Genomic DNA, 56911 nt, shown 5'->3' on the forward strand with positions numbered 1-56911 from the left:
CGCCGCCCTGTTTGCCGCCTTGCCGGCCCAGGCGGCAACCATGCCGACACTCGAACACATCCAGGCCGCCGTGCAGGCGGGCGTGGCCAAGACCCAGGCCAAAATGCAATCGGCGATGCCGGTCCCGATCGCCGTCAAGGTCACCAGCCTGCAGGGCTGCCAGGCGTCGCTGGAAGTGCCAGGCGAAGTGGTGTGCCTGGTCGCCATGAGCGCCGGCATGCGCGACGGTTTTAACGTGTTGCCGCTGCGTCATGAGGGCGGTACCTGGGTCGGCGTCGAGCGCAAGCATGCGAAATTCGCCGGACCGTCGCCGGCCGAGGCGCAGGCGATGATACGCGCGTGGGCCAGGGAGGAAGTGGCGCGCGATCCGGAAGCGGCCAAGGATGTGCAGATGCAGGAAGCGCAGAGCACCATGCAGGTCAAGGCCGTCAACGAGTGCGACGTCAAGCGCAAGACGGGTTACCTGGTATGCGATACGGAATTGAGCGTGCCAAGCCGTCCGGAAGGCATCAAGACGGAACTGACCTTCATGCTGGACGGCGGTAACTGGCGCTACGTGCCGCGCTAGGCCGCCGGCCGTCACGCCGTTCGCGCATCCGCCTGACACTTCTCCTTCCATGGCGCCAGCATCTCTTCGGGATGCCTGGCGCTGGCACACTTCCTTTCCATACTCCATTGCCGTATGGCGGCGCATGACGTCGCTGGCCCGCCTGCGCCCCCGTCCTCGGGAGGATGCATGCCATTCCCCGAATTCAATATGGTTTAATTGATATATTTATTGATTCGCTATCGTCAAAAAAGAAAGCGATAGAATTGGTGATTATTGTTGTATTTATTGCGATTTTGCCATATAAAGGAAATATTTGGTTTAATCGTTATTTTTTTGGCGTATGATATTGATAATGCGCAAGTAAATGCCGCGATCCGAATGCCTGGAGAACCGTCGTGCTGAAAAAAATAACGAGTAGTGAACTGGTGCTGGGAATGTATGTCGAGCGCCTGGGCCGTTCCTGGCTCGATACCCCTTTCTGGACGCGTTCCTTCCTGCTCGAGTCGCCGGCCGATCTGGAGCGTATCCGCGCGGCGTGCTTGGGCGAAGTGTGGATCGACGTGGCGCGCGGGCGGGCGCCATCTGCGGCCGCGCCGGCAGCCGATGGCGGCCTCGTCCGGAGTGCGGCGCCAGCCATGTCGCGCGACGAGGAACTGGCGCATGCCCGGCGCCTGCTCGAACGCTCGCGCCAGGCCGTGCAGACGATGTTCGACGAAGTACGCATGGGCAAGGCCCTGTCTGCGGGGCAAGCCAACGAGCTGGTCGACGATATCGCCGCCTCGGTGCTGCGCGGCGGCGACGTGCTGATCGGCCTGGCGCGCCTGAAAACCGCCGACAACTATACGTATATGCATGCGGTGGCCGTGTGCGCGCTGATGACGGCGCTGGCCAGGGAGCTGGGCCTGGCGCCCGAGCAGGTGCGCTCGGCCGGCCTGGCGGGTTTGCTGCACGATATCGGCAAGATGGCCGTGCCTTCCACCATCCTCAACAAGCCTGGCAGCCTGAACGAAGCGGAATTTTCTTCCGTGCGCGCCCATCCGGCGGCCGGCCACCGCATGTTGCAGGCAGTGGGCGAGATCGATCCGGTGGCGCTCGACGTGTGCCTGCACCACCATGAAAAACTCGATGGCAGCGGCTATCCCAGGGGTTTGCGCGGCGAGCAAGTCAGCCTGTTTGCGCGCATGGGCGCCATCTGCGACGTGTACGACGCGATCACGTCGAACCGGCCGTACAAGCAGGGCTGGTGCCCGGCCGATTCGCTGCGCCGCATGGCCGCCTGGCGCGGCGGGCATCTGGACGCGCAACTGTTCGCCGCCTTCGTCAAATGCCTGGGCATCTACCCGCTGGGCACGCTGGTGCGGCTGCAATCGGAACGCCTGGCCGTGGTGGTGGGGCAGGTGCCGGGCAAGCCGCTGACCTCGCCTACCGTGCGCGTGTTTTTTTCCATCCGCGCCGGCACCTGCATCGCCCCGGCCGTCATCGACCTGACCGCGCCGGGTTGCCAGGAGCGCATCGTTTCCACGGAAAGCGCAGCCCAGTGGCGCTTGCAGGACATCGACCGCTACTGGGCCGGCGAGCTTGCCGTGGCATAGCTGGAAGACAGTATATTTTGTTATTAATAAAATATTAAAATAAGGGTGCCAGTGCCGCATGCGTTTTCCTGTCTGGCGACTGTGCCTTGTCCGCTTCCCCGTCACCGTACGGGCTACCACTGAGGATGTGACCATGCGACTCAATCTTCCTGTCAGCGATACCGAAGTCAACCTGAGCGATACCGAGACCATCGTCTCGACTACCGACTTGCAAGGCAATATCACGTATGCCAACCCGTATTTCATCGCCGTCAGCGGTTACAGCGCGGAAGAATTGATCGGCGCGCCGCAAAACATCCTGCGCCATCCGGACATGCCCGTCGAAGCGTTCGCCGATTTCTGGGCCACCATCCGCTCGGGCCGATCGTGGAGCGGCATGGTGAAAAACCGCTGCAAGAATGGCGATTACTACTGGGTGCTGGCGAACGTGACGCCGGTGGTGGAAGACGGCGTGGCCGTCGGCTACATGTCGGTGCGCACCAAGCCCACGCGCCAGCAGGTGGCGCAGGCATCGGCCCTGTACGCGCGCATCAAGGCGGGACAGGCCGACGGCATCGCCCTGAGCCAGGGCGCCGCCGTGCGCACGGGCTGGCTGGCCCGGCTGGCGCGCCTGCGCGACCTGCCGCTGGGCAAGCGCATCGGCTGGAATCTGGGCTTGCTGAGCCTGGTATTGCTGCTGCAGCTGGCGTGGAATGCCGGTGTGTTGCCGGCCGCGGCCCACGGCTGGCTGACGGGCTTGTCCGGGGTGGCCCTTTGCGCGACGCTGTATTTCTGGTACAGCTTGCACAGTGCCGTGCTGCAACCCTTGCAGCGGGCGCGCCAGGCATGCGACGTGATGGCCGGTGGCGACCTGACGGGCGAACTCGACACCACGCGGCGCGACGAGATGGGGCAGCTGCTGCGCTCCTTGCGCCAGTTGCGCGTGAACTTGCACTCCATCGTTGGCGACGTGCGCGGCAACTTCCTGCGCATCAGCATGGCCAGCCAGGAAATCGCCGCCGGCAATATGGATTTGTCGGGCCGCACGGAAGCGCAGGCGTCGGCCCTGCAGCAGACGGCCTCGAGCATGGAAGAGCTGGCCGCCACGGTGCAGCAAAACAGCGGCAACGCCGTGCAGGCCAGCGACATGGCGGGCAAGGTGCATGGCCTGGCCGGGCGCGGCGGCGAAATCGTCGGCCAGATGGTGAACATGATGGCGGACATTAACGCCTCGTCGAAGAAGATCGGCGAGATTACGGGCATCATCGAAGGCATCGCCTTCCAGACGAATATCCTGGCCCTGAACGCGGCTGTCGAGGCGGCGCGCGCGGGCGACCAGGGGCGGGGATTCGCCGTCGTGGCGGGCGAAGTGCGCAGCCTGGCCCACCGCAGCGCGGCGGCCGCCACGGAAATCAAACAATTGATCACGGCGTCTTTGGCGCAGGTGCAGGCGGGCGCCAAGCTGGCGCAGCAGGCGGGCGCCAGCAGCGCCGAAATGCTGGGCGCCGTGCAGGGTGTGCACGGCATCATGGAAGAGATCGCCTCGGCCTCGCGCGAGCAAAGCCACGGCATCGGCCAGGTCAACATGGCCGTCACGCAGATGGATGAAGTGACGCAGCAGAACGCGGCGCTGGTCGAAGAATCGGCGGCCGCCTCGGCATCGCTGCAAGACCAGACCTTGCAGCTGGAGCAGGCGATGGCCCTGTTCAAGCTGGAACGGCGGCGCGGCGGCCAAGCTGCGCCCCTGCGTGCGCCGGAGCGCCGCCGCGCTACAGCAGGCGCTCTGATAGCGCCTTGAAGGCAACCTTGGGCACGAGAAAGGCAAACGGCGTCGAGACTGGCGGCAACTGCCCCAGCAAGCCGCAGTCGGCGCGCAAGGCCGTCAGCGCTTGCACTTGATCCAGATCAACGGGTAAGTCGATTTCGCCGAAGACCAGCTTGCCATTGCGCGGCACGTGGGCGATGGCCGCATCCTGGCAGGCGAGGAAGGTGACGGCGTCGCGCCAGTTGCCGAACAGTTGCTGCCAATCGGCATCGAGGCCATGCTCCGCCGCGATGTCCGCCTGCACCTCGAGCGCGGGCGCGCTGCCGGCGCCGGGCGCGATGCTGCAGCGCGCTTGCGTGGCGCTGACCTCCAGCGTCATGTCGGCGGCCAGGTGGGTCGGCAAGATGTCGCTGAACAGCCGCGTGCCCAGCGCATGCGGCAGGCTGTCCATGATGTTTTTCAAAAAGTATACGCAAGGCACGTCCGGCGCGCCCGGCGGCGTGTGGTCCAGATAGAAACGCCAGTTGCTTTGCAGGGGTGACGGCAGCAGCTTGCGCAAGGGACCGAGCAGGGCCGGGCCGAAATGCCCGTGGCGGTAGGTCAGCACGGTCAATGGCGTCTTGCCGCCGCGCTGCCACAGGGTCACGCCGGCCGGCAGCAGTTGCTGCGCGGCAGCGGCGTCGACCAGCCAGCTCACGTAGACGACGTCGCGCACGTCGCTGTGCAGGGTCAGGAAGGGCAGGCGCGACAGGATCGCCTGGCGCGCGTTGGCAAAGCGCGTGGAATTGGCGAGCGCGGCAAACAGGCGCCCCGGCCGGCCCGCGCGCGGGTGGCGGTAAGTGTTGTCTTGCAATGGGAAACTTTCGGGGTAGATACCGGGAGAATACGCTGATGCAAAAGCGCCCGTCCACATCATCGCGAGCGGCAGCGATGTGTGGCCGAGACGCGCAGCTGTGCTGGAGCACAGCGAGCATCGCAGGCCGCACAGGGCGCCGCGCAGCCGATGTGGGCGGGCGTCACTATTACTGCATGTGCCAGCCGTGGCTGACAACGATCGACTGGCCGCTCAGTGCAGTCGATGGGAAGGCCGCCAGGAACACGGCCGTTTGCGCCACGTCCTGCGTGGTGGTGAATTCGCCGTCGATGGTGTCTTTCAGCATGACTTTCTTGATCACGTCTTCTTCGCTGATGTTCAGCTGGGCCGCCTGCTCGGGGATCTGCTTGTCGACCAGCGGCGTGCGCACGAAGCCGGGGCAGATGACGTTGGCGCGGATGCCATCTTTCGCGCCTTCCTTGGCCACCACCTTGGCCAGGCCCAGCAAACCGTGCTTGGCGGCCACGTAGGCGCTCTTGAACGGCGAGCCTTCGTGCGAGTGTACGGAACCCATGTAGATGATGGCGCCGCCGCGGCCGGCCTTGATCATTTCGCGCATGCAGGCGCGCGTGGTGAGGAAGGCGCCGTCCATGTGGATGGCCAGCATCTTTTTCCACTGATCGAACGGGTAGTCGACGACGGGGCTGATGATCTGGATGCCCGCGTTGCTGATCAGGATATCGATGCCGCCGAAGTGGGCCACGGCATCGGCCACGCCCTGGTCGACCTGCGCTTCGCTGGAGACATCCATGGCGACGGCAAACGCCTGGCCGCCCGCTTGCTTGATTTCCTCGGCCGTCTTGCTGGCCGCTTCCAGGACCAGGTCGGCGATGACGACCTTGGCGCCCTGTTTCGCGTATTCAATGGCCATTTCCTTGCCGATACCACTGGCGGCGCCGGTAATCAGTGCGACTTTGTCTTTGAGTTGCATATTAATCCTTTGCATTGCGGGTTGGAGTGATCGTGGAAAACCTGACTATGCGAGTATAGCGAGAAAACGGGCCGCGCATGCCCCGCGCACGCCTATGGGGCTTGCTGCCGGTCAAGCTGCCGCTCCTGCATTTCCTGCAAGCGCCAGGCGCCGGGATTGGTGCCGGACCAGGTGCGAAACGCGTGGTTGAACGCGCTTTGCTCCTGGTAGCCGAGCAGGAAGGCGATGTCGACCAGCGACAAGTCCGGCGCGCGCAGATAATCGCGCGCCAGGCCGTACCGGGCCTGGTCCAGCAGGGCCTGGAAGCTGGTGCCCGCGTCGGCCAGCTTGCGCTGCAGGGTGCGCGGCGTGACGGCCAGTGCGGCGGCGACGGTGGCCAGCCGCGCCGACCCCTGGCGCAAACAGCCCACGATGGCCGCGTGCACTTGCGCGTCGATGGCGCCGCCAGTGTCCGTTTCAGCCTGGCGCTGCGCCAGCAATTGTTCCGCATGCTGGCACAGCACGGGGTACAGGCTAACGTCGGCGTTCGGCACGGGCCAGTCCAGCAATTGCGCGTCGAAGGTGGCCGTGTTGGCGTCCGCGCCAAAGGCGGGCAGGCTGCCCAGCACGCGCACGTATTCGTCGCGGTGCGCCGCGTGGCGCAGCAGGTCGCCGCCGCCATCGTGGGTGAACGCCAGCCGGGCGGGCGGCAGCGGCATGCCGGCCAGCCAGTCGCCGGACACCTTGACGCCGGCAAAGACGCTGTCGACCAGGTGCCGGCTGGCGCCCGGGTAGTTGCTTGCCCAGTGGTAATGCGCGACGGCGCCATCGCGCTGCAGGGTCGAGCGGCCCAGGTCGTGCGCCAGCCGTTCATAGCGGGCCGTCTGTTCCAGCACCTGGCCCACGTTGCTGCAACTGAGCAATATCAAGCCATACGCGCTGTAGGTGCCCATGCGCACGCGCTGGCCCACGTGCAGGCCGAAATGCGCGTCGCCCGCCAGCCGTGCGGCCGCATCGAGCAGGCGCACGTAGTCGCGCGCGGCCAGGGCCGGGCTGGGCGCGCACGCTTCCAGGTGGTGCGGCGCCACGCCGGCCGCCTGCGCCAGGGTTTCAGCGGGGATGCCGTGCGCGCCGGCCGCTTCCAGCAGCGGCAGCAGATAGGCGCCGGCGACCCGGCCTTCCGCGTGGTGGCTTTCAGTACCTGTCATGATGGAACAATGCGATTGTCATGAAAAACCAATACCCTTCGTGTGTGGCGGCATATGCTATTGATCTGGCAAGAAAATAAGGCAAGGACAGTATAGCAAGCCGCCGTGGCGCGCAACTGGGTGAAGATAGGGGATGTCGATGCGACGCTGGAATGGCTGGGGAGACGAGAGCATCACGTATGCGCTGAGCGAAGAGGCGCTGGTTTTTTTGCGCGAGCGCCTGGGGCCGGGCAGCGGCATGGTCGATGCCACCTTTGACGACGCCTGCGCGCAGGTGTCCGCCTCGCGCCTGGCGCCGCATCCGCTGATCGATACCGCGCCTGCTACGCGCGTGCGCCATGCGCTCGGCCAAAGCCTGCCCGACTGGTTCAAATTGCGCCATGGCCGCATCGGCGCCGTGCCCGATGGCGTGGCCTTTCCCGACAGCGCGCTGCAGGTGCGCCAACTGCTCGCGTATGCGCGCCAGGCGTGCGTGGCCGTCATCCCCCACGGCGGCGGCACCAGCGTGGCCGGGCATTTGACGGTGGCGGCGGGGCCGCGCCCCGTGCTGGTCCTGAGCCTCGTGCGCCTGTGCGCGCTGGGCCACCTGGACCGCGAAGCGCAGCTGGCCACCTTCGGCGCGGGCGTGTATGGCCCCGACCTGGAAGCGCAGCTGCGCGCGCACGGCTACACCCTGGGACACTATCCGCAGTCGTTCGAATATTCCACCTTGGGCGGCTGGATCGCCACGCGCTCGTCGGGCCAGCAATCGTTGCGCTATGGCCGCATCGAGCAGCTGTTCGCGGGCGGCGAAGTGGAAACGCCGGCCGGCACCTTGAGCATCCCCACGTTTCCCGCCTCGGCGGCCGGCATCGACCTGCGCGAAATGGTGCTCGGCTCCGAAGGCCGGCTGGGCATCCTCACGCAGGCGACGGTGCGCGTCTCGCCGCTGCCGCCGTATGAGGCGTTCCACGCCGTTTTCTTTGCGGACTGGGGCCGGGCGCAGGCGGCCGTGCGGGCACTGGCCCAGTCGCGCCTGCCCTTGTGCATGCTGCGCCTGTCGAATGCGGTCGAAACGCAAACCATGCTGACCCTGGCCGGGCACAAGAAGCTGGTGGGCTTCCTTGAGCGCTATCTGGCCCTGCGCGGCTGCGGCGAAGGCAAGTGCATGCTGATGCTGGGCGTCAGCGGCGAAGCCGGGCCGGCGCGCGCGGCCCTGCGCGGCGCCCTGGCGCTGGCGCGGCGCCACAAGGGCGTGCACGTGGGACGCCACATGGGAGACAAATGGAAGCAGGGGCGCTTTCGCAACGTCTACCTGCGCAACGGCGCCTGGGAGCATGGCTACGTGATCGACACTGTGGAAACGGCCGTCGACTGGCCGCGCGTGGCGCCCATGATGGCGGCGCTGGAGCAGGCGGGCGCTGGCGCGCTGGCCCAGCACGGCGAGCAGGTGCACGCGTACACGCACCTGTCGCACGTGTACGCGCAGGGCGCCAGCGTCTACACGACGTATGTCTATCGACTGGCGCCCACATTTGAAGAAAACATGGCGCGCTGGCGCAGCCTGAAAAACGCGGCCAGCGCCGCCATCGTCGCCAACGGCGGCACCATCAGCCACCAGCATGGCGTGGGCACCGACCACGCGCCGTGGCTGGCGGCGGAAAAGGGAGAGCTGGGCATCGCCGCCATGCGCGCGCTGCTGCGCCAGTTCGACCCGCAAGGCATGATGAATCCCGGCAAACTGCTGCCCGACACCGGGGGCGGCTTGTGAACCGGGAGGAGCTGCCTGGCATCCTGGCGCGCGAATGGGACATCTTGATCGTCGGCGGCGGCATCACGGGCGCCGGCATCCTGCTGGAAGCGGCGCGGCGCGGTTTGCAGGCGCTGCTGGTGGAGCAGCGCGATTTCGCCTGGGGCACGTCGAGCCGCTCCTCGAAGCTGGTGCACGGCGGCTTGCGTTACCTGAAGCAGGGACAGTTCGCGATGACGCGCGAGTCGGTGCATGAGCGGCAAGCCTTGCTGACGGATGCGGCGGGGCTGGTCGAGCCGCAGGGCTTCGCCTTTGGCGATTACACGGGCAGGAAGCCGGGCCGGCGCCAGTTCATGCTGGGCCTGGCCATCTATGACGTGATGGCGGGCCGGCGCGCGCGCCGCTATGTCGATGCGGCCGACTTTGCCATGCTGGCGCCGCATGTCAACCGCGATGGGCTGCGGGGCGGCATGCTGTACCAGGACGCCAAGACGGACGACGCGCGCCTGGTGCTGCGCGTGCTGCAGGAGGCGCGCCGCCATGGCGGCGTGGCCGTCAATTACCTGGGCGTGGACTCGCTGCTGCGCGAAGGAGATAAGGTCGTTGGCGCCAGCTTGAACGATGCGCTCGACGGCAGGGCACTCGCTGCGCGCGCGCGCCTGGTGATCAGCGCCACGGGCGCCTGGGCCGACGCCTTGCGCGGCCAGGTGGGAGAGCCGCCGAAACTGCGGCCCCTGCGCGGCAGCCATCTGCTGCTGCCGGCCTGGCGTTTGCCGCTGGCGCAAGCCGTCAGCCTGATGCACCCGCGCGATGGCCGCCCCGTGTTTGCGTATCCGTGGGAGGGCGTGACCCTGGTGGGCACCACCGATGTCGACCATGGCGCCAGCCTGGACCTGGAACCGGCCATCACGCGCGGCGAACTCGATTATCTGCTGGCGGCGTTGCAGTGGCAGTTCCCGCAGCTGGCGCTGGGCGAAGACGATGTGCTGGCCACGTTTGCCGGCGTGCGTCCCGTGATCGGCAGCGGCCAGCTTGACCCGTCGAAGGAAGCGCGCGAACATGCGCTATGGCTGGAAAACGGCTTGCTGACGGTGGCGGGCGGCAAGCTGACGACGTTTCGCGTGATCGCCCTCGACGCGCTGCGCCGCGCCGCGCCGCTGCTGCCGGGCTGGCAGGCCGATTTGACGCCTTTGCCGATTTTCGACGCCGCGCCGCCCTTGTCTGGCAAGGCGCTGGCGCTCGATGGCGAACAGCGCGAACGCCTGCTGGGGCGCCATGGCGCGCAAGCGCAAGCGCTGTGCGAGGCGGCGCGGGACGGTGAGCTGGCGCCGATTCCCGGCACGCAGACCCTGTGGGCGCAGCTGCGCTGGGGCGCGCGCATGGAGGACGTGCGGCACCTGGACGACTTGCTGCTGCGGCGCACGCGCCTCGGTTTGCAGCTGGCCGGCGGCGCGCTTGCTATCATGCCGCGCCTGCGCGCCATTTGCCAGGATGAACTGGGCTGGGACGATGCGCGCTGGGACGCGGAACAGGCGCGCTACCTGGCCCTGTGGCGCCGCCATTACAGCGTGCCGCAAGGCGATTGAAAAACCATAAAAATACAAAAGAGGAGAGCATCATCGAGACCACCCTGTTTGGCCAGCCCCTGGCGCTGGGCGACGCCCGCATCACCTACGACAGCCTGTCGCCGCTGGACTTGCGCCAGCCCGTGGATGCCCTCGTCGATGACCTGGGCGAAGACCTGCTGCAAATCACGTGCGCGAATGGCGACATCGTCGACGTGGGCTGGTATCCGGCCTGGAATGCGCAGGGACGCTTGCGCGTGGTGGCGGTGCGGGAGCAGGACTGGGAAGCGCCCGTCTTCAGCGCCCAGCCGGACAAGGATCCGCAGGCGCTGCTGCAGGCGTTGCGCGCCGCGCTGGCCAGCCTGGGCTGATGCCATGACGAGCGTATCGGGCCAGGGGCCGTACATTCTTGCCATCGACAATGGCACGCAAAGCGTGCGCGCGCTGCTGTTCGACCGGGAGGGGATGCTGGCGGCCAAGGCGCAGGTGTTCCTGGAAGCGTATTACTCGGACCACCCCGGCTGGGCCGAACATGACGCCGACGGCTACTGGCAAGCCGTCTGTGAAGCGTGCCAGCAGCTGTGGCGCGGCACGGACATAGCCAAGTCCTCGGTGGCCGGCGTGGCCGTCACCACGCAGCGCGGCACGGTGGTCAACGTGGATGAGCATGGCGCCCCGTTGCGGCCCGCGATCACCTGGCTGGACCAGCGCAGCACGCGCGACATTCCCCAGCTGGCGCCATGGTGGCGCGCCGCCTTTCGCGCCATGCGCCTCGATGGCACGATCGCGTATTTCCGCCGCGAGGCCGAGATCAACTGGATCAGCGCGCACCAGCCCGACATCTGGCGCCGCACGCACAAATTCCTGCTGCTGTCGGGTTTTCTGAACCACCGCCTGTGCGGAAAATATATCGATTCGACGGGCTCGCAAGTGGCGTATATTCCATTCGACTACAAGCGCCATGGCTGGGCCGGGCGCTTCGACTGGAAGTGGCAGGCGCTGGCGATTCGGCGCTCGATGCTGCCCGAGCTGGTGACGCCGGGCACGCGCATGGGCGCCATCACGGCATCGGCCGCCGCGGCGACAGGCATCCTGGAAGGCACGCCCTTGCTGGCGGCGGCCGCCGACAAGGCCTGCGAGGTGCTGGGCGCCGGCTGCGTCGAGCCGCATGTGGCGTGCCTGAGTTACGGCACCACGGCCACCATCAACACGACCAACCGCAAGTACGTGGAAGTGACGCGCTTCATTCCGCCGTATCCGGCCGCCATGCCGGGCGCCTACAGCACGGAGGTGCAGATTTTCCGCGGCTACTGGATGGTCAACTGGTTCAAGGAGCAGTTCGGCGACCGCGAACGGGCGGCGGCCGCCGAAGATGGCACTGGCTTGTCCGCCGAGGCGCTGTTCGACCGCCTGGTCGATGCCGTGCCGCCCGGTTCCATGGGGCTGATGCTGCAGCCGTACTGGAGTCCCGGCATCAAGGTGCCGGGCCCGGAAGCGAAGGGCGCCATGATCGGCTTTGGCGACGTGCACACGCGCGCGCACATCTACCGCGCCATCCTCGAAGGCCTCGCGTATGCGCTGCGCGAAGGCAAGGAGCGCATCGAGCGGCGCAGCGGCGTTGCCATCACGGAGCTGCGCATCGCTGGCGGCGGTTCGCAAAGCGACGCGGCGATGCAGCTGACGGCCGACATTTTCGGCTTGCCCGCCGCGCGCGCCCACGTGTATGAAAGCTCCGGGCTGGGCGCGGCCATCGCCGCTAGCGTGGGCCTGGGCTGGCATGCGGACTTTCCCGCCGCCGTGCAGGCGATGACGCGCAAGGGCAAGGTGTTCCAGCCGCATCCCGAGCACCGCAAAATCTATGAACAGCTGTACCGGCGCGTGTACCGCAAGATGTATGCGCGGCTGCAACCCCTGTACCGCGAGATCGCCGATATAACCGGCTATCCGGAATAGTTGGCTCTTTAATCGTATTGCGAATCATTCGCATCCGTTATATGATGTGTTCCGCATTTCACTAAGGCAACTTATGCCGGTGACTGCAGTGCGCCGCCGGCCATGCGCCGGCGGCGTGTCCGCGCGGGCAGACTTCCGCCGCAACGCTTCCTTCAACGCCGCCGCTTGATCGTGCCAGCCTGTCCTCTCTGCCCTGCGCTTTCTCATTCCACAAGCATCAAGTAAGCAGACCCAGGCAAGGATAGCGATGAAGAGCAGCAGCAAACAAGGATGGACCCCGATGGCCGCCGCGCTGGCGCTGGCATTGGGCGGCGCGCACGGCCATGCGTGGGCTGCGGCGATGGCCGACGAGGCTGACGCCGTGCAGATGCCCGCCATCAGCGTGTTTGGCGACGCCATCAGCGCCGGCACGGCCGGGCGCTCGTACATCAACAGCGCCGACATCGAACGCCAGCAGGCCGACAATGTCGCGTCCTTGCTCGACACCTTGCCCGGCGTGGACCTGGCCGGCACGGCCCGTCCCAGCGGCCAGAGTCTCAATATCTGGGGCTTCAATAAAGTGCAGGACGTGAAAGTCATCCTCGATGGCGTGCCCAAGGGCTTCGAGAAATACCGCCAGGGTTCCATCTTCATCGAACCGGAACTGATCAAGCAGATCGAGGTGAACAAGGGCGCACATACGAGCTTGTATGGCAATGGTGGCTTCGGCGGCGTCATCACGGTCGAGACCAAGGATGCGCAAGACTTGCTGGAAGGGGTCGAGAAAGCAGGCGCCATGCTCAAGTACTCGCGCCACTCGAACAATGGCGAAAATGACGCCACCGTGGCCGTCTACGGCCGCACGGAAGATGGCCGCTTCGATGCGATGGCCTTTACCACGCGGCGCAAGTCCGACGATTTGCGCAAGCCCGATGGCAAGCCGTTCCGCTTTTCCGCCATCGATGCGCCATCGAGCCTGGCCAAGCTGAATATCCGTCTGACGCCGGAGCAGCTCTTGACCCTGACGGCGATGAGGAGCGGCAGCTCGGGCTGGGGCCCGTTCGCCGCCATGGGCGAGGACGTGCCCACGCCGACCGAGGCGGACATCAAAAAATATGGACTGGAGGAGGCGTGGCAGCGCAAGGCCGTGTACCGTGACCAGGACGACGACACGTATTCCGTGAAGTGGCAGTACGCGCCGCAGGATAATCCGTGGATCAAGCTGACGGCCAGCGCCGGCTATTCGTACACGGACCAGCATGACAAGCGCCTGCCATCGGTCTCGCCGGGTTCCTACCTGGGGTCGCTGGGCAACGAGAGCTGGGCTTCGTACGTGGACCGCATCGCGGAGGTGCGCAACGAAAGCGTGTTCGCCACGGGCGCCGTGTCGCACGTGCTGCAAACGGGCCTGCAATGGCACAAGAACGTGCGCGACACCTTGATGTACTACCCGTCGTCGACGGCGCTGAAGGACCCCAGCTACAACCATGGCTACTTCCAGCCGTATTACATGCCGGCCGGGCGCCAGGAAACCACGGGCCTGTATCTGCAGGATGCGATGACGTTTGGCGACCTGACGGTGACGGCGGCGCTGCGCCACGACCGGGTCGTCTCCGAGGGCGTGCCGAACAAGGCGTCGCGTTACAACAGCCCGCTGGCGGCGGCCGGCCATGACTTCAGCGAGAAGGTGCACGCGGACTGGTCGCCCCGCCTGGGCCTGTTCTGGAAGGCGTCCGGCACGCTGGCCTTGTTCGGCGACGTGAGCCGCACCTGGCGCGCGCCGACGATCGACGAGATGTATTCGAATGAATACTATGTGTCGTCCAGGCTCGGATCCTCGACGCCGGGCACCAGCCGCGAGCTGGCCGTCGAGCGCGTGACGGCCGCGCGCACGGGCGTCATGCTGCACCGGCAGAACGTGTTCATGGAGCGCGATGACGTGCAGCTGCGCCTGACGGCCTACCGCAACCGTGTCAGCGACAATATCGGCCCGCGCCTGGGCATTTTGATCGAAGGCTATGTGCCGGGATCGGGCAAGGTGCCGCCGGCCCTGTCGTCCTACCGCAACCTGGCCGGTTTCCATACGCAGGGCGTGGAGGTCGAGTCCTATTACAACTCGCCGCGCCTGTTTGCCAGCGCGTCGCTGTCGAAGCAGCGCGGCACGCGCACCGGTTCCCAGCGCGACCCGTGGGGCCGGGATGAACCCGTGTCGACCATCGCGCCGGATAAATTGATGGCGGGCCTGGGCTGGCGCATGCCGGACCTGGGCGCCAGCATCGGCTGGCAGGGCCGCTTCGTGGCAAAGCAGGAGCGCGTCCTGCCGGTGGGGAGTGTCTACCGTTTGCCGCCGTCGAAAGGCTATGCGCTGCACACCGTGTTCGCATCGTGGAATGGCAGGCAGGGCATCTGGCGCGGCACGGAAGTGCGCCTGACGGTCGACAACGTCTTCAACCGCAACTACATGCCGTACTTGAGCGAAGCCGTTACCGGCGTGGGGCGCAATGCAAAGTTGAGCGTGTCACGTAAGTTTTGATTAATTTTAAGAATGGCGGGCCGGAGACGCGGGCCTGAGAAAATGCCGATGGCGGCGTTGCAGCTTCCTTGCCGTACTTGCGTACTGTCTGCGTCGCTGCGCCTTGCCCTCGACATTTTTCAGGCCCGCTTGGCCCGGGGTGCCTTTTTTTGTGACTTGGGCCTACTCCCGGTTCGCCGTATCCTTAACGTAACACCAACGCCTTGACCGTTTCCCAGGACGCGCTGTCCGACTGCGTGACGCGCACCTGGTTGCGGCCTGCTTCTTTGGCCTCGTACAGGGCGCGGTCGGCGGCGACGAACAGCGCTTCGCGCTGGTCCAGCTGGTGCGGGCGGATGGTCGCCACGCCGATGCTGACGGTGATCCACGGCGAGGTGATCGATCTCGGGTGCGGCAGTTGCAGTGACTCGATGTGCGCGCGGATGGCTGCGGCCAGGTGCAGTGCGCCTTCGGCATCCGTGTCGGCGAACAGCATGACGAATTCCTCGCCGCCGTAGCGTGCCGCCAGGTCGCCCGGGCGGGCGGCGTGCGAGGCGATGGCTTGCGCCACCTGCTGCAGACAGCTGTCGCCGGCCGGGTGGCCCAGGCTGTCGTTGTACAGCTTGAAGTGGTCGACGTCGAGCACCACCAGCGACAGGGTGCCGCTAGCGCGCACGGCGCGCTGCCATTCCTTTTCCAGGAAGCTGTCGAAATGCCGGCGGTTGGCGATCTGTGTCAGCGGGTCGAGGTAGGCGGCGCGCTGCAAGGCGTCTTCCGACTGCTTGTGGTGGGTGATGTCGTGCAGCAGGCCGATATACAGGGGCTGGCGCAGGTACATGGGCGTCAGGGTCAGGTCCATGCTCAGCGCCTCGCCGTTGCGGTGGCGGATCGCCACTTCGCGCGTGCCATGGTTGTGCGCCTTTTCCGGATTGGCTGCGTACATGGCGAAGTAATCGAGGTATTCCTGCGTCACCAGGGGACTGAGCAACTCGCCGATGAAGCGCCCGGCCAGTTCGTTTTCGCGGTAGCCCAGGTACTGGTCGCAGGCCGGGTTGGTGTACTGGATGCGGCCATCGGCTTCGATGATCAGCAAGCCCTCGGCCATGTTGTTGACGATGGTGCGCAGACGCTCGGCCTGTTCCTGCTGGGTTTCATTGTTGCTGCGGATTTGCAGCTGGGCGCGCACGCGCGCACACACTTCGGCCATGCGCAGCGGCTTGCTGATGTAATCGACGGCGCCGCAGTCGAAGCCGGCCACCACGTCTTCCGTGTCCGTCTTGGCGCTCATGAAGATGACGGGGATGCCCTGCGTCAGCGGGTGCTGCTTGAGGCGACGGCACGTTTCGATGCCGTCCATGTCCGGCATCAGCACGTCGAGCAGGATCAGATCGGGATGGGCGCGCTGGGCGATCGCCAGCGCCCGTTCGCCGGACGTGGCGACATAGGTTTGATAACCTTGCTCGCTCATCAGCTTGCGCAGCAGCTCAAGGTTGGCCGGCGCATCGTCGACAATCAAAATGGCGGCGTCGCGCCGCTGGGAATGCCCCACACTGCCTGAACTCATTGCTTCCGGCCTTCTCGATGTACTCTGCGATGCCAGCGTTTGCTGCATTTTCGGTGATGCTGACCGGGGTCAAATCTGATACAGCGGTCAAATCATACCTCCTTGCCAATTTTTTGGGTGAAAAAATCGACGTTGGAAGAGGTGGAAAGTATTATTTTTATGTTATTTTTAAAAATAAATACACGCAGTTGCTATCGTGAAGGCGGTTTTTAAGGGGAAAAGACGCGTGCCCCGCCTGGCGCCGGGAGGGGCGGCAGGCGGGGCATGGAGGGGGCAGTTACATTTTTGCGGCGATCAGTTTGCCCAGGATGGCGATTCCTTCGCGGATGCGTTCCGGCGGCACCGTCACGAACGACAGGCGCAGGGTGTGCGTTTCCGGCGTGTTCGCGTAGAACGGCGCGCCCGGCACGAAGGCGACCTTGTTGGCGATGGCTTCATCGAGCAGTTGCATCGCATCGATGTGCTTCGGCAGGGTGACCCAGATGAACATGCCGCCTTCCGGTTTCGTCCACGTGACGCCGGCCGGGAAGTGCTCTTCCAGCGCGGACAGCATGGCCTGGCACTGGTTGCCGTACAGGCTGCGGATGCTCGGGATATGCCGGTCCAGGAAGCCATCCTTGATGACCTCGTGCACGACCATCTGCGTCAGTTGCGAGGTGTGCAGGTCGGCCGCCTGCTTGGCCAGTTCCAGGCGGCGCACCAGCGGCATCGGCGCCACCACATAGCCGAGGCGGATGCCGGGCGTGAGCACTTTCGAGAACGAGCCCATGTAGATCACGCCGTCCGGATTCATGTTGATCATCTTCGGATACGGCTCGCCGCTGTAGCTCAGGGCGCCGTACGGATCATCCTCGATCAGCGGCAGGCCGTGGCGGGCGCAGGTTTCCACCAGTTCCACGCGGCGCGCCACGGACAGGCTGCGGCCCGTCGGGTTCTGGAAGTTCGGCAGCGCGTACAACAGGCGCGCGCCATCGGCGACGGGGTTGATCGACGACGGCACCAGGCCTTCGTCATCGGTATCGACGGAAACGAATTCGGGACGGTAGACGGAAAACGCCTGCAGCGCGCCCAGGTAGCTGGGAGTTTCCACCAGAACCTTGCTGCCTTCGTCGATCAGCACCTTGCCCAGCAAGTCCAGCGCCTGCTGCGAGCCGGACGTCATCAGCACTTGTTCCGGCAGGATGGTGCTGCCGTTGGCGGACAGGGAATCGGCGATCCACTGGCGCAGCGGCAGGTAGCCGTCGGTGGGGCCGTATTGCAGGGCCACCTTGCCATTGTTCGACAGCACCTTGTCGAACGCGGTCTTCATTTCTTCCACGGGGAAGGTGGCGGGCGAGGGCAGGCCGCCAGCAAACGAGATGATCTCGGGACGCTGCGTGATCTTCAGGATTTCGCGGATGAACGAGCTTTGCAGCTGTTCCGCGCGTTCGGCAAAGCGCCATTGGATCGGATTCGGATTTTCAATTTTCATACGAGTCTCACAGAAGATGCCGAGCTGCGCCGGCTGGATTTGTTGGCCCGCTTGTGGCGGTGCGTGCGCAAGCGGCGCCGGATAGGCGTCGCCATGGTGCTGCGGTATTGTACGACTTGCACGCCGCTCTGCCCATCCGTACGCGCAAGGGCGTTGCAATTGGGCGTCAGGGCGCCTTATTTCAGCTTGCGTCCGATGGCCACGACGGCGATCACGGCGCCGGCAAACATCAGGCTTTCACCGGTCAAGGGCTCGTGCAGCAGCACGGCCGCGCCCACCAGGGTGAGGAAAGGCTGCAGCAGCTGCGTCTGTCCCACGCGGGCCACGCCGCCCAGCGCCATGCCCCGGTACCAGAAAAAGAAACCGATAAACATGGAAAACACGGAGATATAGGCAAAGCCCAGCCAGGCCGCGCCGCTGGCCTGCGCCATCAGCGCGCGCTGTGGCCAGGCGTTCCACAGCACCACGGGAAAGACAAATGGCACGGCCAGCAGCAGCGCCCAGGAAATCACGTGCTGGCCCGGCATGGCTTGCGCCAGGCGTCCGCCTTCGGCATAGCCGAGTGCCGCCAGCAGCACGGCGGCAAAGATCAGCCAGTCGGCCAGGTGGAAGCTGCCGCCGCCCTGGCGCAGCGCGAAGGCCACCACCAGCGCCGTGCCGAGCAGGGCCATCAGCCAGAAGCCCGCGGAAGGGCGTTCCTTGCCGCGCAGTACAGCAAACACGGCGGTGGCCAGCGGCAGGATGCCGACCAGCACGGCGCCGTGCGAGGCGGGCAGGCTGCGCATGGCGATCGACGTCAGCCAGGGGAAGCCCAGCACGCAGCCCAGCGAGACGAGCGCCAGCGGCAGCCATTGTTCGCGGCGCGGCATGGGCGCGCGCTGCTGCCATAGCCACAGGCCGGCCAGGCAGGCAGCCACCAGGGCGCGCCCCAGGGCGACAAAGGTGGGGTCGAGTTCGGCCACGGCCAGCCGCGTAAAGGGTAGTGTCAGACTGAAGAGGGCGACGGCGATCAAGCCCAGCAACAGGCCTGTGCGGTCGGCGCCGAGGCGCAGGGGAGAACTGGGGGAAGTGGTGGCGGGCGATGGCATGGCTGTCCTGGTGCGGGTGGCTGGGTCTGGGGGCGGGCTGGAACAATCCGCCCCGTACTGCTATCCTAGAGATGAATAGCAGTACAGTACAAATACACTTCGACGCATAATCTCACATACTGTCATGGTCATATGAGCAATACACTCCCTTTGTTGTCGCGTGCCTCGGGCGAAACCCTGATCGACCAGATCGCGCGCTCGCTGGCCGCGCGCATCGACGACAAGCTGCTGCGCGGCGGCGCGCGCATGCCCTCGATCCGCCAGTGCGCCGCCAGCCTGGCGGTGTCGTGCGCCACGGTGGTGGCCAGCTATGACAAGCTGGTGGCGCGCGGCTACCTGGAATCGCGGCGCGGCGCCGGCTTTTTCGTGCGCGAGCGCTCGCCCCTGAACACGCCGGCGCCGCCGGCTGGCGCGCAGGATGCGGCGGCGCAGCCGATGGACGTGGTGTGGCTGATCCGCAACATGTTCCGCCAGACGCCCGCCATCCCCGCGCCGGGCAGCGGTATGCTGCCCGCCGAGTGGCTCGATGGCGACCTGGTGGCGCGCGCCTTGCGCGACGTCAGCCGCCAGCCCGGCAGTTTGCTGCTGGGCTACGGCGCGCCGCAGGGTTTCCTGCCGCTGCGCCAGCAGCTGGAGCTGAAACTGGCGGGGCTGGAAATCACCTGTCCGCCCGAGCAGATCGTCACCACGGTGGGCGTGATGCAGGCGCTGGACCTGGTGGCGCGCGAGTTTGCGCGCCCCGGCGAGACCATTTTCGTCGACGATCCCGCGTACTGGCTGATGTTCGGCGCCTTTGCCGCCATGGGCATGCACGTCATCGGTATCCCGCGCCTGGCCGACGGCCCCGATATCGCCGTGCTGGCCGAGCTGGCGGCGCTGCACCGTCCCAAACTGTACGTGATCAATTCGGTGCTGCACAATCCCAGTTCGACGTCGCTGTCGGCGGCCAAGGCCTTCCAGGTGCTGCGCCTGGCCGAACAGCACGATTTCCTGATCGTCGAGGATGACATCTATTGCGACATGCATCCGGGCGGCGCGGTGCAGCCGGCCACGCGCCTGGCCGCGCTGGACCAACTGCGGCGCGTGATTTACCTGGGCGGTTTTTCCAAGAGCCTGTCGGCCAACCTGCGCGTGGGCTTCATCGCCACCTCAATGGAATGGGCGCAGCGCCTGGCCGACCGCAAGATGCTGGCAACGCTCACCACCAGCGACATCGGCGAACGCGTGGTGTACAAGATCCTCTCGCAGGGGCTGTACCGCAAGCATGCCGAGCGCCTGCGCGCGCGGCTCGACAAGGTGCGCGAGGGCACGTATCGCCGCGCCGAGCGGGCCGGCCTGCGCTTCGATCCGGCGCCGGCCGGCATGTTCGTGTGGGCCGATGCGGGCTGCGACACGAATGTACTGGCCGAGAAGGCGCTGGCCGAGGGGCTGGTGCTGGCGCCGGGCAGCCTGTTCTCGCCGCGCCAGTTGCCGTCGACCCGCATGCGCCTGAACCTGGCCACGGTGCAGGACCAGCGGGTCTGGGACTTTTTCGGCCGCGCTCTGGGTTAAACTGGACATTCCATGACATTCGGCGGGGCTCTTGAAATCGCTTGTACCATCCCCAACTCCGTAGCATCCGTCCCATCCACAAGACTATGAGGTAAAAATGGCTGTCTCCGAAAAGCAAACCCTGGGTTTTCAGACCGAAGTGAAGCAAATGCTGCACCTGATGATCCATTCCCTGTACTCGAACAAGGAAATCTTCCTGCGCGAATTGATCTCGAACGCGTCCGACGCGGCCGACAAATTGCGCTTCGAAGCGATCGATAACGACGCCCTGTACGGCAACGATCACGAATTGAAGATCAAGGTCAGCTTCGACAAGGATGCGCGCACCATCACCATTTCCGACAACGGCATCGGCATGACCCGCGACGAGGCGATCTCGCACCTGGGCACCATCGCCAAGTCGGGCACCAAGGAATTCTTCGGCAAGCTGTCGGGCGACCAGCAGCAGGACGCGGCCCTGATCGGCCAGTTCGGCGTGGGCTTCTATTCGGGCTTCATCGTCGCCGACAAGATCACCGTCGAAACGCGCCGCGCCGGCGCGGACGCCTCCGAGGGCGTGCGCTGGGAATCGGCCGGCGAAGGCGATTACAGCATCGAGACCATCGACAAGCCGTCGCGCGGCACCGACATCATCCTGCACCTGCGCGAAGGCGAGGACGAATTGCTGTCGAGCTGGAAGATCAAGTCCATCATCCGCAAATACTCGGACCATATCTCGCTGCCGATCGTGATGCAGAAGGAAGAGTGGGACGACGAGAAAAAAGAAACCGTCCTGAAAGACGAATTCGAAACCGTCAACCAGGCCAGCGCCCTGTGGGCCCGCAACAAGGCCGACATCACGCCGGAACAGTACGACGAATTTTACAAGCACGTGTCGCACGACTTCCAGTCGCCGCTCACGCACACGCACAACCGCGTCGAAGGCCGCAGCGAATACACGCAGCTGCTGTACATCCCGGCCAAGGCGCCGTTCGACATGTGGGACCGCAACAAGCGCGGCGGCATCAAGCTGTACGTCAAGCGCGTCTTCATCATGGACGATGCCGAGCAGCTGATGCCGACCTACCTGCGCTTCGTGCGCGGGGTGATCGATTCGGCCGACCTGCCGCTGAACGTGTCGCGTGAAATCCTGCAGGAATCGCGCGACGTCAAGGTGATCCGCGAAGGCTCGACCAAGCGCGTGCTGGGCATGCTGGAAGAACTGGCGAATGCGGACGAGCAGGACAAGAAGGACAAGTACGCCGTCTTCTGGAAGGAATTCGGCCAGGTGCTGAAGGAAGGCATCGGCGAAGACGCGGCCAACAAGGAACGCCTGGCCAAGCTGCTGCGCTTTGCCTCGACGGCCAACGACGGCGACGAGCAAATCACCTCGTTCGCCGACTATGTGGCGCGCATGAAGGAAGGCCAGGACAAGATCTATTACGTCACGGCCGACAACTACGCCGCCGCCAAGAACAGCCCGCACCTGGAAATCTTCCGCAAGAAGGGCGTCGAAGTGCTGCTGCTGACGGACCGCGTCGATGAATGGATGCTGTCGTTTATCCAGGACTTCGAAGGCAAGGAACTGGTCTCCGTCGCCAAGGGCGGCCTGGACCTGGGCGCGCTGGAAGACGAAGCGGAAAAGAAAGAGCACGAAGAAACGGAAACCTCGTACGCCGACCTGGTGGGCAAGATGAAGACGGTATTGGCCGACAAGGCCAAGGACGTGCGCGTCACGTTCCGCCTGACCGATTCGCCAGCCTGCCTGGTGGCCGATGAAAACGAATTGTCGGGCAACCTGTTGCGCATGCTCAAAGCTGCTGGCCAGAGCGCGCCGGAATCGAAGCCTATCCTGGAAATCAATCCGAACCACCCGCTGGTGACGCGTTTGAAGTATGAAGACGCGGAAGGCGGCAAGTTCGGCGACTGGGCCAACATCCTGTTCGACCAGGCCATGCTGGCCGAAGGCGGTTCGCTGGCCGACCCTGCCAGCTTCGTGAAACGCCTCAACGAATTGCTGCTCAATTCGGCGAAGTAAACGCTTTGTTGTCAGTGCGTAGATCGGATTAGCGGGGCCGTCGAGGCCAAGCGTAATCCGATACGGCGGCTGAGGCATTAGGGCCGGCCCTTTCCTCGTGAAAGGGCCGGCTTTTTCTTTAAGGGGGAGCATGAAAATTCGCCTGATGGCCGGCCTGGGCGCGCATGCGCTGGGCTGCCTGCTGTTTATCGCATTGAGCTGGCTGGGGTTTTATTTGTACACGCAGCTGTTCGGCAGCCTCGGCTCGCGCGGCGTGGCCGGCGGCCTGGCCCTGCTGCTGGTGTTTTACGTGTATGCGGGCACGAATCTGTTGCTGGCGCTGCTGCCGCCCGGCTGGTGGAAGCCTGCGCTGTGCGGTCTGCTGGGCGCGGCCGTCCTCGCGTACCTGCTGCCCCACCATCCGTTGCGGGCCATCTACTTCAGCGTGCTGTCGGGCGGCATGAGCTGGTTGGCGGTGCTGGCCAGCGCCCGTTTAAGCGGATACCTGCGCGGCTGACAGGCCCGCGAGAAAGGCGGCGACGGCGTCGGCTGCCGCTTCCGGCGCCGCCTGCAGCAGCATATGCGGCGCGGCGATGTCGACCAGCTGCGCGCCCGCTGCCTGCCGCAGTATATGCACGGCGTTCGCGGGCGGCACCAGGCGGTCGTGGCGGGCGCGCAGATACAGCACGGGCAGGCTGCCGCGCGCGAAGCTGCGCGAGGCGTCCGTTTCCAGCACGGCGCGCAGGCGCTGGCGCAGCACGTTGGGCGGCACGTGTGCCAGCGCGGCCGCCAGTTCCGCTTGCAGTTGCGGCGTGGCGCAGGGCGCCAGCAGCGCCTGGCGCAGGGCGAAGCCGGGCATGGCGCCAAAGGGCACAAGGCCGAGCAGGTGGCGCAGCGGCGCGAGCATCGGGCGCGGATTGCGCACGAACGAACAGCACAGGATCAGGGCGCGCATGCCGGGCGGCGGATCGGCGCGCAGGGCGGCGCCCAGCGGTCCTGAAAACGATTCGGCCAGCACGACGAAAGGACGGCCCTGCGGCAGGCGCTCGCGCACGAACGCTTCCAGGGCCGCATAGTCGAGCGGCGCGGCCGGATAGGCGATGGCCTGGGTGTCGATGGCGCCTTGCGCGCGCAAGGCGGCGTCAAAGCGGTGGAACAGCCGTGCCGTGCCATCCATGCCGGGCAGGAGGACAAGCAGTGTGGCGGCGGGAGGAGAGATCGTCATTGCGGCCATCATAACAGCCGCACCGGCGCACGCGCCGTCCGCCAGGCGCGCCGCATGGGGGCTGGCGCCATGCTAGAATCGCCAGCGCGTCATGCGTGGCCGCCATGGCGGCCAAATCCCCGACAGACAGAATCATGCATATCATTTTTTCGAATCACCGCACCCTGGGCGGCGTCTTGCTGGCCGCGGCTTGCGTCCTTTCCCCGCCGGCCGGCGCCACCGCGGCACCCTCGGCGCCGGCCGGCAAAAGCCTGTCTTCCCTGCTGACCGGAGGCCCCTTGCCGCGCCTGAGCGAAGCGCCGCAAGTGCGCGCGGCCCTGTTCGATTTCTTCGGTTACGCGCGTGGCAGCTATACGGAAGACGATGAGCTGCTGCTGGCGCAGGCGCTCGAAGCGATCAGCGAAAGGCGCGACGCCACGCGCACCGTGCTGGCCGATGGCCGCCAGTTGCTGGCGTCGATGAATGACCGCAAACAGGGCCGCGAACGGGGCGCCATGCTGCTCGACAAGCGCGGCGCCATCATCGCCTTTGGCCTGGTCAACGGGCATTGCCGCCTGGAGGGACAGCCGCTGGCGAAAGTCTGCAATCCTGATCCGAATGCGGTGCTGACGGTGTTCCACCGCAAGGGCATGCTGGTTGGCGAAGCGGCGCCCTTGCTGGCCTGGGCCCGGCAATTGCCGCCCATGCTGGCGCTGATCGCGGGCGACAAGGAAGCGGGCGCCGACGGGCAGAAGATCGCCAGCGTCGAGTATGTGCTGGCGCAGCCGGCCCTGCCGGGCTGGAACCGCGCCCAGTTGCCGCCAGCCTATCCGCCGGCGCTGCTGCCGCTGCTGCTCGATAAATCCACGGTGCTGACGTCGGCCGGCGCCGGCGTGTTCGCCTATCCGCTCACGCTCAAGGGCAAGAAGCAGAACAATGTGCTGGACCATGCCGAGGGCCGTCCGCCGCGCGACCTGGAAGTGGCGCTGCGCAGTTACGCCAGTTTCGATACGGTGGTGGAACGCTACCGCCAGCTGGCCAAGGGCGCCCGGCTGCAGCGCAATGAGCGCACGGCTTACCTCGATGGCGACATGGGGCAGGGCAGCTACCGCGTCTACATCCGCAACACGGGAGCCGATGGCGTGATGATCGACGTGGCGCTGTGGCAGCGCAAGCTGGCGGCCGGCCGCTGATTTCAGCCAGGGCGTGCCGGTTCGTAGCCCAGTTGCGCCAGCTGCGCGGCGATGGCGTCGTCGCGTGTTTTTTTGCCGGTGCGCAGGCGCGCATGCGTCAGGGACGCGGGCAGGCCATGCGCCAGCAAGGCGTCGATGTCGAGCATGGTCTCGGACGCCGACAACTGGCGCAGGGCGGGCAGGGCGGCGAGGCCGGGCAGGCTGTCGAGCGTCTTGCAGGTGTGCAGATTCAGGCGTTCGAGCACGGGATTGGGCCCCAGCGCGATCTGCCGCAGCTTGATCTGGTCTTCCACCCATAGCGCCTGCAGCAAGGGGAAGCGGCCGATGTCGCCCAGCGTTTCCAGGCCGCGCACGCGTATCACTTCCAGTTTCCTCAACAGCGGCGCCTCGATGTGGGCGAGCGATTCGCGGCCGCCCAGCTGCAACAGCAGCCTGTCCAGACGGGCCATCTCCGAGATGAAATCGAGCGGCACCTTGTTCTTGATGCGGTACAGCGACAGCTCGTGCAGCGCCGGCAGGCCGGCCAGGGTGTCGATATGCTGGTGATGGCCCTCGATGACCAGGCTGGCCAGGTGCGTATAGTGGCGCAGGGGCGCCAGGTCGATATTGTTCTTGGCCGACTCGCCCAGGTTCAGGTATTCGAGGCCGCGCAAATTCTCCAGTTGCAGGATGTCGGCTTGCGCCAGCTCGTACACGCCCAGGCTCAGGCGCTTGAGGTGGCGCAGCTCGCCCAGTGTTTCCAGATACAGGGCGTTGCGGTGGCAGTCGATGGACAGGCTGGCCACATGCGGCAGCGCGCGCAGGATGCGGGCATCGAACACCCTCGGGTCGTAACCGTAGATGCGGATGGTCAGCGCCGTGCCGCAGGTGGCGGCCAGGGCGTCGAGGTCGGCCAGCAGCGGCTCCGGCTCGGCCAGGGTATTGAACTGCACCAGCACCTGCTGGCCGCCCGCGATGGCGGCGCGGATCGCCGCGGCGTCGATGCGTTCGGGGTTCTGGATGCACAGCGGCTGTCCTGTTTGCGTCATGGTCACAGTCCTATCGGATAGTCTACTTGCCTGGGGGGCGGGCAGCCTTCCGGCCCCGGGAACGTCTGCTTGCCCGTGTCATCGTAGCGCTTGCCGCATTCCACGAGCACGCGCTTGCGGAAGGTGTAGATGCTGGCCACCTTGCCGTTCGGATGGTAGCAGATATTGTCGCCATCGCGGTCGGCCGACGCATAGCTGATCATGGTCTGGCCATTCACCGTGCGCGTGCTGTGGCCGCTGCGCGGCTCCGTGCATTTGAGCTGGCCGCTTTCGTAATACGCGTTGAAGACGGAGGTGTCGGCGGCGCGGTCGACCAGCAGTTCGTCCTTGCGCTTGCCGTTCGGGTAGTTCGAATAGCCTTCCTGGCGCTGGCCGTACTGGAAGGCGTAGTAGTACTGCGGCTTGCCATCCGGGTAGTACATGTGGTGGTACTCGCACACGTCGTCGCGCGTGCTTCCGTACTCCTTGAAGGTGCAGCGGTGGATGTCGTTGAGCAGCTGGCCGTCTTCATAGTATTCGCGCAGGTGCGTGAGCAGGCGGCCCTGGTCGATGACGGCCAGGCGTTCCGGCTTGCCGTTCGGGTAGTAGCGCGCGTCGAGGCCCTGCTTCTTGCCGTTGTCCCACAGCGTATCGAGACGCAGGATCTTGCCGCTGTCGTCGAACGCCTGTTCGCGCCCGTCCAGCTGGCCGTTGCGGTAGGTGGCCGTGTAGACCACGTATTCCTTGCCGGCCGGGCCAAGGTAGCGCGTGCGGCTGCCTTCGAGCACGCCGGCCTGGTAGTGGTCGCGCACGCGCAGCGCGCCTTGCGCATCCGTGTCGAGGGCCTCGCCCTGCTTCTTGCCTTTGACGAAAGTGACGCTTTGCGTGACCTTGTCCTTGAGCTTGAGCTTCCACGGCCCGTCGCGCAAGCCGTCGATGAAGCTGCCTTCGCCGTCTTCCGTGATCCATGCGCCGTGACGCGTGCCGTTCACGTAGGTGCCGCGCGTTTGCAGCTTGCCGCCCATGCGGCGTTCGTGCGGGCCGTTCAATTGGCCGCCGGCGTAGGTATCGAAACCCGTCACCTCGTCCTCGTCGGCATAATTGAGGACGGTCCAGCGGCCTTCGCGCTTGCCGGCCCGGTACATGCCGCTCTCGCTCTGTTTTGGGTAGTCGAAGTGCCACATGCCTTCCTGCAGGCCGTTGACGTAATGGCCTTTCTCGCTGCCTTCATGCATGCCCTCGCGCACCCACAGTCCCTGGCGCTTGCCCTTCACGTACTGGCCCCGCTCGACCACCGAGCCGTCGTCCCAGGCCAGGCTGTAGAGGACGGAAGGGCCGTCTTCGCTGCCCGTGAATTGCTGCGGTGCCGTTTCCCACGTCACTTGCCACAGCCGGTAATTGGGCAGGATGCCGGCGCCCGCGTCGCTGTACAGGGTGTAGCTGGCCGTCAGGTAATGGTCGCCTTTTTTCTGGAAGGTTTTCTTGTAGGTGATGGCCTCCTTGCCGGCACCGGCCACGGGCTTGCCTTCATCGCTGTAGTAGCCGACGATGGTGCCTTGCGTATGGTCGATGGCGTCGAAGTCCGCATTGCCGCTCTTGCCGCGCGGGACGCTGTAGTCCATCGGCGCCAGTTTCGCCAGCGCCGCCTTGACCGTTCCCGCGTTGGGAGAGCCGCCCTGCGCAGCGATGCGGTTCAGTGCCGGCTGCAAGCCGTCCAGGCGCCGGTACTTGCCGGAGCCGCGATGGTAGCGGTAGGCGCGCAGGCCGTTCCTGTCGCCCTGGCGGAACAGCACCAGCATGGTTTGCACGCTGCTGTCCGACTCCTTGTCCAGCGACGCGTAGAAGACGGAGCGGATGACGGCGTTGCCGAACTGGTCGAGCTGGAAGGTTTTCGAACTGCTGCTCGTGCACTCGCAGTAATAGCCGTTGACGCCATCCTTTTCCTTGAGGAAGGCGACGTCAAGCCCGCTGTCCTGCGCGGCGTGGATGGCGGGATGGGCGAGGCTCTTGCCTTCGTAGAACGGCGCGCCGTGGGCGAGGGCGGAGCAAAGCAGCAAGGGCAGGAGAACTGGCAAGAACGGATGTTTCATCGTGAGCCTGGCGCCGGGGCGCCGCAATGGAAAGGCCACGATTCTGCCTGCGTTCTTACTTGTGGGCAAATGCGCGCGCGTCTATCGTGTGCGCATGCGCACCCCTGGTTCAGGGCTGGTGCGCGGCGCAGAAATCCAGCAGCAGCTGTTCGCCGTCCGGCCAGGGACCGTAGCCGGCGTCGCCATTGATATGGCCGGCGTCGCCGATCATGGTGAAATCGCTGCCCCAGGCGGCGGCAAACGCGCGTGCGCGCGCGAAGCTGACGTAGGGATCGTCGCCGCTGGCCACCACCAGGCTGGGAAACGGCAAGGCTTGCAGCGGCATGGGCGCAAAGCCCGTCGTGCCGGCCGGGTAGGAAGACGCCTCCACGTCGCTGGGGGCGACGAGGAAGGCGCCGGCGATCTTGTGCGGCGAGCCGCTGGCCGCCCAATGGGCCACCAGCGTGCAGGCCAGGCTGTGCGCCGCCAGCACGGGCGGGCGCTCGCAGGCGGCGATGGCGCGGTCGAGCTCCGCCACCCATTCGTCCTTGTCCGGCGTCTGCCATTCCCGGTGCGGCACGCGCGACCATTGCGGGTGGCGCGCTTCCCAATGGGTTTGCCAATGCTGCGGCCCGGAATTCCACAGGCCGGCCAGGGTCAGGACGAGAGGCGACATCGATGCTCCTTGAGGTTATAACTCCGTGCGCAGGGCGAACAGCTCCGGGAACAATACCACGTCGAGCATCTTGCGCAAATAGCTCACCCCTGCGGTGCCGCCGGTGCCCGTCTTGAAGCCGATGATGCGCTCCACCGTCGTCACATGGCGGAAGCGCCAGAAGCGGAAGGCCGTTTCCAGGTCCACCAGCTTTTCGGCCAGTTCGTACAGGGCCCAGTGTTTCGACGGGTCGCGGTAGACTTCCAGCCACGCCGCCTTGACCGAGGCGTCGGAGGCGGTCGGCAGGGTCCAGTCGGCGTCCAGGCGCTCGGCGGAGATGGGCAAACCGCTGCGCGCCAGCAGCTTGATGGCTTCATCGTAGACGGACGGCGCGCGCAGGGCGGCGTCGAGCACCGCATAGGTTTCCGGCGCCGTCGTATGCACGTTGAGCAGGGCGGCGTTCTTGTTCCCCAGGATGAATTCTATCTCGCGGTACTGGAAGGACTGGAAGCCGGACGAGGCGCCCAGGTAAGGGCGGATGGCCGTGTATTCGGGCGGCGTCATAGTGGCCAGCACGTCCCAGGCATGCACCAGTTGATCCATGATGCGCGCCACGCGGGCCAGCATCTTGAAGGCGGGGGCCAGGTCGCCGCTTTGCAGGTTGGCGCGCACGGCGTGCATCTCGTGCAGCATCAGCTTCATCCACAACTCGCTCGTCTGGTGCTGCACGATGAACAGCATCTCGTTGTGGTTCGGCGACAGCGGATGCTGGGCCGTCAGGATGCGGTCCAGCGCCAGGTAATTGCCGTAGCTCATCGATTCGCTGAAATCCATCTGCGCGCCATGCCACTGCGCATCCAGGCCGCCTGCATGCATGGGGCAGCCGCTGGTGTTTTCCTTGTTCATATTCTTGTCGTCGCTCATGGGGTGGTTCAGGTGACCGCATCGCGCTTGGCGGCGATGTCGTAGGCTTGCGTGTCGAAGATGTCGCGCAGGATTTCCACGGCATCCCACACGTCGGCAAAGCTCGTGTACAGGGGCGTGAAGCCGAAACGCATGATGGCCGGTTCGCGGTAGTCGCCGATCACGCCGCGCGCGATCAGCGCCTGCATCACGGCATAGCCGTGCGGGTGCGTGAAGCTCACCTGGCTGCCGCGCCGCGCATGCTCGCGCGGCGTGACGAGGCCCAGCGGATGGCTGGCGCAGCGCTGTTCCACCAGCGCGATGAACAAATCGGTCAGGGCCAGCGACTTGCGGCGGATGGCTTCCATGCTTGTTTGCGCAAAGATCTCCAGGCCGCATTCGACCAGGGCCAGCGAGACGATGGGCTGCGTGCCGCACAGGGCGCGGGCGATGCCATCGGCGGGCGCGAAGCCCGGGTCCATGGCGAACGGCGTGGCGTGGCCCCACCAGCCGGACAAAGGCTGGCGGAAGCGCGCCTGGTGCTTTGCCGGCACCCAGATGAAGGCGGGCGAGCCGGGACCGCCATTCAGGTATTTATAGGTGCAGCCGACGGCCAGATCGGCGCCTGCGCCGTTCAGGTCCAGCGGCACGGCGCCAGCCGAGTGGGCCAGGTCCCACAGCGCCAGCGCGCCCTGCGCGTGGCAATGGCTGCTGATGGCGGCCATGTCGTGCTGGTAGCCGGTGCGGTAGTTGACGTGCGTGAGCATGGCGACGGCGCACTCGGCATCGATGGCGTGCGCCAGGTCGTCCGGGCTGTCGACCAGGCGCAGCTGGTAGCCGCGGTCGAGCCAGGCGGCCAGGCCTTGCGCCATGTACAGGTCGGTGGGGAAGTTGCTGCGTTCGCTGACGATGATGCGTCGCGCCGCATGGACCGGGTCGCTGGCCTGCATCTGCAGGGCGGCGGCCAGCGCCTTGAACAGGTTGACGGAAGTGGTGTCGGTGATCACCACTTCACCCGTGTGCGCGCCGAGCAGCGGTGCCAGGCGGTCGCCCAGGCGCTTGGGCAGGTCGAACCAGCCCGCCGTATTCCAGCTGCGGATCAGGTCGGTGCCCCATTCGGCCGTGATGACGTGCTGGGCGCGGGCCAGAGCCGCTTTCGGTCGTGCGCCCAGGGAATTGCCATCGAGGTAAATTACGCCTTGCGGCAAGTCGAATTGCTGGCGCAAGGGCGCCAGGGGATCGTCGAGGTCGCGCGCGCTGCAGTCTTGTCGAGAAATCATGGTGGCTTTCATGGTGATGCTTGTCTGGATGGCATGATATTGCTTGAGGCTTAAAGTATCACGCGGAAGTGGCAGTGTAGCAAATCCCCGCTGCACGGCGCGCTTTCCGGCAGAAAAGGCGGCGAAAAAATGTCCGCTTGCGGGGCGTCAACGAAAAAAATCACGATTTTTAAAAATATTTTCAAATAGCCCTAAAGTTCTGCGATTCGCCGCCGTCAACAACTACATGAACACCGGTAATCCGTCAGGCTGACGTCGATAATTTTTTAAGTATTTTTAAAAATAAGCCTAAAGTTCCCGTTGGAGCTGCCGTTATATCCGTAGACAGGCTTGATTCTGATCAAGTTGTTGTAAAAAAGTGATATTTTTTACAGGCCAAAAGTCGGGCAAATCCGACGCAGAGCCAACCTCCCACACCCGCGCCGTTACTGGCGTGCGACCATGATCGAGCAGTGTTTGTCAGACAAACACCTACGATCCCCTCCGCCATTGCCCGACCAAAAATACAGCGCTACGCCTCTGTTGCGTTTAATGTTGCTCCTGCAGAATGTATCTCACTGGCAACATACAACGCCAGCTGAATTCAACGGATTGAGGAGATGGAAATGACTGCTAACGACATGATGGCTGAGATTCGCGACGCTAACCTGAGCTACCTGATGCTGGCCCAGCAAATGATTCGTGCGGACAAGGTAACGGCCATCTTCCGTTTGGGCATTGCCGCCGAAATCGCCGAACTGATCGAAGGCATGAGCAATGCGCAGATTCTGAAGCTCGCTGGCGGCAACATGATGCTGGCCCGCTTCCGCTTCGACGACAGCGCCATCCTGGGCATGCTGACGAACTACAATAAAGACCGCTCGCTGGCCCAGTCGCACGCGGCCATCCTCATGGCCGGCCAGGGCGTCGAAGAAATCGCCTAAGGTTCCCATCAAAACGCCCATGGCGGTGTTGCATTGCCCTGAGCATTTTTCTGGCAACCTTATCAGTCAGTATCAGTCAGTAGTGGAGTACACAGCATGGCCAAGAAAAGTGTCGTATCGGAAGCGCAGGAAATCCAGCTGGCCATCGAATTGATACAGCTGGGCGCCCGTTTGCAACTGCTGGAGACGGAAGTCTCGCTGTCGCGCGAACGCCTGCTGAATCTGTACAAGGAATTGAAGGGCGTCTCGCCGCCCAAGGGCATGCTGCCGTTTTCCACCGACTGGTTCCTCACCTGGCAACCGAATATCCATTCCTCGCTGTTCATCAATATCCACAAATTCCTCGTCGACCACGCCGGCGCCACCGGCATTGAAGCCGTGATGAAGGCATACAAACTGTATCTGGAGCAGATGCCGCCCGAGGCGGGCGAAGAGCCGCTGCTGTCGCTGACGCGGGCCTGGACCCTGGTGCGCTTTTTCAGCAGCAAGATGCTGGACATGGCGCCCTGCGGCAAGTGCGGCGGCAAGTTTGTCGTCAACTGCCTCGACCTGAACGCCGATTATGTGTGCGGCCTGTGCCACATGCCTTCGCGTGCCGGCAAGACCAAGAAGGCGCGCGATGAAGCGGCCGCCGTCGCGCCGCCCGGTGTCGCCGCCTGATGCTGCTGCAATCATGGCCTCCATGAAAACCGGAGCGGTCGCCAGACCGGACTCCGGTTTTTTCATGGTGCTTTCGCTTACACTGGCGTTTTCCTCCTTTGACTGTCCTGCGACTGCCTCATGCTGCAACAAATCCTGCGCGCGCCCGCGCTCAAGGCCATCCTGATCCAGGTGCTGGCCTTTCCCTTGCTGTTGCTATTGGTATATGGTCTGGCGCGCGCCGGCGTGGCCATGTCGCTGCCGGCCGTGGCGCTGCTGCAGGGCGTGCTGGCGGCGCTCATCACGTGGCGCGCGGGACTGGCGCGCTGGTGGTGCGCCATCGGCCTGCTGTTTGCGCCCGCCTTGCTGGCGGCCAGCCAGCTCGATCTGCCGCCGGCCGTGTTTCTGGCGGCCTTTGTTTTCCTGCTCAGCCTGTATTGGTCCACGTTCCGCACGCAAGTGCCGTTTTACCCGTCGGGGCCGAAGGTATGGCAGGCGGTGGCCGAGCTGATCGCGGACCGTCCCGGCGTGCGGCTGGTCGACATCGGCAGCGGCCTGGGCGGCCTGGTGCTGGACCTGGCGCGGCGCCGGCCCGACGGGCAGTTTTCCGGCATCGAGCTGGCGCCGTTGCCGTGGCTGGCAAGCCGTTTGCGCGCACGGCTGTCGGGCAGCCGCGCGCGTTTCCTGCGCGGCGACTACGAAGCGCTCGATTTCGGCCGCTATGATGCGGTGTTTGCCTACCTGTCGCCGGCGGCGATGGCGGCCCTGTGGCGCAAGGCGGAAAGGGAAATGTTGCCCGGTAGCATGCTTCTTAGTTACGAATTCCAGATTGCGGCGCGCGAGCCCGATAAGACCATTGCCGCCACAGAGGGTGGCCCTTTACTTTACATATGGTGCTTTTAAGCAATTGTCTGCGTTATTTGCTTGCCCGTAGGGCAATCTCACGTTATTGTAGTTCCACACGGCATTTTCTCGGAATTGCATTGAAAAGCAGCGCATTTCAATTAACTTTCGGTTGCTTTTCTTGCCGCTGTCTTTGCCGGCGGCGCAGCCGCCAGAAGGCAGGAACAGGTTTGAACGTGCCGGGGACACAGCCCCGGCCATTATTGGGAGTCAGGGCACTTGTTAGTCATAATCGGATACATCATCGTCTGCGCCTCGGTCTTTGGCGGCTTCGCGCTGGCCGGCGGCCATCTGGCGGCGCTGTTCCAGCCGCTGGAGTTGCTGATGATCGGCGGCGCCGCCCTGGGCGCCTTCCTTGTTGGTAACAATAACAAGGCCATCAAGGCGACGATCGCCGCCTTGCCCAGCCTGTTCAAGGGTTCGCGCTACACCAAAGAGCTGTACATGGAACTGATGTCGCTGCTGTTTGAAGTGCTCAGCAAGGTGCGCAAGGAAGGCTTGATGTCGATCGAAGGCGATATCGACAAGCCCGAAGAAAGCCCGCTGTTTTCCAAGTACCCGGCCGTGCTGGCGGACCACCATATCGTCGAATTCATGACCGATTACCTGCGCCTGATGGTATCGGGCAATATGGATGCCTTTCAGATCGAAAACCTGATGGACAATGAGATCGAGACGCACCATCACGAAGGCGCCGTGCCGGCCCACGTGATCGCCAAGGTGGGCGACGGCTTGCCCGCGTTCGGTATCGTCGCCGCCGTGATGGGCGTGGTGCACACGATGGAGTCGGTGGGTATCCCGCCGGCCGAGCTGGGCATGCTGATCGCGCACGCGCTGGTCGGCACCTTCCTCGGCATCTTGCTCGCGTATGGTTTCGTCGGCCCGCTGGCCAGCCTGCTGGAGCAGAAGCTGGAAGAGTCGAGCAAGATGTTCCAGTGCGTGAAAGTGACCCTGCTGGCCAGCCTGAACGGCTATGCGCCGGCGCTGGCCGTGGAGTTCGGCCGCAAGGTGCTGTTCTCGACCGAGCGTCCGACGTTCAATGAGCTGGAAGACCACATCAAGAAATCGAAAACGAAGTAAGCAGTGAATATACGCCTGGACACCATGAGTCATTTGCAGCACACGGAAGGGGGACGCCATGGCCGATGAAGGCATGCGCCCGATTATCGTCAAGCGTATCAAGAAAACGGCTGGCGGACACCATGGCGGGGCGTGGAAAATCGCCTACGCCGACTTTGTCACGGCCATGATGGCCTTCTTCCTGCTGATGTGGCTGCTGGGCTCCACCTCGAAGGGCGACTTGAACGGCATTTCCGAATTCTTCAAGACGCCCTTGAAAGTGGCGATGGCGGGCGGTTCCGGCAGCGGCGAAAGCAATTCCGTGATCCAGGGCGGCGGCCAGGACCTGTCGCGCCAGGATGGGCAGGTGCGCAAGGCGCAGGAAGAGCAGCAGCGCAAGTCGTTCGACCTCAATTCCGCCAAGGCCGCGCTCGAACGGGAAGAGGGCAAGCGCCTGCAGGCGCTCAAGGCGCGCATCGAAGCGACCATCGACGCCAATCCCCTGCTGAAAAAATACAAGAATCAGTTGCTGCTCGATATCACCAGCGAAGGCTTGCGCATCCAGATCGTTGACGAGCAGAACCGTCCGATGTTTGCGCTCGCCAATGCGAATCTGCAACCGTACACCAAGGAAATCCTGCACGCCATCGGCTCCGTGCTCAATGAAGTGCCGAACCGCATCGGCCTGTCCGGGCATACGGATTCGACGCCCTACATGAGCGATGCCGGCTACAGCAACTGGGAATTGTCGGCCGACCGCGCGAATGCGTCGCGGCGCGAACTGGTGATTGGCGGCATGAAGGAAGAGAAAGTCTTGCGCGTGGTGGGCCTGGGTTCGGCCGCCCACCTCGACAAGCTCGACCCCTTCAATCCGATCAACCGGCGCATCAGCATCATCGTCATGAACAAACGCACGGAAGAAAATGTCCTGCGCGACGGCTCGGCGATCGAGCTGCCGGTGACCGATGCCGCATCCGCCGCTGTCGCTTCAGGGCTGGCGGCCGGTGCGCCGCCCGCGGCGGCGCCAGCCCCCAGCCCGGTAGCGGCGAAAAAATAACACGCAAGGCTGTCGACGCGTGGTGTATTGAAACAATGAGACCTTTATGACAAGAAAGAAAATACTTGGCTCGCATGTAAAGCGCCTGCTGTCTGGCGTGTCGGACCATGGCCGCAAGCACTTGACGGAGGTGGAAACCGACCTGGTGCAGACCGGCATCTTGCTGGAAGAGGCGATCGAGAAGCTGTCCTTCAATTTCATGGCGATACATGCGGCCGTCGCCGCGCAGCAAGACACCATCGCCCTGCTGCTCGACGGCGGTATTCCGGCCGAGCAGCAGCGCGAAAAATTGCTGGCGTTGCAAGATGAGGTGGGGGGCTACGTGAATGCCGCCATCACCAGCCTGCAGTTCCAGGACATGACCAGCCAGCTGATCGAGCGCACCTTGAAGCGCGTGACGGGCTTGCGCGAGTTTCTCGGCACACTGGGCTCGCATGGCGCGGAGATGTTGCCGGAGAGCGACAATGAAGAAATTGTCGCCTTGCTGGGGCGGGTCAGCATGGCGCTGGCGATTCAAAGCCTGGAGTTGCGCAGCGTGCTGCGCAAGGCTGTCAGTCAACAGCATTTGGAAAGTGGCGACATCGAGCTGTTCTAGCATGCCAGTACGGAACGCTTGTGGTTGCATGGATTGATTAATCAAATACTCGGGCAGGATGCCCGGAATAAGTGGGAGCAAAGATGGCCAAAACGATACTTGCAGTGGACGATTCCAGCTCATTGCGCCAGATGGTGGCGTTCAGTCTGAAAGCCGCCGGTTACCAGGTGGTGGAGGCCGTCGACGGCCAGGACGGACTGGAAAAAGCCAAGCTGCAAACCGTGGACCTGGTATTGACCGACCAGAATATGCCGCGCATGGATGGCCTGGAGCTGATCAAGCTGCTGCGCGAACTGCCGACCTATCAGAAGGTGCCCATCCTGATGCTGACGACGGAGTCGTCGGACGAGATGAAGTCGAAAGGACGTGCCGCCGGCGCGAATGGCTGGCTGGTCAAGCCCTTCGATCCGCAACGCCTGATCGAAGTGGTCAAGAAGGTGATCGGCTGATGCCAGCCGCGCAGCACAACGATGCAATTGACGGAGTCACCCTATGACCATCGATATTAGCCAGTTTTTTCAGGTCTTTTTCGATGAGGCCGAAGAACTGCTGGCTGAAAAAGAACGGCTGCTGCTGGCCGTTGATATTGCGGCGCCCGACGCCGAAGACCTGAATGCCATTTTCCGCACCGCCCATTCGATCAAGGGCGGCGCGTCGACGTTCGGCCTCTCCGACATGAGCGAGGTGACGCACATCCTCGAGTCGCTGCTCGACCGCATCCGCCAGGGCCAGATGGCCCTGACGGCGGAACACGTCGACGCCTTTTTGGCGGCCAAGGATATTCTCAAGATGCAGCTCGACGGGCACCGCCTGGGCAGCGCCGTCGACCAGGATGCCGTGGCCAATGTGCGCATGATGCTGCAGTCGTTCTCGCAGGACGTGCCCGTGGCCGCGCTCACGCCCGTCGCGCCGGCCTTCCATACGGCGGAAAAGGCCGCCGTCAGCCATGCCGGCGGCCATCGCATCCGCCTCGAGCTCCCCAGCATGGAGCCGCGCGAAGTCGATGCGCTGGCGGCCGAACTGGGCTTGCTGGGCGACGTCGTGGTATCCAGCCTGCCCGACGCGCGCAAGGTGCTGGAAGTGACGACGCATGAAAGCCTGGACGATATCCTGGCCATCTGCTCGTTCGTGCTCAATCCGGACGACATGGTGATCACGCAGGCGCCGCCACTGGCGCCAGGCGAAGCCGAAGCGGCCCGCGCGGCGCAGGAAAAAGCCCAGGGCTATGGTTTCTTCGATCCGCTGCCAGGCGCGCCTGGCGCGGCGGACCCCGGCTATGGCTTCTTCCAGCCGCTCGAGGACATCCGTGCCGCCGCAGGCGTGCAGAGCGACGCCGAACAGGGCTACGGTTTCTTCCAGCCCCTGGAACAGATTCGCGCCGACGCGGCCAAGGCGGGCAGCGCTGCTGCCACGCCGGCCGTGGCGAGCGTCGTGGCCGAAGCGGAGCAGGAAAAGAAACCGGCCAAGAAAGAGGGCGACAAGGCCGGCGCCGAGTCGTCGTCGATCCGCGTCTCGATCGAGAAAGTCGACCAGCTGATCAATCTGGTGGGCGAACTGGTGATCACGCAGGCGATGATCGAGCAGCGCGCCAGCGCGCTCGACCCGATGCTGCATGAAAAACTGCTCGACAGCGTCAGCCACCTGACGCGCAACACGCGCGACTTGCAGGAAGCGGTGATGTCGATCCGCATGATGCCGATGGATTTCGTCTTTTCGCGCTTTCCGCGCATGGTGCGCGACCTGGCCACGAAACTGGGCAAGAAGGTCGACTTCATCACGAATGGCGCCGCCACGGAACTGGACAAGGGCCTCATCGAGCGCATCGTCGACCCGCTCACGCACCTGGTGCGCAACAGCATCGACCATGGCGTGGAAATGCCGGCCGCCCGCGTGGCCGCCGGCAAGACCGAGGCCGGCCGCCTGTTCCTCTCGGCCAGCCACCAGGGCGGCAACATCATCATCGAAGTGTCCGATGATGGCGCGGGACTGAACCGCGAGCGCATCCTGGCCAAGGCCGCGCAGCAAGGACTGGACGTGTCCGAGACGATGAGCGACGCCGACGTGTGGCAGCTGATCTTCGCGCCCGGTTTTTCCACCGCCGAAGCGGTCACCGACGTGTCGGGCCGCGGCGTGGGCATGGATGTCGTCAAGCGCAATATCAGCGCCATGGGCGGCGTCGTCGACATCCGTTCGGCGAAGGGTTTCGGCACGACGATTTCCATCTCGTTGCCGCTGACCCTGGCCATCCTGGACGGCATGTCGATCCGCGTCGGCGACGAAGTGTATATTTTACCGCTGGGCTTTGTCATCGAATCCCTGCAGCCAGCCGTTGAGGATATCAAGGACATCAGTGGCAAGGGCCAGGTGGTGAAGGTGCGCGGCGAATACCTGCCATTGATCCCGCTGTACCAGATGTTCGACATCGCGCCGCGCTTTACCAGTCCCTCGGAAGGCATCTGCGTGATCCTCGAGACGGAAGGGCGCAAGGCGGCCCTGTTTGTCGACGACCTGGTGGGGCAGCAGCAGGTCGTGGTGAAAAACCTCGAATCGAATTACCGCAAGGTGGTAGGCATTTCCGGCGCCACCATCCTGGGCGACGGCGGCGTGTCGCTGATTCTCGATGTCGCCGCCCTGATCCGTTCCTCTCGCCAGCTGGCCGACGAGTCCATTTTTTCGTAATACCGATAGATAAAAGATAGGAAAACGCACCATGTCAGATACTCAACAAACATCCGGAAGCAATGCGGGCGACGGCAAGGACATCGCCGGCCGTGAATTCCTGGCCTTCACCCTGGGCTCCGAAGAGTACGGCATCGATATCCTGAAGGTTCAGGAAATCCGTGGTTACGAAGCGGTCACCCGCATCGCCAACGCGCCTGAATTCATCAAGGGCGTGATCAACCTGCGCGGCATCATCATTCCCGTGGTCGACATGCGCATCAAGTTCAACCTGGGCACGCCCGTGTACGACCAGTTCACGGTGGTGATCATCCTGAACATCGGCGGTCGCATCGTCGGCATGGTGGTCGACAGCGTTTCCGACGTCACCACCCTGACGCCGGAGCAGGTGAAGCCAGCGCCGGAAATGGGCACCGCCTTCTCGACCGACTACATGATCGGCCTGGGCACCATCGACGAGCGCATGCTGATCCTGGTCGATATCGACAAGCTGATGTCGAGCAGCGAGATGGGCCTGATCGACAAGCTGGCGGCGTAAGCGGCAGCAAGCAGGCAGCAAGGCGGCGCCCGGTGCGCCGCCGTATGAGCACGCAAAGGATCACTACAGATATGCATGTACCGGTGCGAGCAGAGGCGCGCCGGCAGGCTGCAAGGTCCGTCAGAGACCAGGCCACAACACGGCGCCGTCCGGTTGAACGGGCGCCGTTCACATAAATATTGGAGACTGTAATGAGTTTGCGCGATTTCAAGATAGGCACCCGGCTGGGGATAGGTTTTGGCAGCATCCTCGCCATCCTGGTGGTGGTGATCGTTTCGGCGAATGCACTGAATTACCGTAACAAGGCCCAGTTGCTCACGGGCCTGGCGCTGGCAAGCGAAAAGAATACGCAGGCGTCGCTGATGAAAAGCGCGATGCTGGAAACCGGCATCGCCATGCGCAATATCGGCCTGCAGGGCGATGTGGGGCTGATGCAGGCGGAAGAGGGCAAGGTGCGCGAGCAGCGCAAGCTGTACGACGGCGCGCGCGGCAAGCTGGCCGGCCTGGGCCTGTCCGAGGGCGAGAAGGCATTGTTGGCCAATATCGCCAAGGTCGACGGCGAAGTCGATGCCGCCTTCAAGGAAGCGATGGGACAGGTGCTGGCGTTTAACAGCGAGGGCGCGGCGAAGGTGATCGCCACCCGCATCGATCCCTTGAACAAGACGACCCTGGCCGATATCAACAAGCTGCTCGACCTGCAGCACGTGGCGCAGCAAAGCTTCATGGACGACTCGCTGGCGGCCGATGCGCGCCTGATGACGGTGTTGTTCATCCTGGGCGGCGCGGCGGTGGCGATCGGCGCCTGGTGCGCCATCTTCATCACGCGCTCGATCACGGTGCCATTGTCCGGCGCCCTGGCAGTGGCGCAGAAGGTGGCCGCCGGCGAGCTGACGGCGCGCGTGGTGGTCGAGGGCAAGGATGAAACGAGCGCGCTGCAGCAGGCGCTGAAGGACATGAACGAGAGCCTGGTGCAGACGGTCAGCGACGTGCGCAACGGGACCGATACGATTACCGTGGCGTCGCGCGAGATCGCCAGCGGCAATGCGGACCTGTCGGCGCGCACGGAAACGCAGGCCAGTTCGCTCGAAGAGACGGCATCGTCGATGGAGGAGCTGACGTCGACCGTGAAGCAGAACGCGGACAATGCGCGCCAGGCCAATCAGTTGGCCGTGTCGGCATCGTCGGTGGCGGAGCAGGGCGGCAAGGTGGTGGCGCAAGTGGTCGATACCATGGGTTCCATCAAGGACAGTTCGCGCAAGATCGTCGACATTATCGGCGTCATTGACGGCATCGCGTTCCAGACGAATATCCTGGCCTTGAATGCGGCCGTCGAAGCGGCGCGCGCCGGCGAGCAGGGGCGCGGTTTCGCGGTGGTGGCGTCGGAAGTGCGTAATCTGGCCCAACGCTCGGCCGGCGCGGCGAAAGAGATCAAGGGCCTGATCGGCGACTCGGTCGACAAGGTCGATGCGGGCAGCCGGCTGGTGGACGAGGCTGGACAGACCATGGGCCTGATCGTCACGTCGATCCGGCAGGTGGCCGACATCATGGGCGAGATCACGGCGGCGACGCAGGAACAGAGCCATGGCATCGAGGAAGTGAACCAGGCCATCGCGCAGATGGACCAGATGACGCAGCAAAACGCGGCGCTGGTCGAAGAAGCGGCGGCGGCGGCCGAAAGCATGCAGGATCAGGCGCAGAAACTGGCCGACGCCGTCAGCATCTTCAAGCTGGACGGCGAGAGCGCGGCGCGGGCGGCCATGCCCGCGCCCGCGCCAGTAGTGAAAGCGGCGGCACGGCCGGCGCCGAGCGTGACGGAAAATACACGGCGGTTGGCAAAGACGGCGCAAGCCGGCACGCCACCGCCCGCGAAAAAGCTGGCGGCGGCCGGCGGCGACGATTGGGAAGAGTTCTGACGCCAACCCGGTCCCGCTAGTTATACTTGCAAAGGCATTGGTCAGAGTAGTCATAGAGAGGTAAAAACAAAATGCCGCAAACTAAAACGGATTCGGTCAAGGAATTTGATTTCACGGGCAAGGACTTTGAACGGGTCCGCGCCATGATTTACAAGCGGGCCGGCATCGCGCTGGCCGACAGCAAACAGGAGATGGTCTACAGCCGCCTGGCGCGGCGCCTGCGCGCGACGGGCATCTCCTCGTTCGTCCGCTACCTGGACGACCTGGAAGCTGGCCGCATGGGCGACGAATGGGAAGCGTTCACGAATGCGTTGACGACCAACCTGACGTCGTTCTTCCGCGAGGCGCATCATTTCCCGCTGCTGGCCGAACACGTGAAAAAACTGAGCGGGCCGATCACCATCTGGTGTTCGGCCAGTTCCACCGGCGAGGAGCCATATTCGATCGCCATGACGGTGTGCGAGGCGTTCAATACGCTCACGCCGCCGGTCACCATCATCGCCACGGACATCGACACGAACGTGCTGGCCACGGCCGCCAATGGCGTCTACAACCTGGATCGGCTCGACAAGATGCCGGCCGACCGTGCGCGGCGCTTTTTCTTGCGCGGCAAGGGCGATCGCGAGGGACAGGTGCGGGTGCGCCCGGAACTGCGCCAGATGATTACCTTCAAGCCGCTCAACCTGCTGGCCGACAGCTGGCCATTGACGGGCCAGTTCGACGTCATCTTCTGCCGTAACGTGATGATTTATTTTGACAAGGCGACACAGCGCAAGATCCTGTCGCGCTTTGTGCCATTGATGAAGCCGGATGCCCTGCTGTTTGCGGGCCATTCGGAGAATTTCCTGTACGTGTCGGATTCATTGAAGCTGCGCGGTAAAACAGTCTATGAGCTCGATCAGCCTCGGGGCGCCGCGCCCAAGGCATCGTCGCATCGTACATGAGAGTGAAATATGAGCCTGGAATCCAAAGAGCAATTTGCCACTAACGTCTATTACGACAGGACGTTCAATTGTGACGCCGCCAAGATCTTGCCTGGTGAGTATTACTTTACCAACAAGGACATGCTGATCGTCACCGTGCTCGGCTCCTGCGTCTCGGCCTGCATCCGCGACCGCGTCACGGGCCTGGGCGGCATGAATCACTTCATGCTGCCCGATGGCGGCAGCGATCCGAACAGCCCGATTTCCGCGTCGATGCGCTATGGCACCTACGCCATGGAGATCCTGATCAACGATTTGCTGAAGGCGGGCGCGCGGCGCGAGAACATGGAAGCAAAAGTGTTCGGCGGCGGCGCCGTGCTGCGCGGCTTCACGGCGATCAACGTGGGCGAACGCAATGCGGCCTTCGTCATCAATTACCTGAAGGCGGAAAAGATGCGCGTGGTGGCCGAAGACCTGAACGACATCCACCCGCGCAAGGTGTATTTTTTCCCCCGCAGCGGCAAGGTGCTGGTGAAAAAGCTGATGCAGACGCATAACGATACGCTGGTACGCCGCGAACTCGATTACGCCAGCCGTCTCAAGGTCGCGCCAGTGGGCGGCGAGGTCGAGCTGTTCTAGCAACACCAGAGCAAACCTGTTGCGCGTCGTGTCGTGCGGCCTGCGGCGGTTTGGTCCGCTGTACCAATTTAATAAAGAAGAAGGGCCGCAAGGCCTGGAAGGATAACTATGAAGATCAAAGTATTGATCGTGGATGACTCGGCGCTGATCCGCAGCGTCATGACGGAAATCGTGAACAGCCAGCCCGACATGGAAGTGGTGGGGGCGGCGCCCGATCCGCTGGTGGCGCGCGAGATGATCAAGCAGACCAACCCTGACGTGCTGACGCTCGACGTCGAGATGCCGAAGATGGATGGCCTCGACTTTCTGGAAAAGCTGATGCGCTTGCGCCCGATGCCGGTATTGATGGTGTCGTCGCTGACCGAACGCGGTTCGGAAATCACCATGCGCGCGCTGGAACTGGGCGCCGTCGATTTCGTCACCAAGCCGAAGATCTCCATCCAGAGCGGCATGCGCGAGTACACGGACATGATCGCCGACAAGATCCGCGCCGCCTCGAAGGCGCGCATCCGCGCGCGTACCCTGCCGTCGGCCGGCGACAAGGTGGCCGCGCCGCTGCCTGCGCTGCGCAGCCCGCTGACCTCGAGCGAAAAGCTGATCATCGTGGGCGCCTCGACGGGCGGCACGGAAGCGATCCGCGAATTCCTCATGCAGATGCCGTCCGATTGCCCCGGCATCCTGATCACGCAGCACATGCCGGAAGGCTTTACGCGCTCGTTCGCGCGCCGCCTCGATTCGCTGTGCAAGATTTCGGTGCAGGAAGCGGCGGGCGGCGAACGCGTGCTCCCCGGCCATGCCTACATCGCGCCAGGCCATTCGCACCTGACCCTGACGCGCAGCGGCGCCAACTACATGACCAAGATCGACCAGGGCGAACCGGTGAACCGCCACCGCCCGTCGGTCGATGTGCTGTTCCGTTCGGCCGCGCAATCGGCCGGTAAGAATGCCGTCGGCGTGATCCTCACCGGCATGGGCAAGGATGGCGCACAAGGCATGTTGGAGATGAAGGCCGCAGGAGCGTATAATTTTGCACAGGATGAAGCGAGTTGCGTGGTGTTTGGCATGCCGCGCGAGGCGATCGCCGTCGGCGCTACGCATGAGGTTGGCGCTTTGACGGCGCTGCCTGGCATGGTGCTGGGACACCTGGCGGCACATGGCATGCGTGCTTTGCGCGTGTAAGCCACGTTTTATATGATCTGAGGCAAGTTTGTTCGCCTAAAAGCAACGAAAATGCTATCCTACAACTTGCTGCCGTAGTGTCGACCATAATGTCGGCATTCATGTCGATATTATTAACAAACCGCTACAGAAACAACGGAGTTATTCATGGCTGATCCAAAGATGAAATTTTTAGTCGTTGACGATTTTTCGACGATGCGCCGCATTGTCCGGAATCTGTTGAAGGAACTGGGTTATGCCAACGTCGATGAGGCGGAAGACGGCGTGATGGGCCTGGCCAAGCTGCGCGCGGAATCGTACGATTTCGTCGTCTCGGACTGGAACATGCCAAACATGGATGGCCTGACGATGCTGCAGCATATCCGCGCCGATCCCGCACTGGCCAAGCTGCCCGTGCTGATGGTCACCGCCGAAGCGAAAAAAGAAAACATCATCGCCGCCGCCCAGGCTGGCGCCAGCGGTTATGTCGTCAAGCCGTTCACGGCTGCGACCCTTGATGAAAAGCTGAACAAGATTTTCGAGAAGCTGGAAAAAGCCGGCGCTTGATCACGGCTTGATACCAATCAAGAAAAACGCTGCCAGTGCGAACCGGCGGCGTTTTTTTTCGTCCGCAAAAGACTCAGACCAAGCAGCCATTCGCGCGCAGCGTTTGTCCATTCACCCAGCGGCCATCCGGCCCGGCCAGGAAGGCCACGGCGCCGGCGATGTCATCCGGCGTGCCCAGCCGTTCCAGGGGCGCCATCTTGCCCATGGGCGCTATGGTTTCCTCGTTCTTGCCGTTCAAGAACAGGGTCGTGGCCGTGGGGCCGGGAGCGACGGCGTTGACGGTGATGTTCTTGCCGCGCAATGCCTTGGCGAAGATAGCCGTCATCGTTTCGATGGCTGCCTTGGTGGCGCTGTAGACGGAATAGCCGGGCAGGGCCAGGCCGATCACGCTGGTCGAGAAGTTGACCACGCTGCCGCCGTGGCGCAATCGCGTCGCCGCCTGGCGCATGGTGTTGAAGCTGCCCTTGACGTTGATGGCGAACAGGCTGTCGAAGGTGGCGTCGTCCGTGTCGGCCAGAGTGGGCAGCATGGGTGGCATGATGCCGGCGTTGTTGACCAGCACGTCGACGCCGCCGTAGGCCGCCTCGGCCGCATCGAATAGCGCCAGCACCTCGCCCGCATCGGCCACGATGGCCGCCACCAGCTCGTCCGCGGCCCCCTTGCCGCTGACGTAATTGACGACGACCTGTGCGCCGTCGCGCGCGAGGCGGCGGGCGATGGCCGCGCCGATGGCGACTCTGGCTGGGGTGGATGGGCTGTTCTCCTGTCGTGGTGGAAGGCCCGCGCGGTGTTTCTGCGAGCCGATACCGTCATTGTGATCTTTATCGAATAATGGATAAAGATGGGCTTGCTGATTTCAGTGTGCAAATTGTATTAACAATGCTGGCAGGCCACCCTGGCACGGACAGGCCAGATCCCGCAGCCAGCAAGTAATTGCGGTGGGGAACGAAATATTTCTTAAAGTTAACTTTACACTTCAACTAAAGTGGCCCATGATCGCTGCAGTATTCCACCTCTGTCCTCGACCCCGACAAGAAGGAGCGCACGATGCGCCGAGCACCCGTATTATTTTTCGCCTTGAGCACGGCCCTGTTGGCGGCCTGTGGCGTGAGCCTGGAACAAACCGCCGTCGCGCCTGTCGCGTCTGTCGAGCTGCAGGAGCCGCCTGCCGAAGCCGAGGGCCGGCATGCTTATCTGCACCGCGTGGGCGGGCATGACTATGTCAGCCTGAGCCAGCATGGCCCGCAGGGCGGCTTGCCCATACTGATGGGGACGCAGCACCATGCGCACGCCATCCGCCTGCTGGCAGCCGATCCGGCCCAGGTGCGGGCCATCCTGCGCAGCCTGAGGCTGCCCGCGAACCAGCGCAAGCTGTGGGCGGGCGAGGAAATCGTGCTCGATGCGGCCAGTTATGACATGTTGCAAGCGGCACGCGGCAGCAACAAGCCGCTGTTTGCCGAGCTCAAACTGGTGGGCATGGAGAGGTAGGAAAGGAAACGGGGCCGAATGGCCCCGTTGAGGTGATGTTTGGAGGCGACGCTTAGATTTCCAGGTTGTCGATCAAACGGGTCTGTCCCAGCTTGGCGGCCGCCAGCACCACCAGCGGTTCGCCGGCCGCCAGTTCGGCGGCGCTCGGCGCTTGCAGGTTGGCGCGCTTGCGCACGGCGATGTAGTCCGACTTCCAGCCACGGCTGTTCAATAGCTGCATGCTGGCCTGTTCCAGTTCACCGACGGCCAGGTTGCCCTTGCGCACTTCCTCGGCCACGAAATTGAGGCCCTTGTACAGCTCCGGCGCCTCGGCCCGTTCGCTTTCCGACAGGTACATATTGCGCGAAGACAAAGCCAGGCCATCGTCGGCCCGATATGTTTCGGCGGCGATGATTTCCGTCGGCAGCGCGAACTGGCGCGCCATGTTGCGGATGATCATCAGTTGCTGGTAATCCTTCTTGCCGAACACGGCCACGCGCGGGCCCACGCACGAGAACAGCTTGGTGACGACCGTGCACACGCCTTCGAAGAAGCCGGGACGGAATTCGCCTTCCAGGGTATTGCCCAGGTCATCGGGCGGGCGCACGCGGTATTCCTGCGGTTCCGGATACAGTTCCTTTTCCGTCGGCGCGAACAGCACGTACACGCCTTCCTTTTCCAGCTTGGCGATGTCGGCCGCCATGGTGCGCGGATATTTCTCGAAGTCTTCGTTCGGGCCGAATTGCAGGCGGTTCACGAAGATCGAGGCGACGACGGGGTCGCCATGCTTGCGCGCCAGGCGCATCAGCGACAGATGGCCTTCATGCAGGTTGCCCATGGTGGGGACGAACGCCGTGCGCAGCTGTCCGCTGAGCTGGTCGCGCAATTCTTCAATGTCGGAAATAATTTTCATGGATTGCTTTCGCTAAAACCCCGTTGTACGGTGGTCAGTGACAAAGGGAGAGGATCAGGCGGGCGAATAGGCCAGCCGGACGTAGATGGGTGCAAACGGTTCGGCTTGCGTAATTTCGATCAGGGTTTCCTTGGCCAGTTCCAGCAGGGCCACGAAGTTGACCACCACCACGGGCACGCCGCCGGCGATGTCGAACAGCTCGCTGAACTCGACGAAGCGCGACGATTGCAAATGGCGCAGGATGCTCGACATGTGCTCGCGTACGGACAGTTCCTGGCGGCTGATGCGGTGATGCTGGGTCAGCTTGGCGCGTTTCAGCACGTCGAGCCACGCCTGTTGCAAGTCCACCGGTTCCACGTCGGGCCAGGTGGGCGTCAGGCTTTGCTCGATGAAAATCTGCGTGCGCACGAAGTCGCGTTCGAACTGGGGAATGGCGTTCAGGTCGTAGGCGGCCAGCTTGATCTGCTCGTACTCGAGCAGGCGGCGCACCAGTTCGGCACGGGGATCGCCGCCATCTTCCTCGACGTCGCTCTTGCGTGACGGCAAGAGCATGCGCGACTTGATCTCGATCAGCATGGCCGCCATCAACAAATACTCGGCGGCCAGTTCCAGGTTGCGCACGCGGATCTGGTCGACATATTTCAGATATTGCAGGGTCACCTGCGCCATCGGGATATCGAGGATGTTGAAGTTTTGCTTGCGGATCAGGTAGAGCAGCAAGTCGAGCGGGCCTTCGAAGGCTTCGAGGAAGATTTCCAGCGCGTCCGGCGGAATGTACAAATCCGTCGGCATGCGCAGCAGCGGCTCGCCATACAGGCGGGCGATGCCCAGCGGGTCGGCGGCGGGCGCCGCGTCCGTCACCTTGCTTGCGGATGCTGCAGGGGCGCCGCTGCCGTCGCCGCTAGCGACGGGTTCGGGCAAGGCGATGACTGCGTCGTCGCCGGAAAGGTCGTCTTCTGGCGTGACTGCAGACTCTTCAGGCAACATCGTGCCGGTTCCAGGTCTTAGTTCTTGTTCTGGTAAACGTAAGCCTGTTGCTTGACGGCCGACGCCAACTGGCGTTCCTGCTCATCGATGCTGACGGCCGGCTTGTCCCACAGCAGGGCACGGCCCGCTTGCTGGCCCGCTTCCATGCCAGGATTCTTGGCCTTCAGTTCAGCGATGAACAGGGTGTGGTCGGATACGTAGTTGTTGTGTTTTGCAGGCAGTTTCATATTCTCTTCTGAGTGTCTTATGGGTAAGGTCAGCCGGCCGTATTTTACCGCGCCATGTCGCTTCGCGGGTTGCAGTATCGGCAAGTCCGGGGTGAAATTGCTAAAAATCAATAACGTAGCAAACGTCGCATCACCATCGGCGCCGGTTCGGCGGGGTTGGCGTGCGAATATTCCAGTTCTTCGGCCAGCTCGAATTCGAAGGCCGCATAAAAATCGATCAGCTTGCGCTGGTCGCGCCGCACGGCCAGGCGCAATTCCTCGGCCTGGCACGACAGGCCGTGATGAATGATGGCTTCGAGCAAGTGCTGCGAGACGTGGTTGCCCCGGTAGGCGGGCAGCACGCCCATGCGCGAAATCTTCCAGATGGCGGGGTCGCTGTCGAGCGGCATCCAGCGCAGCGAGCCGGCTGGAATGTCGTCGATCAACAACAGAAAACCGCCGCCGTGGCGCAATTGCGCTTCCACCTGCTGCGCCGTCTCGTGGTGTCCACTGGACGAGGCGGCGACCTTGCCGACCCACGCGGCGCGGGTCAGCTCGGCCATCAGTTGTGCATCGGCATTTGTTGCTTCGCGCACCACGATATTCATCATCGGTCCTTGTGCGGGCTTAGCGGATGCGCATGCCAGGTTCGGCGCCCGGCCATGGGTTCAGGATGTAGATGCCCGGATTGGCCTTCTCGTCGGCGGCGGAGGCGGCCATGACCATGCCTTCCGAAATGCCGAACTTCATCTTGCGCGGCGCCAGATTGGCCACCAGCACCGTCAGCTTGCCAACCAGCTCTTCCGGCTTGTAGGCCGAGCGGATACCGGAGAACACATTGCGCAAGCGGCCTTCGCCCGCGTCCAGGGTCAGGCGCAGCAGCTTGTCGGAGCCGTCGACCAGTTCGCAGTTGACGATTTTCGCGATGCGCAGATCGACCTTGAGGAAGTCGTCGATCTTGATCTCGGGCGCCAGTTCCTCGATGGCGGAGGAATGTGTTTCAGCGGCTGGCGCGGCGTCGTTGGCGGCGTCGGCCGCCGGTGCCGCGACGGCTGCCGCTTGCGGCGCGTCAAACAGCGCTTCGATCATCTTCGCATCCATGCGCGTCATCAAATGGCTGTAGGCGCCGATGGTGCGGCCCAGCATGCTGTTCGAGACGGCGTCGCCGAACACCTGCGTGTCCGCCCAAGTGAACTCGGCGTCGTTGAGGAAGGAAGCCACGTTCTTGGCTACGCCCGGCAAGACCGGCGACAGCAGGATCGTCAGCTGGCGGAACAGGATCAGGGCCGTCGTGCACACGTCGTGCAGTTCGGCCGTCTTGTCCGCATCCTTGGCGAGGATCCACGGCTTGTTTTCATCGACATACTGGTTGGTGATGTCGGCGATTTCCATGATCTCGCGCAAGGCCTTGCCGAATTCGCGGTTCTCGAAGTGCGCGGCGATGCTGGCCTGGCGCTCGACGATGACGCCGTTCACGTCCACCGTCAGCGCGCGGTTGATCCAGCTTTGCGCGCCTTCCGACAGCGTCGATGCCAGCTTGCCGTCGAAACGCTTGGCGATGAAGCCGGCGCAGCGGCTGGCGATGTTCACGTATTTGCCGATCAGGTCGCTGTTCACGCGGGCCACGAAGTCGTCGCCGTTGAAGTCCAGGTCTTCCACTTTCGAGTTCAGCTTGAAGGCGATGTAGTAGCGCAGCCATTCCGGGTTCATGCCCAGGTCCAGGTAGCGCAGCGGCGAAATGCCCGTGCCGCGCGACTTCGACATCTTTTCGTTGTTGACCGTCAGGAAGCCGTGCACGTTGACTTTCAGTTTGTCGATCACCGGGTGGCCGGCGAACTTCAGCATGGCGGGCCAGAACAGCAGGTGGAACGAGACGATGTCCTTGCCGATGAAGTGGATTTGTTCCGTGGCAGGATCGTTCAAGAGGGCGTCGAAATCGAGGCCTTTCTTGTCGCAATAGTTTTTCAGGCTGGCCAGGTAGCCGACGGGCGCATCCATCCATACATAGAAGAACTTGCCCGGCGCATCGGGAATCGGGATGCCGAAATAGGGCGCGTCGCGCGAGATATCCCAGTCGGCCAGCTTTTCGCCCGCCTCGCCCAGCCATTCGCTGACCTTGTTGACCATTTCAGGCTGCAAGCGGCCTGGCGTGTTGAGCCAATCCTTGAGGAATTCGAAGCAGCGCGGGTCGGACAGCTTGAAGAAATACTGTTCCGACGGCTTCATCACGGGCGTCGCGTTGGTGAAGACGGAGAACGGGTTGACCAGGTCGGTCGGCTGGTAGGCCGCGCCGCACACTTCGCAATTGTCGCCATACTGGTTCTTGGCGCCGCATTTCGGGCATTCGCCCTTGATGTTGCGGTCGGCCAGGAACATGCCCTTGACCGGATCGAAGAAGCGGTCGACGGTTTTCGTGACGATCAGGCCCGTATCGCGCAGCTTGCGGTAGATCGATTGCGACAGGTCGACGTTTTCCGGCGAATCGGTCGAATACCAGTTGTCGAAGGCGATATGGAAGCCGTCGAGGTATTGGGCGCGGCCGGCGGCGATGTTGGCGACGAATTGCTGCGGCGTGATGCCTTCCTTTTCGGCGGCGATCATGATGGGCGTGCCATGCGTATCGTCGGCGCCCACAAAGTGCACTTCACGGCCGGCTGCGCCATCGCGTTGCATTCGCTGGAACCGGACCCAGATATCGGCCTGGATGTATTCCATGATGTGGCCAATGTGAAAAGCGGCGTTTGCGTAAGGCAGGGCAGTGGTGACGAACAGCTTGCGAGTCATGATTGATGCACTTTTGGGATGGATAATAGGTCATTTTAACAGCGGAAAGGCAATATGAGCAGATGCGGCGCCGGCAAGTGATGCTTTTGCCGCCATCGCGCCATGCAAATTTGCGCTAGACTGCGCGTATTGCACATATGTAGTACACACGGAGATTTACATGAGCATCACAGTAGAAGACGTCAAGGCCGCGCTGGCCCAGGTTATTGATCCAAATACACATAAAGATTTCGTTTCCAGCAAAACTGTCAAGAATCTGAAGGTCGATGGCGATGACATTTCGCTCGACATCGAACTCGGTTACCCCGCCAAAAGCCAGATCGACCTGATCCGCAAGTCCGTGCTGGCCGCGCTGCGCGTGCTGCCGGGCGTGGGCAACGTCAGCGTGGGCGTGTCGTCGAAAATCATTTCGCACACGGTGCAGCGCGGCTTGAAGCCGATGAGCAACGTGAAAAACATCATCGCCGTCGCTTCGGGTAAAGGTGGTGTTGGTAAATCGACCACGGCCGTCAACCTGGCCCTGGCCCTGGCCGCCGAAGGCGCCACCGTCGGCATGCTCGACGCCGACATCTATGGCCCCTCGCAGCCGATGATGCTGGGCATCAGCGGCCAGCCGAAGACCCTCGACGGCAAGAGCATGGAGCCGATGGAAAACCACGGCCTGCAAGTGTCGTCGATCGGCTTCATGATCGATCCGGACGAGCCGATGGTGTGGCGCGGCCCGATGGTCACGCAAGCCTTGCAGCAATTGCTGGACCAGACCAACTGGCGCGACCTCGATTACCTGATCGTCGACATGCCGCCAGGCACGGGCGACATCCAGCTGACCCTGTCGCAAAAAGTGCCCGTCACGGGCGCCGTCATCGTCACGACGCCGCAGGACATCGCGCTGCTGGACGCGCGCAAGGGCTTGAAAATGTTCGAGAAGGTCGGCATTCCGATTTTGGGCGTGGTGGAAAACATGAGCACGCACATCTGCTCGAACTGCGGCCATGCGGAAGAAATCTTCGGCGCCGGCGGCGGCGCGAAGATGTGCGCGGACTTTGGCGTGGAATTCCTCGGCGCCTTGCCGCTGACCATGGCGATCCGCCAGCAGACGGATTCCGGCACGCCGACCGTCGTGGCCGAGCCCGATGGCCCTGTCGCCGTGATCTACAAGCAGATCGCCCGCACCATCGCGATCAAGGTGGCGGAAAAGGCGAAGGATATGACCAGCAAGTTCCCGAGCATCGTCATCAAAAACGATTAAACGTCGGGCGTGGCGCTGCCATGCGCCATGGTCGGCAGGAATATGGTTTCATGCAGTCCGTGTTGTTACTAAACAAGAGGAGACATCATGCAATTGACCACCGTATTCCTGCGCCGCAGTATCGCCGTGATCGCTGGCAGCCTGCTGGCCGCCAGCGCGTTTGCGCAATCCGTTTCGTTCCTCGAGCCCGTCGATGGCGCGACAGTGACCAGTCCGTTCAAGGTGAAATTCGCCGTCAGCGGCATGGATATCAAGCCGGCCGGCGACATGACGGCCAAGACGGGCCACCATCATTTGCTCATCAATATGGGGCCGATGAAGGCGGGCGAGATGATCCCCATGGACGACAAGCATTTGCATTTCGGCAAAGGCCAGACGGAAACGGACGTCACCTTGCCGCCGGGCCAGTACACCCTGACCATGCAGTTCGCCAACGGCGCGCACCAGTCGTATGGGCCGGAGTTGAGCAAAAGCATCAAGGTGACGGTCAAGTAAGCCAGGCAAATAAGCCAGGCAAATTCATCTATTTCAGTATGGGGCCGGATTCCAGCGATGGAGTCCGGCCTTTTTCATGTTGTTGCCTCTTGTCATCATTGCGTCATATAGTCGGCGTATGCTGCCCGGTGGCCTAACTTTTGATGAGCGGATATGACGAAACATTTCTCCCTTTCCCGACAACTGGCGCAGGCGCTGCTGCTGGTCGCTGGCGTGGCAGCATGCCAGGCGCACGCTGCCAAGGCCGTTCCCGAGGCTGCGGCGCAGCCGAAGCTGGTGGTGGTGCTGGTGGTGGACGGCTTGCCGCAAGAGCAGGTGACGCGCTACCGCGACCAGTTCGGCCAGGGCGGGTTCCGCCGCCTGCTGGAGCAGGGCGCGTGGTTCAGCGATGCGCACCAGGCGCATGGCATCACGGTCACCGCCATCGGCCATTCAGCCGTGCTGTCGGGCGCCTATCCGTACCAGCACGGCGTGATCGGCAATAACTGGATCGATCCCGTCACGAAAAAATCCGTGTACTGCACCGAGGATGGCAATTTCCATTACATCGGCGAAGACACGCAGCCCGATGATGGCACGGCGCCGACGAAACTGCGCGTGAGCACCCTGGGCGACGAACTGCGCTATTCCACGGGCGACAAGGCCAAGGTCGTCACGGTGTCGGGCAAGGATCGGGGCGCCATCCTGCTGGCCGGGAAAACGGGCACGGCCTATATGTACATGGAAAAGACGGGCAACTTCGCCAGCAGCACCTATTACATGCAGCAGCACCCGCAATGGGTGCAGCGCTACCAGGCGGCCAAACCGCAGGACCGCTATTACGGCAAGAGCTGGACCCCGCTGCTGGCCGATTCCGCCTATGCGCGCGACGCCCGTGATGATCTGGTGCCGGCCAAGCCTGGCACGCGCAACACCTTCCCGTTCGCCTACTACAGCGACAGCGGCAAGCTCGATGGCGAGTACTACAGCCGCCTGAAGTCCGGACCCTTCCTCGATGAGCTGACCCTGGAATTCGCCCGCGCCGCCATCGATGGCGAAAACCTGGGCCGCAACCCGGCCGGCGTGCCCGATATCCTCGGCGTGAGCCTGTCCGCGCACGATTACGTGAACCATGCCTACGGCCCGGAAAGCAAGATGTCGCACGACCACCTGCAGCGCCTGGACCGCATGCTGGCAGGCTTCTTTGCCGACCTCGATAAAAAAGTCGGCATGGACAACGTGCTGGTGGTGCTGACGGCCGACCATGGCTTTGCCAACGTGCCGGAATTCGCCGAAACGCGCGGCTTCTCGGCCAAACGCATCGACGGCGCCAAACTGGTCGATGCCTTGAACCAGCACCTGGCCGCGACCCTGGGTATCGATAAACTGGTGACGACGTCGTCGCTGCCGAATATCTACCTCGATTACGCGCTGGCGGAAAAGAGCGGCATCCATCGCGCCGCGCTGGAAGACGCGGCCTCCCGTTTCCTGTTGCAGCAGGACGGCCTGGCGCAGGTCTATACGCGCACGCAGATGGAATCGGGAGCCGTCGCCACGCGCATGGACACCCTGATGCGCCGCGCCTGGAACCGCCAGCTGTCGGGCGACCTGATGCTGGTGACGAAGCCGGCCTGGTACTTCGGCAAGGGCGCCGGCGGCACCTCGCACGGCACGCCGTACACGTATGACACCAACGTGCCGCTGATGGTCTTCGGCCCCCGCTGGATCAAGCAGGGCGCCTATGGCCAGTACGCGGAAGTGGTCGACATCGCCCCTACGCTGGCCCATCTGCTGCGCATACGCCAGCCGTCGGCGTCGGAAGGGCGGGTGTTGACGGAAGCGGTGCGCTAATCGTTCGTTACAGCAGCCAGTCTATCGGCAGCACCGACAGTATCGCCACCCCCATGCGCTTCCAGACGCTGGCGCCCGGCTCCGTGTCGTAGCGCGTGACGCCGCCGCTGGCGTCGCGGGCGATCCAGTACAGCGTGCCGTCGTCGCCCAGCAGCACCTGGTAGGCGCGCTGCGGGATGGTGGTGCGCATGGCCAGGCCCAGCTGGCTGGCCAGCGCGGGGCTGTCGATGACGAGGCCCATTTCCGTGTTCAATTCGATCGAGCGCGGGTCGAAGTTGAACGAGCCGACGAAGATGCGCCTGTCGTCGACGGCAAAGGTCTTCGCATGCAGGCTCGAGGCGGAACTGCCGAAGCGGCCCGGCTGTTCGCGCGCATCGCCGGCTTCCCACGAGCGGCGCGATTCGTACAGCAGCACGCCCGCTTCCAGCAGCGGTTTTCTCCACTTCGCGTAACCGGCATGCACGGCCGCCACGTCCGTCGCTTCCAGCGCATTCGTCAGGATGCGCACGCCCACGCCTTTGTGTGCCAGGTCGGCGAAGGCTTGCGTGCCTGCCTTGCCGGGCACGAAATACGGCGACACCAGGTCCACTTCCTTTTCCGGCACGCCCAGCAGGTTTTGCAGGTTTTCCGCCACGCCCGTGCCGGGCCTGGCCTTGTCCAGCACCTTGGCCGGATCGTCGCTGACCATGCGCGTCTTTGCCCATTCGAAGGGCAGGGTGCGCTCCATCATCTGCTTGACGAAGGGCGAGGTGCGCAGTGCCTGCACGTATTCCTCGGCCGCCTTGGTGTCGTCGATGCGGTCCGCCTCGGCGGCGATGGTGGTTGCGTCGCCGTCGACCGGGATGGTCAGCAGCAGCCTGGCCGGGTAGGCCGAGGCGCTATTCCAGTAACGGTCGAAATCCCGTGAAACTTCGTCGACGACGGGGCCGATGGCCAGCACGTCAAGGTCGGCGAACAGCACGTCGCCGGCCGCGCCAAAATATTCGTCGCCCACGTTGCGCCCGCCGACGATGGTGGCCTGGTTGTCGGCCGTGAACGATTTGTTGTGCATGCGCCGGTTCAGGCGCGAAAAATCCGTGGCAAAGGCCAGCGCGCGCGGCGCGCGGGGCACGAAGGGATTGAACAGGCGGATTTCCAGATTGGGCTGCTTGCCCAGCATGCTTAAGGTCTGGTCCAGTCCCGCCGTGTTGTTATCGTCGAGCAGCAGGCGCACGCGCACGCCCCGTTCGGCCGCCTGGCGCAGGGCGTCGAACAGCAGGGTGCCGGTGATGTCCTTGTGCCAGATGTAGTACTGCACGTCCAGGCTGCGCTGGGCGGCGGCGGCCAGCAGTGCGCGTGCGGCGAAGGCGTCGCGCCCATCGACCAGCGGGTAAATGCCGGAGGTGCCGGGATGCTGCGCCACCATGGGCGCGATGGCCGTGGCCAGTTGGGTATGCTTTGTGTCGGCTATGACGGTCGACGTGTTGCGGCCTTCCAGCGAGGGCAGTGAGGCGCAGCCGGCGAGGATGGCGGACAGCAGCAGGGGTAGCAGCAGCCGGGTGGCGCTACGGAAGAGAGGTACTTGGGCGGGCATGGCGGACTTTCATCGAGTTGCCCCGATGTTAGCAGATGCGCATGCCCGCACGCGGGCGAGGTGTTACAGTTGTTCCAGCGCGATCAGCTCGGCCACCGTCTGGCGGCGGCGGATCAAACGCGATTGTGCCCCATCGACCAGGTATTCGGCCGCATGTGGGCGGCTGTTGTAGTTCGACGACATCGACGCGCCATACGCGCCCGCGCCTTCGAAGACGACGTAGTCGCCCACCTGCGCCGCGGGCAGAAGGCGGGTTTCGACCACGCCGCCGTCGCGCTGGGTGAAGACGTCGCCCGATTCGCACAAGGGGCCGCCGACCACGGTGGCGCGCTGCGTATCGAGAGCGCGGCCGTCATGCGCGATGAGCGACATTTCATGGTAGCTGCCGTACATGGCGGGGCGCATCAGTTCATTGAAGCCCGTATCGAGCAAGGTGAAATGGTTGCCGCCCATTTGCTTGGTGGCGCGCACTTCGGCCACCAGCAAGCCCGCGTCGGCCACGAGGAAGCGGCCCGGTTCGATTTCCAGGTGCACGGCGTGGCCCAGGTGCGCCTCGATCTGCTTGCGCGCCGCATCCCACAGCTGGAAGTAGTGGTCCGTGTCGACCGGCTGCTCGCCTTCGCGGTAGGGCACGGACAGGCCGCCGCCCGTGGAAATGGCTTCGATGTCATGGCCCATGTTTTTCACCAGGTCGACCATGGTGCCGCAGACGGTTTCCAGGTGGCTGTAGTCGACGCCCGAGCCGATGTGCATGTGCAGGCCCACCAGGTGCAGGCCATGCGCGCGGATGACGGCCAGCGCCTCCGGCAGTTCTTCATGCCAGATGCCGTGCTTGCTGTTTTCGCCGCCCGTATTGGTCTTGTTGCTGTGGCCGTGGCCATAGCCGGGATTGATGCGCAGCCAGACGCGGTGGCCGGGCGACACGGGGCCCAGCTGGCGCAGCATGTCGACGGAGCCGCAATTGACTTCGATCTTCGCCGCCGCCACGCGCGCCAGGGTGGCGCGGTCGAACAGGTCGCAGGTGAAGACCACGCCGGCGGCGCCGTTGGTTTGCGCCGGCGTGAAGCCTGCCTGCAGCGCGCGCTCGATCTCGCCCAGCGAGACGGCGTCCACGTGCACGCCCGCCTCGCGCATCAGGGTCAGCAGATGGATGTTCGAGTTGGCCTTTTGCGCGAAGCGCACGGTGTCGAACTGCGCCAGTTGGGAAATGCGCGCGC

The 56911-nt window shown here is 63.9% G+C and carries 50 protein-coding genes (2 of these 50 only partly in view); 30 read left to right on the top strand and 20 right to left on the bottom strand.

Features of this window, described 5'->3' with window-relative positions; all coding sequences use genetic code 11:
• The 3 genes from GCN78_RS20105 to GCN78_RS20115 form a co-directional block, all read left to right on the top strand.
• Nucleotides 1-568, top strand: partial view of a hypothetical protein gene (locus GCN78_RS20105; RefSeq protein ID WP_152253274.1) — the 3' portion only. It extends 29 nt beyond the left edge of the window; the window shows 568 of its 597 coding nt (coding positions 30-597); its start codon lies off the left edge, out of view; it ends in the stop codon at nucleotides 566-568.
• A 377-nt stretch (nucleotides 569-945) separates the two neighbouring features.
• Nucleotides 946-2142, top strand: coding sequence for an HD-GYP domain-containing protein (locus tag GCN78_RS20110; RefSeq protein ID WP_152253275.1), 1197 nt, complete (start codon nucleotides 946-948; stop codon nucleotides 2140-2142).
• Between the two features lie 133 nt (nucleotides 2143-2275).
• Nucleotides 2276-3919: a methyl-accepting chemotaxis protein gene (locus tag GCN78_RS20115; RefSeq protein ID WP_152253276.1), complete on the top strand. Its 1644-nt coding sequence runs from the start codon at nucleotides 2276-2278 to the stop codon at nucleotides 3917-3919.
• On the opposite strand, the gene GCN78_RS20120 is transcribed toward GCN78_RS20115, so the two are convergent.
• From GCN78_RS20120 to GCN78_RS20130, 3 genes are all read right to left on the bottom strand, one after another.
• Nucleotides 3891-4739 (bottom strand): DUF2071 domain-containing protein, encoded by an 849-nt coding sequence (locus tag GCN78_RS20120; RefSeq protein ID WP_152253277.1) that lies wholly within the window; start codon nucleotides 4737-4739, stop codon nucleotides 3891-3893. The two genes, GCN78_RS20115 and GCN78_RS20120, sit on opposite strands and share 29 nt — an antisense overlap.
• Nucleotides 4740-4908: 169 nt before the next feature.
• Complete coding sequence (locus tag GCN78_RS20125) at nucleotides 4909-5691, bottom strand: 3-hydroxybutyrate dehydrogenase (protein ID WP_152253278.1); 783 nt, start codon at nucleotides 5689-5691, stop codon at nucleotides 4909-4911.
• 92 nt (nucleotides 5692-5783) lie between these two features.
• The gene (locus GCN78_RS20130; RefSeq protein ID WP_152253279.1) at nucleotides 5784-6878 is read right to left on the bottom strand and encodes an AraC family transcriptional regulator; all 1095 of its coding nucleotides are present in this window, start codon (nucleotides 6876-6878) and stop codon (nucleotides 5784-5786) included.
• Nucleotides 6879-7017: 139 nt separating this feature from the next.
• On the opposite strand from GCN78_RS20130, the gene GCN78_RS20135 reads away from it, so the two are divergent.
• From GCN78_RS20135 to GCN78_RS20155, 5 genes are all read left to right on the top strand, one after another.
• A complete protein-coding gene (locus tag GCN78_RS20135) occupies nucleotides 7018-8628 on the top strand; it encodes an FAD-binding oxidoreductase (RefSeq protein ID WP_152253280.1) in 1611 nt (536 codons plus the stop codon).
• Nucleotides 8625-10193 carry a glycerol-3-phosphate dehydrogenase/oxidase gene (locus GCN78_RS20140; protein ID WP_152253281.1) on the top strand — a complete coding sequence of 523 codons (1569 nt, stop codon included), beginning with the start codon at nucleotides 8625-8627 and terminating at the stop codon, nucleotides 10191-10193. The genes GCN78_RS20135 and GCN78_RS20140 overlap by 4 nt, the downstream gene beginning before the upstream one ends.
• Nucleotides 10190-10543 carry a hypothetical protein gene (locus GCN78_RS20145; protein WP_152253282.1) on the top strand — a complete coding sequence of 118 codons (354 nt, stop codon included), beginning with the start codon at nucleotides 10190-10192 and terminating at the stop codon, nucleotides 10541-10543. Before GCN78_RS20140 ends, GCN78_RS20145 begins: the two co-directional genes overlap by 4 nt.
• 4 nt (nucleotides 10544-10547) lie before the next feature.
• Nucleotides 10548-12125: an FGGY-family carbohydrate kinase gene (locus GCN78_RS20150; RefSeq protein ID WP_152253283.1), complete on the top strand. Its 1578-nt coding sequence runs from the start codon at nucleotides 10548-10550 to the stop codon at nucleotides 12123-12125.
• Nucleotides 12126-12372: 247 nt separating this feature from the next.
• On the top strand, nucleotides 12373-14637 hold the full coding sequence (locus tag GCN78_RS20155; protein WP_152253284.1) for a TonB-dependent receptor domain-containing protein: 2265 nt from the start codon (nucleotides 12373-12375) through the stop codon (nucleotides 14635-14637).
• A 184-nt stretch (nucleotides 14638-14821) separates the two neighbouring features.
• On the opposite strand, the gene GCN78_RS20160 is transcribed toward GCN78_RS20155, so the two are convergent.
• The 3 genes from GCN78_RS20160 to GCN78_RS20170 form a co-directional block, all read right to left on the bottom strand.
• Nucleotides 14822-16180, bottom strand: a complete 1359-nt coding sequence (locus GCN78_RS20160; RefSeq protein WP_152253285.1) for a diguanylate cyclase — start codon at nucleotides 16178-16180, stop codon at nucleotides 14822-14824.
• 277 nt (nucleotides 16181-16457) lie between these two features.
• Entirely contained in the window at nucleotides 16458-17651 is a 1194-nt protein-coding gene (locus GCN78_RS20165; protein WP_152253286.1) for an aminotransferase-like domain-containing protein, read from the bottom strand.
• Nucleotides 17652-17827: 176 nt separating this feature from the next.
• Nucleotides 17828-18739 (bottom strand): DMT family transporter, encoded by a 912-nt coding sequence (locus GCN78_RS20170; RefSeq protein WP_152253287.1) that lies wholly within the window; start codon nucleotides 18737-18739, stop codon nucleotides 17828-17830.
• Nucleotides 18740-18871: 132 nt separating this feature from the next.
• On the opposite strand from GCN78_RS20170, the gene GCN78_RS20175 reads away from it, so the two are divergent.
• The 3 genes from GCN78_RS20175 to GCN78_RS20185 all read left to right on the top strand — a co-directional run bounded on the left by GCN78_RS20175 (nucleotide 18872) and on the right by GCN78_RS20185 (nucleotide 22803).
• The gene (locus GCN78_RS20175; RefSeq protein WP_226939737.1) at nucleotides 18872-20290 is read left to right on the top strand and encodes an aminotransferase-like domain-containing protein; all 1419 of its coding nucleotides are present in this window, start codon (nucleotides 18872-18874) and stop codon (nucleotides 20288-20290) included.
• Between the two features lie 97 nt (nucleotides 20291-20387).
• Nucleotides 20388-22307: a molecular chaperone HtpG gene (gene htpG / locus GCN78_RS20180; protein WP_152253288.1), complete on the top strand. Its 1920-nt coding sequence runs from the start codon at nucleotides 20388-20390 to the stop codon at nucleotides 22305-22307.
• A 130-nt stretch (nucleotides 22308-22437) separates the two neighbouring features.
• Nucleotides 22438-22803, top strand: a complete 366-nt coding sequence (locus GCN78_RS20185) for a hypothetical protein (protein WP_152253289.1) — start codon at nucleotides 22438-22440, stop codon at nucleotides 22801-22803.
• On the opposite strand, the gene GCN78_RS20190 is transcribed toward GCN78_RS20185, so the two are convergent.
• On the bottom strand, nucleotides 22780-23511 hold the full coding sequence (locus GCN78_RS20190) for an alpha/beta fold hydrolase (protein WP_152253290.1): 732 nt from the start codon (nucleotides 23509-23511) through the stop codon (nucleotides 22780-22782). The genes GCN78_RS20185 and GCN78_RS20190 overlap by 24 nt on opposite strands.
• 134 nt (nucleotides 23512-23645) lie before the next feature.
• On the opposite strand from GCN78_RS20190, the gene GCN78_RS20195 reads away from it, so the two are divergent.
• Nucleotides 23646-24683 carry a hypothetical protein gene (locus GCN78_RS20195; protein ID WP_152253291.1) on the top strand — a complete coding sequence of 346 codons (1038 nt, stop codon included), beginning with the start codon at nucleotides 23646-23648 and terminating at the stop codon, nucleotides 24681-24683.
• A 2-nt stretch (nucleotides 24684-24685) separates the two neighbouring features.
• Here GCN78_RS20195 and GCN78_RS20200 read toward each other — a convergent pair whose 3' ends face one another.
• From GCN78_RS20200 to kynU, 5 genes are all read right to left on the bottom strand, one after another.
• Nucleotides 24686-25711, bottom strand: coding sequence for a leucine-rich repeat domain-containing protein (locus GCN78_RS20200; protein WP_152253292.1), 1026 nt, complete (start codon nucleotides 25709-25711; stop codon nucleotides 24686-24688).
• Between the two features lie 2 nt (nucleotides 25712-25713).
• The gene (locus tag GCN78_RS20205; protein ID WP_152253293.1) at nucleotides 25714-27780 is read right to left on the bottom strand and encodes a toxin-antitoxin system YwqK family antitoxin; all 2067 of its coding nucleotides are present in this window, start codon (nucleotides 27778-27780) and stop codon (nucleotides 25714-25716) included.
• A gap of 109 nt (nucleotides 27781-27889) precedes the next feature.
• Nucleotides 27890-28435: an RBBP9/YdeN family alpha/beta hydrolase gene (locus GCN78_RS20210; protein ID WP_152253294.1), complete on the bottom strand. Its 546-nt coding sequence runs from the start codon at nucleotides 28433-28435 to the stop codon at nucleotides 27890-27892.
• Nucleotides 28436-28450: 15 nt separating this feature from the next.
• Nucleotides 28451-29338 carry a tryptophan 2,3-dioxygenase gene (gene kynA / locus GCN78_RS20215; protein WP_152253295.1) on the bottom strand — a complete coding sequence of 296 codons (888 nt, stop codon included), beginning with the start codon at nucleotides 29336-29338 and terminating at the stop codon, nucleotides 28451-28453.
• Nucleotides 29339-29346: 8 nt separating this feature from the next.
• Nucleotides 29347-30597 (bottom strand): kynureninase, encoded by a 1251-nt coding sequence (kynU, locus tag GCN78_RS20220; RefSeq protein WP_152253296.1) that lies wholly within the window; start codon nucleotides 30595-30597, stop codon nucleotides 29347-29349.
• Nucleotides 30598-31202: 605 nt separating this feature from the next.
• On the opposite strand from kynU, the gene flhD reads away from it, so the two are divergent.
• The 14 genes from flhD to cheY all read left to right on the top strand — a co-directional run bounded on the left by flhD (nucleotide 31203) and on the right by cheY (nucleotide 44190).
• Nucleotides 31203-31520, top strand: a complete 318-nt coding sequence (flhD, locus tag GCN78_RS20225) for a flagellar transcriptional regulator FlhD (RefSeq protein WP_034758381.1) — start codon at nucleotides 31203-31205, stop codon at nucleotides 31518-31520.
• Nucleotides 31521-31616: 96 nt separating this feature from the next.
• Entirely contained in the window at nucleotides 31617-32180 is a 564-nt protein-coding gene (gene flhC, locus GCN78_RS20230) for a flagellar transcriptional regulator FlhC (RefSeq protein WP_152253297.1), read from the top strand.
• A 120-nt stretch (nucleotides 32181-32300) separates the two neighbouring features.
• Complete coding sequence (locus GCN78_RS20235; RefSeq protein WP_152253298.1) at nucleotides 32301-33062, top strand: SAM-dependent methyltransferase; 762 nt, start codon at nucleotides 32301-32303, stop codon at nucleotides 33060-33062.
• Between the two features lie 219 nt (nucleotides 33063-33281).
• The gene (gene motA, locus GCN78_RS20240) at nucleotides 33282-34142 is read left to right on the top strand and encodes a flagellar motor stator protein MotA (protein WP_077401985.1); all 861 of its coding nucleotides are present in this window, start codon (nucleotides 33282-33284) and stop codon (nucleotides 34140-34142) included.
• Nucleotides 34143-34200: 58 nt separating this feature from the next.
• A complete protein-coding gene (gene motB / locus GCN78_RS20245; protein WP_099380614.1) occupies nucleotides 34201-35178 on the top strand; it encodes a flagellar motor protein MotB in 978 nt (325 codons plus the stop codon).
• A 46-nt stretch (nucleotides 35179-35224) separates the two neighbouring features.
• A complete protein-coding gene (locus tag GCN78_RS20250; RefSeq protein WP_077401991.1) occupies nucleotides 35225-35773 on the top strand; it encodes a chemotaxis protein in 549 nt (182 codons plus the stop codon).
• Between the two features lie 83 nt (nucleotides 35774-35856).
• Nucleotides 35857-36222, top strand: a complete 366-nt coding sequence (locus GCN78_RS20255) for a response regulator (protein WP_034758362.1) — start codon at nucleotides 35857-35859, stop codon at nucleotides 36220-36222.
• Nucleotides 36223-36265: 43 nt separating this feature from the next.
• Entirely contained in the window at nucleotides 36266-38452 is a 2187-nt protein-coding gene (gene cheA, locus GCN78_RS20260; RefSeq protein ID WP_152253299.1) for a chemotaxis protein CheA, read from the top strand.
• A 31-nt stretch (nucleotides 38453-38483) separates the two neighbouring features.
• Nucleotides 38484-38990, top strand: coding sequence for a chemotaxis protein CheW (locus GCN78_RS20265; RefSeq protein ID WP_034758356.1), 507 nt, complete (start codon nucleotides 38484-38486; stop codon nucleotides 38988-38990).
• Between the two features lie 191 nt (nucleotides 38991-39181).
• Nucleotides 39182-40903: a methyl-accepting chemotaxis protein gene (locus GCN78_RS20270; RefSeq protein WP_152253300.1), complete on the top strand. Its 1722-nt coding sequence runs from the start codon at nucleotides 39182-39184 to the stop codon at nucleotides 40901-40903.
• A 71-nt stretch (nucleotides 40904-40974) separates the two neighbouring features.
• A complete protein-coding gene (locus GCN78_RS20275) occupies nucleotides 40975-41847 on the top strand; it encodes a CheR family methyltransferase (RefSeq protein ID WP_034778025.1) in 873 nt (290 codons plus the stop codon).
• A gap of 9 nt (nucleotides 41848-41856) precedes the next feature.
• Nucleotides 41857-42465, top strand: a complete 609-nt coding sequence (gene cheD / locus GCN78_RS20280) for a chemoreceptor glutamine deamidase CheD (RefSeq protein WP_034758343.1) — start codon at nucleotides 41857-41859, stop codon at nucleotides 42463-42465.
• Nucleotides 42466-42573: 108 nt separating this feature from the next.
• Nucleotides 42574-43644, top strand: a complete 1071-nt coding sequence (locus GCN78_RS20285) for a protein-glutamate methylesterase/protein-glutamine glutaminase (protein WP_035826603.1) — start codon at nucleotides 42574-42576, stop codon at nucleotides 43642-43644.
• A gap of 147 nt (nucleotides 43645-43791) precedes the next feature.
• Entirely contained in the window at nucleotides 43792-44190 is a 399-nt protein-coding gene (gene cheY, locus GCN78_RS20290) for a chemotaxis response regulator CheY (RefSeq protein WP_010396677.1), read from the top strand.
• A 73-nt stretch (nucleotides 44191-44263) separates the two neighbouring features.
• On the opposite strand, the gene GCN78_RS20295 is transcribed toward cheY, so the two are convergent.
• Complete coding sequence (locus GCN78_RS20295) at nucleotides 44264-44995, bottom strand: SDR family oxidoreductase (RefSeq protein ID WP_152253301.1); 732 nt, start codon at nucleotides 44993-44995, stop codon at nucleotides 44264-44266.
• A 242-nt stretch (nucleotides 44996-45237) separates the two neighbouring features.
• On the opposite strand from GCN78_RS20295, the gene GCN78_RS20300 reads away from it, so the two are divergent.
• Nucleotides 45238-45678: a hypothetical protein gene (locus GCN78_RS20300; protein WP_152253302.1), complete on the top strand. Its 441-nt coding sequence runs from the start codon at nucleotides 45238-45240 to the stop codon at nucleotides 45676-45678.
• 52 nt (nucleotides 45679-45730) lie between these two features.
• Here the strand turns inward: GCN78_RS20300 and panC are convergent, their stop codons facing one another.
• The 5 genes from panC to metG form a co-directional block, all read right to left on the bottom strand.
• Nucleotides 45731-46570, bottom strand: coding sequence for a pantoate--beta-alanine ligase (panC, locus tag GCN78_RS20305; RefSeq protein ID WP_058048494.1), 840 nt, complete (start codon nucleotides 46568-46570; stop codon nucleotides 45731-45733).
• A gap of 54 nt (nucleotides 46571-46624) precedes the next feature.
• Nucleotides 46625-47557: a segregation and condensation protein A gene (locus GCN78_RS20310; RefSeq protein ID WP_152253303.1), complete on the bottom strand. Its 933-nt coding sequence runs from the start codon at nucleotides 47555-47557 to the stop codon at nucleotides 46625-46627.
• Nucleotides 47558-47574: 17 nt separating this feature from the next.
• Nucleotides 47575-47784: a DUF3460 family protein gene (locus tag GCN78_RS20315; protein ID WP_034778041.1), complete on the bottom strand. Its 210-nt coding sequence runs from the start codon at nucleotides 47782-47784 to the stop codon at nucleotides 47575-47577.
• Nucleotides 47785-47891: 107 nt separating this feature from the next.
• On the bottom strand, nucleotides 47892-48371 hold the full coding sequence (locus GCN78_RS20320; protein ID WP_152253329.1) for a GNAT family N-acetyltransferase: 480 nt from the start codon (nucleotides 48369-48371) through the stop codon (nucleotides 47892-47894).
• Between the two features lie 19 nt (nucleotides 48372-48390).
• Nucleotides 48391-50547 (bottom strand): methionine--tRNA ligase, encoded by a 2157-nt coding sequence (metG, locus tag GCN78_RS20325; RefSeq protein WP_152253304.1) that lies wholly within the window; start codon nucleotides 50545-50547, stop codon nucleotides 48391-48393.
• 160 nt (nucleotides 50548-50707) lie between these two features.
• Here metG and apbC point away from each other — a divergent pair, with 160 nt between their 5' ends.
• The 3 genes from apbC to GCN78_RS20340 all read left to right on the top strand — a co-directional run bounded on the left by apbC (nucleotide 50708) and on the right by GCN78_RS20340 (nucleotide 54121).
• Complete coding sequence (gene apbC, locus GCN78_RS20330; RefSeq protein WP_131687374.1) at nucleotides 50708-51796, top strand: iron-sulfur cluster carrier protein ApbC; 1089 nt, start codon at nucleotides 50708-50710, stop codon at nucleotides 51794-51796.
• Nucleotides 51797-51883: 87 nt separating this feature from the next.
• Nucleotides 51884-52291: a DUF4399 domain-containing protein gene (locus tag GCN78_RS20335; protein ID WP_152253305.1), complete on the top strand. Its 408-nt coding sequence runs from the start codon at nucleotides 51884-51886 to the stop codon at nucleotides 52289-52291.
• Between the two features lie 153 nt (nucleotides 52292-52444).
• Entirely contained in the window at nucleotides 52445-54121 is a 1677-nt protein-coding gene (locus GCN78_RS20340) for an alkaline phosphatase family protein (RefSeq protein ID WP_226939738.1), read from the top strand.
• Nucleotides 54122-54128: 7 nt separating this feature from the next.
• Here GCN78_RS20340 and GCN78_RS20345 read toward each other — a convergent pair whose 3' ends face one another.
• Both GCN78_RS20345 and lysA read right to left on the bottom strand, forming a co-directional pair.
• On the bottom strand, nucleotides 54129-55694 hold the full coding sequence (locus GCN78_RS20345; protein WP_152253306.1) for a phospholipase D family protein: 1566 nt from the start codon (nucleotides 55692-55694) through the stop codon (nucleotides 54129-54131).
• Between the two features lie 63 nt (nucleotides 55695-55757).
• On the bottom strand, nucleotides 55758-56911 hold the 3' portion of the coding sequence (lysA, locus tag GCN78_RS20350) for a diaminopimelate decarboxylase (RefSeq protein WP_152253307.1). 85 nt of this gene lie beyond the right edge of the window; only the last 1154 of its 1239 coding nucleotides appear in the window; its start codon lies off the right edge, out of view; its stop codon occupies nucleotides 55758-55760.

The organism is Janthinobacterium rivuli, assembly GCF_009208735.1.
Lineage (GTDB): Bacteria > Pseudomonadota > Gammaproteobacteria > Burkholderiales > Burkholderiaceae_D > Janthinobacterium.

What these genes read in the sequence shown, in the direction of transcription:
- kynA (WP_152253295.1), bottom strand. Translation starts at nt 29,338, where the DNA reads ATGAGCGACGACAAGAATATGAACAAGGAAAACACCAGCGGCTGCCCC.
- GCN78_RS20155 (WP_152253284.1), top strand. Translation starts at nt 12,373, where the DNA reads ATGAAGAGCAGCAGCAAACAAGGATGGACCCCGATGGCCGCCGCGCTG.
- cheD (WP_034758343.1), top strand. Translation starts at nt 41,857, where the DNA reads ATGAGCCTGGAATCCAAAGAGCAATTTGCCACTAACGTCTATTACGAC.
- GCN78_RS20160 (WP_152253285.1), bottom strand. Translation starts at nt 16,180, where the DNA reads ATGAGTTCAGGCAGTGTGGGGCATTCCCAGCGGCGCGACGCCGCCATT.
- GCN78_RS20115 (WP_152253276.1), top strand. Translation starts at nt 2,276, where the DNA reads ATGCGACTCAATCTTCCTGTCAGCGATACCGAAGTCAACCTGAGCGAT.
- panC (WP_058048494.1), bottom strand. Translation starts at nt 46,570, where the DNA reads ATGAAAATTATTTCCGACATTGAAGAATTGCGCGACCAGCTCAGCGGA.
- GCN78_RS20235 (WP_152253298.1), top strand. Translation starts at nt 32,301, where the DNA reads ATGCTGCAACAAATCCTGCGCGCGCCCGCGCTCAAGGCCATCCTGATC.
- GCN78_RS20345 (WP_152253306.1), bottom strand. Translation starts at nt 55,694, where the DNA reads ATGCCCGCCCAAGTACCTCTCTTCCGTAGCGCCACCCGGCTGCTGCTA.
- GCN78_RS20175 (WP_226939737.1), top strand. Translation starts at nt 18,872, where the DNA reads ATGAGCAATACACTCCCTTTGTTGTCGCGTGCCTCGGGCGAAACCCTG.
- GCN78_RS20210 (WP_152253294.1), bottom strand. Translation starts at nt 28,435, where the DNA reads ATGTCGCCTCTCGTCCTGACCCTGGCCGGCCTGTGGAATTCCGGGCCG.
- GCN78_RS20300 (WP_152253302.1), top strand. Translation starts at nt 45,238, where the DNA reads ATGCGCCGAGCACCCGTATTATTTTTCGCCTTGAGCACGGCCCTGTTG.
- GCN78_RS20190 (WP_152253290.1), bottom strand. Translation starts at nt 23,511, where the DNA reads ATGACGATCTCTCCTCCCGCCGCCACACTGCTTGTCCTCCTGCCCGGC.
- metG (WP_152253304.1), bottom strand. Translation starts at nt 50,547, where the DNA reads ATGACTCGCAAGCTGTTCGTCACCACTGCCCTGCCTTACGCAAACGCC.
- GCN78_RS20270 (WP_152253300.1), top strand. Translation starts at nt 39,182, where the DNA reads ATGAGTTTGCGCGATTTCAAGATAGGCACCCGGCTGGGGATAGGTTTT.
- GCN78_RS20125 (WP_152253278.1), bottom strand. Translation starts at nt 5,691, where the DNA reads ATGCAACTCAAAGACAAAGTCGCACTGATTACCGGCGCCGCCAGTGGT.
- GCN78_RS20170 (WP_152253287.1), bottom strand. Translation starts at nt 18,739, where the DNA reads ATGCCATCGCCCGCCACCACTTCCCCCAGTTCTCCCCTGCGCCTCGGC.
- apbC (WP_131687374.1), top strand. Translation starts at nt 50,708, where the DNA reads ATGAGCATCACAGTAGAAGACGTCAAGGCCGCGCTGGCCCAGGTTATT.
- GCN78_RS20265 (WP_034758356.1), top strand. Translation starts at nt 38,484, where the DNA reads ATGTCAGATACTCAACAAACATCCGGAAGCAATGCGGGCGACGGCAAG.
- GCN78_RS20335 (WP_152253305.1), top strand. Translation starts at nt 51,884, where the DNA reads ATGCAATTGACCACCGTATTCCTGCGCCGCAGTATCGCCGTGATCGCT.
- GCN78_RS20130 (WP_152253279.1), bottom strand. Translation starts at nt 6,878, where the DNA reads ATGACAGGTACTGAAAGCCACCACGCGGAAGGCCGGGTCGCCGGCGCC.
- GCN78_RS20340 (WP_226939738.1), top strand. Translation starts at nt 52,445, where the DNA reads ATGACGAAACATTTCTCCCTTTCCCGACAACTGGCGCAGGCGCTGCTG.
- motB (WP_099380614.1), top strand. Translation starts at nt 34,201, where the DNA reads ATGGCCGATGAAGGCATGCGCCCGATTATCGTCAAGCGTATCAAGAAA.
- GCN78_RS20200 (WP_152253292.1), bottom strand. Translation starts at nt 25,711, where the DNA reads ATGACGCAAACAGGACAGCCGCTGTGCATCCAGAACCCCGAACGCATC.
- kynU (WP_152253296.1), bottom strand. Translation starts at nt 30,597, where the DNA reads ATGATTTCTCGACAAGACTGCAGCGCGCGCGACCTCGACGATCCCCTG.
- GCN78_RS20320 (WP_152253329.1), bottom strand. Translation starts at nt 48,371, where the DNA reads ATGAATATCGTGGTGCGCGAAGCAACAAATGCCGATGCACAACTGATG.
- GCN78_RS20255 (WP_034758362.1), top strand. Translation starts at nt 35,857, where the DNA reads ATGGCCAAAACGATACTTGCAGTGGACGATTCCAGCTCATTGCGCCAG.
- GCN78_RS20185 (WP_152253289.1), top strand. Translation starts at nt 22,438, where the DNA reads ATGAAAATTCGCCTGATGGCCGGCCTGGGCGCGCATGCGCTGGGCTGC.
- GCN78_RS20315 (WP_034778041.1), bottom strand. Translation starts at nt 47,784, where the DNA reads ATGAAACTGCCTGCAAAACACAACAACTACGTATCCGACCACACCCTG.
- GCN78_RS20195 (WP_152253291.1), top strand. Translation starts at nt 23,646, where the DNA reads ATGCATATCATTTTTTCGAATCACCGCACCCTGGGCGGCGTCTTGCTG.
- GCN78_RS20205 (WP_152253293.1), bottom strand. Translation starts at nt 27,780, where the DNA reads ATGAAACATCCGTTCTTGCCAGTTCTCCTGCCCTTGCTGCTTTGCTCC.
- GCN78_RS20285 (WP_035826603.1), top strand. Translation starts at nt 42,574, where the DNA reads ATGAAGATCAAAGTATTGATCGTGGATGACTCGGCGCTGATCCGCAGC.
- GCN78_RS20135 (WP_152253280.1), top strand. Translation starts at nt 7,018, where the DNA reads ATGCGACGCTGGAATGGCTGGGGAGACGAGAGCATCACGTATGCGCTG.
- GCN78_RS20275 (WP_034778025.1), top strand. Translation starts at nt 40,975, where the DNA reads ATGCCGCAAACTAAAACGGATTCGGTCAAGGAATTTGATTTCACGGGC.
- flhC (WP_152253297.1), top strand. Translation starts at nt 31,617, where the DNA reads ATGGCCAAGAAAAGTGTCGTATCGGAAGCGCAGGAAATCCAGCTGGCC.
- GCN78_RS20310 (WP_152253303.1), bottom strand. Translation starts at nt 47,557, where the DNA reads ATGTTGCCTGAAGAGTCTGCAGTCACGCCAGAAGACGACCTTTCCGGC.
- flhD (WP_034758381.1), top strand. Translation starts at nt 31,203, where the DNA reads ATGACTGCTAACGACATGATGGCTGAGATTCGCGACGCTAACCTGAGC.
- GCN78_RS20150 (WP_152253283.1), top strand. Translation starts at nt 10,548, where the DNA reads ATGACGAGCGTATCGGGCCAGGGGCCGTACATTCTTGCCATCGACAAT.
- cheA (WP_152253299.1), top strand. Translation starts at nt 36,266, where the DNA reads ATGACCATCGATATTAGCCAGTTTTTTCAGGTCTTTTTCGATGAGGCC.
- GCN78_RS20250 (WP_077401991.1), top strand. Translation starts at nt 35,225, where the DNA reads ATGACAAGAAAGAAAATACTTGGCTCGCATGTAAAGCGCCTGCTGTCT.
- htpG (WP_152253288.1), top strand. Translation starts at nt 20,388, where the DNA reads ATGGCTGTCTCCGAAAAGCAAACCCTGGGTTTTCAGACCGAAGTGAAG.
- GCN78_RS20165 (WP_152253286.1), bottom strand. Translation starts at nt 17,651, where the DNA reads ATGAAAATTGAAAATCCGAATCCGATCCAATGGCGCTTTGCCGAACGC.
- cheY (WP_010396677.1), top strand. Translation starts at nt 43,792, where the DNA reads ATGGCTGATCCAAAGATGAAATTTTTAGTCGTTGACGATTTTTCGACG.